The 57671-nt window shown below is 45.2% G+C and carries 46 protein-coding genes and 1 pseudogene (1 of these 47 only partly in view); 11 read left to right on the top strand and 36 right to left on the bottom strand.

The annotated features are described in order from the left end of the window. The 5 genes from NV381_RS23760 to NV381_RS23740 all read right to left on the bottom strand — a co-directional run. Positions 1–1450, bottom strand: the 5' portion of a protein-coding gene (locus tag NV381_RS23760; RefSeq protein ID WP_258215775.1) for a response regulator. Its footprint begins 125 nt before the window's first position; 1450 of the gene's 1575 nt are visible here — the first part of the coding sequence; the start codon lies at positions 1448–1450; the stop codon falls past the left edge of the window. Positions 1451–1518: 68 nt separating this feature from the next. Further along, complete coding sequence (locus NV381_RS23755) at positions 1519–3294, bottom strand: cache domain-containing sensor histidine kinase (protein WP_258215774.1); 1776 nt, start codon at positions 3292–3294, stop codon at positions 1519–1521. Between the two features lie 151 nt (positions 3295–3445). Continuing rightward, positions 3446–4813, bottom strand: coding sequence for an ABC transporter substrate-binding protein (locus NV381_RS23750; RefSeq protein ID WP_258215773.1), 1368 nt, complete (start codon positions 4811–4813; stop codon positions 3446–3448). Positions 4814–4878: 65 nt separating this feature from the next. After that, positions 4879–5709 carry a carbohydrate ABC transporter permease gene (locus NV381_RS23745; protein ID WP_258215772.1) on the bottom strand — a complete coding sequence of 277 codons (831 nt, stop codon included), beginning with the start codon at positions 5707–5709 and terminating at the stop codon, positions 4879–4881. A gap of 4 nt (positions 5710–5713) precedes the next feature. Next, positions 5714–6667, bottom strand: coding sequence for a carbohydrate ABC transporter permease (locus NV381_RS23740; protein WP_258215771.1), 954 nt, complete (start codon positions 6665–6667; stop codon positions 5714–5716). 423 nt (positions 6668–7090) lie between these two features. Between NV381_RS23740 and NV381_RS23735 the strand changes: the two genes are divergently transcribed. Further along, the gene (locus NV381_RS23735) at positions 7091–7972 is read left to right on the top strand and encodes an AraC family transcriptional regulator (RefSeq protein WP_258215770.1); all 882 of its coding nucleotides are present in this window, start codon (positions 7091–7093) and stop codon (positions 7970–7972) included. A 306-nt stretch (positions 7973–8278) separates the two neighbouring features. Here NV381_RS23735 and NV381_RS23730 read toward each other — a convergent pair whose 3' ends face one another. The 11 genes from NV381_RS23730 to NV381_RS23680 all read right to left on the bottom strand — a co-directional run bounded on the left by NV381_RS23730 (position 8279) and on the right by NV381_RS23680 (position 19204). Continuing rightward, positions 8279–9388: a Gfo/Idh/MocA family protein gene (locus NV381_RS23730; protein ID WP_258215769.1), complete on the bottom strand. Its 1110-nt coding sequence runs from the start codon at positions 9386–9388 to the stop codon at positions 8279–8281. A gap of 66 nt (positions 9389–9454) precedes the next feature. Beyond that, positions 9455–9829: a VOC family protein gene (locus tag NV381_RS23725; protein ID WP_258215768.1), complete on the bottom strand. Its 375-nt coding sequence runs from the start codon at positions 9827–9829 to the stop codon at positions 9455–9457. A gap of 19 nt (positions 9830–9848) precedes the next feature. Beyond that, positions 9849–10622 (bottom strand): sugar phosphate isomerase/epimerase family protein, encoded by a 774-nt coding sequence (locus tag NV381_RS23720; protein ID WP_258215767.1) that lies wholly within the window; start codon positions 10620–10622, stop codon positions 9849–9851. Positions 10623–10655: 33 nt separating this feature from the next. Continuing rightward, positions 10656–11534 carry a carbohydrate ABC transporter permease gene (locus NV381_RS23715; RefSeq protein WP_258215766.1) on the bottom strand — a complete coding sequence of 293 codons (879 nt, stop codon included), beginning with the start codon at positions 11532–11534 and terminating at the stop codon, positions 10656–10658. A 14-nt stretch (positions 11535–11548) separates the two neighbouring features. Further along, a complete protein-coding gene (locus tag NV381_RS23710; RefSeq protein ID WP_258215765.1) occupies positions 11549–12493 on the bottom strand; it encodes a carbohydrate ABC transporter permease in 945 nt (314 codons plus the stop codon). A 91-nt stretch (positions 12494–12584) separates the two neighbouring features. Further along, positions 12585–13958 carry an ABC transporter substrate-binding protein gene (locus NV381_RS23705; protein ID WP_258215764.1) on the bottom strand — a complete coding sequence of 458 codons (1374 nt, stop codon included), beginning with the start codon at positions 13956–13958 and terminating at the stop codon, positions 12585–12587. A gap of 17 nt (positions 13959–13975) precedes the next feature. Beyond that, positions 13976–14710 (bottom strand): ThuA domain-containing protein, encoded by a 735-nt coding sequence (locus tag NV381_RS23700; protein ID WP_258215763.1) that lies wholly within the window; start codon positions 14708–14710, stop codon positions 13976–13978. 40 nt (positions 14711–14750) lie between these two features. Next, positions 14751–15887, bottom strand: a complete 1137-nt coding sequence (locus NV381_RS23695) for a Gfo/Idh/MocA family protein (RefSeq protein WP_258215807.1) — start codon at positions 15885–15887, stop codon at positions 14751–14753. A 40-nt stretch (positions 15888–15927) separates the two neighbouring features. Beyond that, positions 15928–17364: an NAD-dependent succinate-semialdehyde dehydrogenase gene (locus NV381_RS23690; RefSeq protein ID WP_258215762.1), complete on the bottom strand. Its 1437-nt coding sequence runs from the start codon at positions 17362–17364 to the stop codon at positions 15928–15930. 47 nt (positions 17365–17411) lie between these two features. Next, the gene (locus NV381_RS23685; protein ID WP_258215761.1) at positions 17412–18371 is read right to left on the bottom strand and encodes a phosphoglycerate dehydrogenase; all 960 of its coding nucleotides are present in this window, start codon (positions 18369–18371) and stop codon (positions 17412–17414) included. Between the two features lie 23 nt (positions 18372–18394). After that, positions 18395–19204, bottom strand: coding sequence for an HpcH/HpaI aldolase family protein (locus tag NV381_RS23680; protein ID WP_258215760.1), 810 nt, complete (start codon positions 19202–19204; stop codon positions 18395–18397). Between the two features lie 389 nt (positions 19205–19593). Between NV381_RS23680 and NV381_RS23675 the strand changes: the two genes are divergently transcribed. From NV381_RS23675 to NV381_RS23640, 8 genes are all read left to right on the top strand, one after another. Beyond that, entirely contained in the window at positions 19594–20778 is a 1185-nt protein-coding gene (locus NV381_RS23675; RefSeq protein WP_258215759.1) for an ROK family transcriptional regulator, read from the top strand. 51 nt (positions 20779–20829) lie between these two features. Continuing rightward, positions 20830–21885: a zinc-dependent alcohol dehydrogenase gene (locus tag NV381_RS23670; protein WP_258215758.1), complete on the top strand. Its 1056-nt coding sequence runs from the start codon at positions 20830–20832 to the stop codon at positions 21883–21885. A 3-nt stretch (positions 21886–21888) separates the two neighbouring features. After that, positions 21889–23151 carry a DUF2088 domain-containing protein gene (locus NV381_RS23665; protein WP_258215757.1) on the top strand — a complete coding sequence of 421 codons (1263 nt, stop codon included), beginning with the start codon at positions 21889–21891 and terminating at the stop codon, positions 23149–23151. A gap of 11 nt (positions 23152–23162) precedes the next feature. Next, positions 23163–23477 (top strand): UxaA family hydrolase, encoded by a 315-nt coding sequence (locus tag NV381_RS23660; RefSeq protein ID WP_258215756.1) that lies wholly within the window; start codon positions 23163–23165, stop codon positions 23475–23477. Then, positions 23478–24647, top strand: a complete 1170-nt coding sequence (locus tag NV381_RS23655; RefSeq protein ID WP_258215755.1) for a UxaA family hydrolase — start codon at positions 23478–23480, stop codon at positions 24645–24647. 50 nt (positions 24648–24697) lie between these two features. After that, entirely contained in the window at positions 24698–26392 is a 1695-nt protein-coding gene (locus NV381_RS23650) for an IlvD/Edd family dehydratase (RefSeq protein WP_258215754.1), read from the top strand. Between the two features lie 132 nt (positions 26393–26524). After that, positions 26525–27541 carry a D-2-hydroxyacid dehydrogenase gene (locus NV381_RS23645; RefSeq protein WP_258215753.1) on the top strand — a complete coding sequence of 339 codons (1017 nt, stop codon included), beginning with the start codon at positions 26525–26527 and terminating at the stop codon, positions 27539–27541. Continuing rightward, on the top strand, positions 27516–28127 hold the full coding sequence (locus tag NV381_RS23640) for an MBL fold metallo-hydrolase (RefSeq protein ID WP_258215752.1): 612 nt from the start codon (positions 27516–27518) through the stop codon (positions 28125–28127). Before NV381_RS23645 ends, NV381_RS23640 begins: the two co-directional genes overlap by 26 nt. A gap of 360 nt (positions 28128–28487) precedes the next feature. Here NV381_RS23640 and NV381_RS23635 read toward each other — a convergent pair. The 3 genes and pseudogenes from NV381_RS23635 to NV381_RS23625 all read right to left on the bottom strand — a co-directional run. After that, positions 28488–28685 (bottom strand): annotated as a pseudogene (locus NV381_RS23635) (sigma factor-like helix-turn-helix DNA-binding protein); the annotation flags it as partial. Between the two features lie 283 nt (positions 28686–28968). After that, positions 28969–29340: a Rieske (2Fe-2S) protein gene (locus NV381_RS23630; protein ID WP_258215751.1), complete on the bottom strand. Its 372-nt coding sequence runs from the start codon at positions 29338–29340 to the stop codon at positions 28969–28971. A gap of 2 nt (positions 29341–29342) precedes the next feature. Next, entirely contained in the window at positions 29343–30467 is a 1125-nt protein-coding gene (locus NV381_RS23625; RefSeq protein ID WP_258215750.1) for an amidohydrolase family protein, read from the bottom strand. Between the two features lie 182 nt (positions 30468–30649). On the opposite strand from NV381_RS23625, the gene NV381_RS23620 reads away from it, so the two are divergent. Continuing rightward, the gene (locus NV381_RS23620; RefSeq protein ID WP_258215749.1) at positions 30650–31507 is read left to right on the top strand and encodes a helix-turn-helix transcriptional regulator; all 858 of its coding nucleotides are present in this window, start codon (positions 30650–30652) and stop codon (positions 31505–31507) included. Positions 31508–31693: 186 nt separating this feature from the next. Here the strand turns inward: NV381_RS23620 and NV381_RS23615 are convergent, their stop codons facing one another. The 16 genes from NV381_RS23615 to NV381_RS23540 form a co-directional block, all read right to left on the bottom strand. Next, positions 31694–32821 (bottom strand): glycoside hydrolase family 88 protein, encoded by a 1128-nt coding sequence (locus NV381_RS23615; RefSeq protein ID WP_258215748.1) that lies wholly within the window; start codon positions 32819–32821, stop codon positions 31694–31696. 19 nt (positions 32822–32840) lie between these two features. Beyond that, positions 32841–33875 carry a zinc-dependent alcohol dehydrogenase gene (locus NV381_RS23610; protein WP_258215747.1) on the bottom strand — a complete coding sequence of 345 codons (1035 nt, stop codon included), beginning with the start codon at positions 33873–33875 and terminating at the stop codon, positions 32841–32843. A gap of 209 nt (positions 33876–34084) precedes the next feature. Next, positions 34085–34948, bottom strand: a complete 864-nt coding sequence (locus tag NV381_RS23605; protein WP_258215746.1) for an AraC family transcriptional regulator — start codon at positions 34946–34948, stop codon at positions 34085–34087. Between the two features lie 144 nt (positions 34949–35092). Continuing rightward, entirely contained in the window at positions 35093–35911 is an 819-nt protein-coding gene (locus NV381_RS23600) for a hypothetical protein (RefSeq protein WP_258215745.1), read from the bottom strand. Between the two features lie 240 nt (positions 35912–36151). After that, entirely contained in the window at positions 36152–40666 is a 4515-nt protein-coding gene (locus tag NV381_RS23595; RefSeq protein ID WP_258215744.1) for a chondroitinase-B domain-containing protein, read from the bottom strand. An 848-nt stretch (positions 40667–41514) separates the two neighbouring features. Beyond that, positions 41515–42216, bottom strand: a complete 702-nt coding sequence (gene sigK, locus NV381_RS23590; RefSeq protein ID WP_258215743.1) for an RNA polymerase sporulation sigma factor SigK — start codon at positions 42214–42216, stop codon at positions 41515–41517. A gap of 460 nt (positions 42217–42676) precedes the next feature. Next, positions 42677–44671: a discoidin domain-containing protein gene (locus NV381_RS23585; RefSeq protein WP_258215742.1), complete on the bottom strand. Its 1995-nt coding sequence runs from the start codon at positions 44669–44671 to the stop codon at positions 42677–42679. Between the two features lie 358 nt (positions 44672–45029). Beyond that, positions 45030–46142 carry a rhamnogalacturonan acetylesterase gene (locus NV381_RS23580; RefSeq protein WP_258215741.1) on the bottom strand — a complete coding sequence of 371 codons (1113 nt, stop codon included), beginning with the start codon at positions 46140–46142 and terminating at the stop codon, positions 45030–45032. A gap of 91 nt (positions 46143–46233) precedes the next feature. Beyond that, positions 46234–47259 carry a glycoside hydrolase family 88 protein gene (locus NV381_RS23575; protein ID WP_258215740.1) on the bottom strand — a complete coding sequence of 342 codons (1026 nt, stop codon included), beginning with the start codon at positions 47257–47259 and terminating at the stop codon, positions 46234–46236. Between the two features lie 39 nt (positions 47260–47298). After that, positions 47299–48144, bottom strand: coding sequence for a carbohydrate ABC transporter permease (locus NV381_RS23570; protein ID WP_258215739.1), 846 nt, complete (start codon positions 48142–48144; stop codon positions 47299–47301). Position 48145: 1 nt separating this feature from the next. Continuing rightward, positions 48146–49045, bottom strand: a complete 900-nt coding sequence (locus tag NV381_RS23565) for a carbohydrate ABC transporter permease (protein ID WP_258215738.1) — start codon at positions 49043–49045, stop codon at positions 48146–48148. 203 nt (positions 49046–49248) lie between these two features. Continuing rightward, positions 49249–50580 (bottom strand): ABC transporter substrate-binding protein, encoded by a 1332-nt coding sequence (locus NV381_RS23560; protein WP_258215737.1) that lies wholly within the window; start codon positions 50578–50580, stop codon positions 49249–49251. Positions 50581–50801: 221 nt separating this feature from the next. Continuing rightward, entirely contained in the window at positions 50802–52115 is a 1314-nt protein-coding gene (locus NV381_RS23555; protein ID WP_258215736.1) for an ABC transporter substrate-binding protein, read from the bottom strand. A 114-nt stretch (positions 52116–52229) separates the two neighbouring features. Then, on the bottom strand, positions 52230–53780 hold the full coding sequence (locus NV381_RS23550) for a response regulator transcription factor (protein WP_258215735.1): 1551 nt from the start codon (positions 53778–53780) through the stop codon (positions 52230–52232). After that, positions 53773–55548, bottom strand: coding sequence for a sensor histidine kinase (locus NV381_RS23545; protein ID WP_258215734.1), 1776 nt, complete (start codon positions 55546–55548; stop codon positions 53773–53775). Before NV381_RS23545 ends, NV381_RS23550 begins: the two co-directional genes overlap by 8 nt. Positions 55549–55684: 136 nt before the next feature. Further along, positions 55685–56422 carry a DUF429 domain-containing protein gene (locus tag NV381_RS23540; RefSeq protein WP_258215733.1) on the bottom strand — a complete coding sequence of 246 codons (738 nt, stop codon included), beginning with the start codon at positions 56420–56422 and terminating at the stop codon, positions 55685–55687. Positions 56423–56576: 154 nt separating this feature from the next. On the opposite strand from NV381_RS23540, the gene NV381_RS23535 reads away from it, so the two are divergent. After that, a complete protein-coding gene (locus NV381_RS23535; RefSeq protein ID WP_258215732.1) occupies positions 56577–56810 on the top strand; it encodes a hypothetical protein in 234 nt (77 codons plus the stop codon). A gap of 158 nt (positions 56811–56968) precedes the next feature. On the opposite strand, the gene NV381_RS23530 is transcribed toward NV381_RS23535, so the two are convergent. Continuing rightward, the gene (locus tag NV381_RS23530) at positions 56969–57628 is read right to left on the bottom strand and encodes an HD domain-containing protein (RefSeq protein ID WP_258215731.1); all 660 of its coding nucleotides are present in this window, start codon (positions 57626–57628) and stop codon (positions 56969–56971) included. Between the last annotated feature and the right edge of the window lie 43 nt (positions 57629–57671).

The following is a 57671-nucleotide window of genomic DNA, read 5'->3' as shown; positions in this document are numbered from 1 at the left end:
GCAGCTCCATGGCCTTTTTCATACGCAGCTGATTGAGAAATTCACTAAAATTAATGTTTTTTTCTTTCTTGAAAATAATACTTAAGTAGGTGGGACTGATATGTACTACGCTTGAAACATCCTGTAGAGAAAGACCCTCTTGATCATAATGAAGTTCCATATACTCCACAACGCGATGGATCACTTTCTTCATCTGTTTGTCGCGTTGATGATTGACGATGGATACCAACTCGATCACGAGCTTGCGAATACAAGCAAATATCTCATAGACCGTTTGCATTTGCTGTTGTTGGTTATAAATCGTATAAAAATCATCTAATTGTTTTGCTTGCTCCTCTAATTCTTTATACAGCAGAACGGTAATTCCAACTCCGATCAAACGCATCTTCGACAAGGAAATCGATTGGCTCTCAATGATGGACTGCTCCATCGTATTTAAGATGGATAGAGCCTCCCCCTCCAATCCTAACTTGACCTTCAAAGCCAATTCCTTCTCCATACCGTCAAATTGTGTTGAGTCTTTGCGAGGGCCCAGACCAGTATCGGAAATAGTTAGTACGCGATTCGTCCCTAAAATGTGACGGAACTCCAGCGAAGATCGGGCATCCTGATAGGAGAATGCAATTTCTGCTGTCAGCTCATAAGAAAAACCAATGCCTGCCGTCACCGTAGTTTTCAAAAATTTCTCTACATTAACACGGATGGCTTCCGCGATCTCATAAGCCTGACGTTCAGCTTTCTCCCGATCGCCTTCAGCAAACACAATGATTACGACCTCGTCCTCATTAGAATTAAAGACAAGACCTTTTGCCAAGCTGGAGAGCGTTTCTTCGGAAACGTTGATAATACAGTATTTGAGGATTTCTTTTCCAAACCTGTTCTGGTATTCAGGGTAACTATAATCATCTGCTTTCAGTAAAATAACTACAAATCGTTCAGCAGTTAGTTGGAGACCGAGGAAGTCGATACCCGAATTAATTTCCTCCGGAGTCAATTTCCCGTTAAACAGCTTTACCAAAAATTGCTGTCTCAAGAGTGGTAATCCTTCAATGACCTTCTGTTTTATTTCGGACTCATATTCAAGCTCTTTAATTGCACGCTTCGCCGTATCAAGTAATTTGCCAGAATCAACTGGCTTTAATAAATAGTCAAACACCTTAAGCTGCAGCGCCCTCTTGGCATAATCAAAATCATCGTAGCTAGTCAGCATCAAAACTTTAGTATCGGGATAAGCCTTAACTACCTGCTCAGTAAACTCGAAACCATCAACAAAAGGCATACGAATATCGGTAATAATTAAGTGTGGTCGTTTCTCTGCTACGAGACTCATGCCTTCCTCACCATTCATTGCAGTGCCCACAACTTCAAACCCGTTGGCCTCCCATTCGATGTTTTTACTTAAACCACGGGTAATAATGACTTCGTCATCAATAATTGCAACCTTATACATACTGGTCCTCCCTGGAGTTTAATTTCGTAATACGTATTTAGTTAGCATCCACTATAGAAAAGCTACTGTTATCTGAATGTGACGATTACTACGGTTCCCGTTTCAGGACTACTCTCATAGCTGAGTCCGTACTTCATGCCATAATTCAACTGCAGCCTCTTATGCACATTAGAAATCCCGAAGCCGGCCCCCTCTTCTCCGGTACGCTTGTCCGACAAAGAAGCATTGATTGTGGCGAGCTGTTCAGCGGACATACCCGCACCATTGTCCTCAATGAGGATCACGCAATCATCATCCTGAATAAATCCCTTGATACGAATATGCCCCTTCGTGCGAATGTTCTTCATTCCGTGATAAATCGCATTCTCAATCAGTGGCTGCAGGGTCAACTTTACAATTTTGTAATCCAATATAGCCGGCTCCATCTCAATTTCAAAGGTAAAACTATCACCATATCGCAGCTCTTGAATTGTAAAATAATGATTGATATGTTCTATTTCTTGAGATACAGGAATGATTTCGCTGCCTCTACTAATTGAGATACGGAAGAAATCCGAGAGCGCGGACACCATCCGGCTTGCTTCCTTTTTCTCGTCCATTTCGATTAGATGCTTGATAGAATACAGCGTGTTATATAGAAAATGCGGCCTGATTTGAAACTGCAGCGCTTCTAATTCTGCTTTCCGTTTCTTTTCTTGCTCGTTCTCTATTTGAGTAAGCAGCTGTTTGATCCTATGAATCATATCCCGAACACCTCTATTCAGTATGCCGATCTCATTTTGCGGCATTTCCCTGAATTCGATGTCAAGGTTGCCTTCTTGGATTGTATTAATTTTTCGAGTGAGCCTAATGATCGGCTTTGAAATAATGTTAGCCAGAAAATTAGAAAAGAAGATCACGATGACAAACAAAATGAACATTAAAACGAGGATCAGGTATTTGATGTAACTCACTTTGTTGAATAATTCTTCCTTAGGCACAACCGCAGCAATTTTCCATTTATTGATTTTTAAAGTATCGTAAACAACCAACATTTCTTTCCCATACTCGTTAGTAATTGTAATTTTTCCGGATCCCTGCGTAGTTTGTAATATTTGCGACTGCAATTCTGAATCCTTAATACCATATTTATCCTCAACTTTCTTGTAGGAAATTATCCCTTCCGCACTAATGAGACATAGATAACCATTATTACTGATAGTTGGATTATTTAATATCGTTTGAAAAAATGAATCTTTTATATTGAAAAGGATAATACCTTTAATATGTTCCATGTCTTTACCCAGCAGTTTATATAAGCTAATTACTTTCCCACTCTTGTTTTGATTAAATGTAGTCACAATGGGATCAGCGTGTAGTGTTAGCCAATGGATAATAGAAGCGGGGTCGGTTGCCTGCACAAGCTTGTAAGGTTCAAGTGAAATCTTCACTAATTCGGTCAGGTCATCTTTTCTGTAGAACGCTTGACGATCATTGTTGTAAGAAAGTAATGTTGAATCGATCAAGCTTCGATCTGGGAAGGCTCTGTTCAAGACTCTATTTAATTGAAGGAAATCACCCGGCTGCAGATTATAAGAAGGATTTTCAGTGCGTAATGTAATATCCGATAAGTCGGCATCATTATCGATAATTGTTAAACTCGTTACCAGATCGGTTAATTTATCGTTTAGAAAGCTTTCGGTTTGTGAGACGGTATCGGAAATACTCGTAAATGCATTCTGCTGAAGTTGATCGGACGCAAGCAGGTAGGAAAATAATCCGGTAGTAAAAACAAACAGCATAGTAATAGGGATAGATATCCACAAAATAGTTGATTTCAACGAACGATTCTGAATAAAAGACAAGGTAACCCCTCCATGGTTTTAATCATAAGGCAAATTGAATAGAGGGCTAGGACTACTCTAGGAAAAGTGGAATCCAACCCATCCGAACATCGTATTTAAATTGTCGGATGGGTCAGACTACAGTCCTGTCTGATGATTCTGCAAGTTTCAGCTATTTCTTGATTCCCTTATCATATTCCACTTTTGCCTTTTCCATCGCGCTGGCCCAGCCATCAAGAAAGGCTTCCGCTGTCATCGTTCCCGCCATTACCTTTTGGAAATTAGGCTCTAATGTCTGAGCCAGTATGCTGCTGTAATCAGGTAAATAGATCGGTACATCTAATACAACCGTGTCTTTATCAGCCATTACATTGGCACCGTCTTGAATATGTTGTGATTTTTTCACATAGTCGCTTTGCAATGCGTCTACATTAATAGGCATCTGACCGATTTTCTCATTCCAATACGCTTGGGATTCACTGGAAAGAATAAATTTGAAAAACTCCCAAGCTTCTTCAGGGTGCTTGCTGTTTTTGAAAATACCATAACCATTGGCAGTTGGAGCCACGATTGTTTTGCCGGTATCTGATTTTGGTAAAATCGTTGATGCGAATTTTCCTTCGCCAAGTGCTTGCAGATGATTGTTGTAAGAACCAAAGTTATGCTGAACCATTGCTGCTGTTCCCGTATCAAATACGGCTACCATTTCTTTATAGGCATTCGTAATATCACTCGTAGGTGTATATTTATTATACATCCCTACATATTTCTTCAAAAACTCCAGGTTCTTTGGATCATTTACTGTCGCTTTGCCCTTCGGATCAAAGTAATGCTCCACACCCGAATAAGCATACATCGCAGTAGTCAACTGACTGATGCTTCCTGAGCCCCCGCGGATGGTGTAGCCGAATTGATTCTTGCTGGTATCTGTCAGCTTCTCAGCATCGATGAAAAAATCATTCCATGTTGTAGGGGGCTTCAGACCCGCATTTTTTATCAAATCGGGGCGGTACCAGAAGTCATCCATATACATGGTACCGGGAATTTGATACAGCTTCTTGTCAGGCACCAAGGTGCGGTTGTAATCGACTAGACTTTTAGTGATTTTGTTCTTGTCACTCCATTTATCGAAGAAAGGATCCAAGGCCAAGAGTGTACCTTTGGCGGCAAAGTCGGAAATCCATATCCCAGTGACCCCACCAATATCCGGTGTATCGTTGGAAGCAATTGCAACATCATACTTCTGCTTGGCCGAAGAAAAAGGAATACCGACATATTCAACCGTAATGTTCGGATTTTTCGTTTGAAAGCGTTTGATAATTTCCTGTAAATAGGGTGTACGATCAGGTCCGGCGTTTTCATCCCAGAAGACTAAATTTACATTCTCTGGTGTCTTAGCCGCAACGGCCGGCTTTGTATTATCCGCAGGCTTGTCACTGGCTGGACTGCTGGTACTGCTACTCGTACCGGCTCCGCAGCCTGACACAAGCATTGACAAACTGAGAACCCCCAAAGTAAGAACCGAATTCATTTTTTTCATGTGTTCAACATCTCCCTTTTAATCTCATAATATATAGGCTAACCCCCTAGGGAATTAGTTCAAACTTAACCTTTGACGGCTCCAGAGCCCATGCCCTGAACAAGATACTTCTGTACAAAACCGAATAAAATTACAGCAGGCACCAAAGATATTAAGCTTCCGGCAGCAAGTGCACCGTAATGAATATCAAACTCCCCCTGCATATAGCGTAAGCCGACTGGTAACGTGAACAGTGCCGGTTTACTAATGAACATTAATGCAAACAGGAACTCGTTCCAGGCACTAATGAAGGTGAATACTGTGGTCGCGACTATACCGGGAAGCAGGATCGGGAAGATCACAAGAAAGATCGCTTTCAGTCGGCTGCAGCCATCCATCATCGCCGCTTCCTCCAGCGCCTCTGGGATATTGCTGATAAACCCGCTCATAAGTAGGGCATTGAACGGTAGCTGAAACGTACTGTAGGTAATGATGAGTGCAATAAGGTTGCTCGTCAGACCCAATTGTTTGAAAATCATAAATAACGGAATTAACAACATGGCACCAGGTACAAATTGCGTACACAGCAGCATAATCATGAAGGCATTTTTCCCTTTGAATCTAAATCGACTGATTGAATACCCAACCAAAACTGAACAGACGAGCACGATAATAACAGTCATTCCCGAGACAACTATGCTATTTTTAAAAAATATCGAAAATCCGACGTTTTTCCAGGCAACTATATAATTATCAAAAGTAACCTTTTCCGGCCAATAACGAATAGGCAGCCTTGTAATTTCCCCCTCCTGCTTAAGGGATGTCACAACAGCCCAATATATTGGAAATAAAGTGAAAGCCATCGTCAACAGAAGCGGCAGTCTCAACATGAATAAGCGGTCCATTTGTTTCAACATATGTCTAACCCTCCTTGCCAAAACGACTCAGTCTCAGGTAGCCCATTGCAAATATAAGCAGAATGATAAAGCTGATTACTGTCAGGGCAGATCCATAGCCAAAATTTTGAGAAATAATCGCTTGATTCGCCACATACATCGTTAATGTAGTTGTTGTGTTAGCCGGTCCTCCACCTGTCATCGTAAATAGTAAATCAACATTATTGAACTCCCAAACGGCTCTTAACAAAGTGGAAAGAATAATCGAATTTTTTAAAAATGGTAAGGTTATATGGATGAAGGATTTCCATCGCCCCGCACCGTCAACCCTTGCTGATTCGTACAAATCCTGTGGTATCGTTTGCAAAGCCGCCAGCATCGTAATCGCGAAGAACGGGATGCCTCTCCATAACTCTGTGATGATTACAGCAGGAAATACCGTTTTCAAGTCCGCCAGCCATGCGAAGTTTTTTTCGATGAAGCCGAATTTAATAAGCAAGCTGTTGATAAGCCCCATATGCTCATTGAAAAGCAGAGACCACATCGTTGAAGTTATAACACCGGAGACCGCCCAAGGCATAATAGAAATAGATCGGAACAAGCCACGAAAAGCAAAAGCCTGAGATAAAAGCAAAGCAATCAGCAGTCCGAATATTAATTGAAATATAACTTCGATGGATACCCATTTAAAAGAAATCAGCAAGCTGGAGTAAAACAATTCATCCTGACTGAAGATAGCCTTGAAATTATCCAAACCGATAAATCCGTTATAATAAGGCTTGGCTGGATTAAAATTCTGAAAGCTGTAATAAAACACATTTGCCATCGGGTAAAACAAGAAACTCATAATGAGTAGAACGGCAGGTGCAATTAATATATAGGGCAACCAATGCGTTCGAGGGCGTTTCATTCGGTCTCGTGATGTACGATTTGTCTGACTGGTCGACAGCTTGTCTGTGTAGGTCGTGTTGGCACTCATTTGTTTCCTCTCTTTCGCTATGAATTACAGAATTGCGGTGAATAAGGAGCCGTTGCGGCCCTTCGCTGACTTATTCGCCCCACTCTGTTTGGCTTAATATCAATATAGAGAAAATTGGTTGAGTATGGAATCAAATAAATTTTCCGTTTTAATCAATATCTTTTCATCTTTAAAATTTCATAGTAAGAGCGCCTTCTTTGATGGTGTTGGGTAATGAACCCGTCGACAAACCCATCATACCGAGACGCTCCTTTTTTTATATAAACCAATAAGTAAAGTAACTCCCACCACAATCACGTACAATCGGTTCGTTTCAATAATGTAATGTTAGCTTATTTTTAAAATAAAAAGTTATATTCTTCTGTTACAAAATATCACTTAATAGTTATAATTGAATTAAAGTTTGCTTGAAGGAGACAATCGTTGGAACACTCAAACAATATTGAAAAAAGCATTAAAGCATTTCATATTTTAAATAAAAAAGCATTAAATTTTCGTTATAGAATTGTATCCACAGAAAATGTCCCTATCTTTTATCATTACCATAAAGGGATCGAGGTACTGTTTGTCCATCGCGGCAAAGGAACTCTGACCCTCAACCGCAAGATTTATAATCTGGAATCAGGATGTGTATTGATTTTACAACCATTCCAGCTGCACCGTGTTCAATTTGATCCCAATAATCAATGCCCTTATGAGCGCACGACTTTGACCTTTGAACCTTCCACCTTTGCACCTTTTCTTAAAAATTTTCCTGTGCTGTCCCGTTTTTTTGAGCAGGTTTGGAAAGAACAACTATCCAATCAGGTGTTCCGTATGGATCGCAACACGACTTACATCTCAAGTATTCTTGAACGTTTTCATGATATGGTTTCAGGGTGGGACGAGGATGAAGACCTCGAAGCTGCGTCGATTTTGATTCTCAATATTTTAGATTATCTAAAATCATTGCATAATGGTGGTTTTGGTGGGGTGTCACGTCCTGAGAGCCACACTGAAAAAATTATGAATTGGGTCGAGGAGCATTATAAAGAACCTTTTGCTCTGGACGACTTAGCCAAGGAGCTCCATCTTTCCAAGCATTATGTCTCACATCTATTCCGTTCCGAAACAGGAGGCAGCATCACCGAATATGTGATCGCACGAAGAATAAGACAAGCTTGTTGGTTGTTGAAAACAGAATCGAAATCTGTAGAGCATATCGGCTCGTTAGTCGGAATACCTAATTCCCCCTACTTTTGCCGTCTCTTTAAAAAGATAACGGGCTTAACTCCAATTCAGTACCGTAAAAGCCATTTAAACTAAATGGGATCTACTCTGTGTGCAGCATCTTAGTCAGCGCTGCAGATGACTTCATAATACATTGTCGAATTAATCACGCTTCAATCAACCCATAAGTTGTAATTAGGTCCATTATTTGGATATTTCATCATACTTATCTTGATTGACAATAAAGCTTGTACTAAAAAAGCGGCTGAGCAAGGTGTTATTCCTGCCCAACCGCTTTTCACATTTTAGTTTGCTGCTGCGCTATTCATCAGCACCACTTCGATTTAATATAATCCGATCAGCTGTTTCTTTGATTACCTGAATAAAGGGGTCCCAGAAGAACTATTCGTCAAGCTGGTTGAATCTTAAACCAAGCGGTAACGGAACCGGACGATCGCACTTGTTCTTGATCGGAACATGCTGCTCCGTATTGGAAGATTCGAAAATACCAAACATGACGTTAAGTACATGGGTGGCCAAGCTGCCACTCGCCCGATGAGCTCTGCCGGATTGTATGGCATAGGCCATATCGGCTAAGCCGATGCCCCGGCTCTGCTCCGTGATGCCGTGGGATAATGGGAATGTTAAGATTTCCCCACTGCGCTGCTTCACTTGAATAGGACCCCCGAAGCCATTAGGGTCAGGCACATACAAGATGCCGTCCGTCCCGTAAATCTCCATGCGCGGCGTATAACCGAACCCTTCCTTAGCCGCAGTCAACGTAGCGATCGCACCACATTCAAAATTGAGTACCGCCGATGTGTTCATGGGCGCTGCAACGGGAACGGTATCACCATATCGCGGGGACTTGGGATTCAGCAGCTTTAATTCCGTTCTGAGTTGGCTGGCAGAGCCGCTTACTTTGCGGACAGGACCCAGCATGGCGACAAATGCGGTGATATAATAAACGCCTACGTCGAACAGCGGGTCTCCTCCTAAGGACAGAAAATTTTCAGGCGAGCGGTGTGTTCGGTCCGAGGCGTTGCCCGTTAAGATCAGCCCGCTGCCGCCGAATGGAGTGCCAATCCAGCCGTCATCAATCAACTTAATGCACGACTGAATGCCTCCTCCCAAAAACGTATCCGGCGCGCAACCGACACGAAGCCCTTTTGACTCCGCAACGGCGAGCACTTTTTCTGCATCCTCCTGGGTTAAGGCGAAAGGTTTTTCCGTGTACACATGTTTTCCCGCTTCAAGAGCCCTCAGGTTCAGCTCCGCATGGGCTTTCGGTACGGTCAAATTTAATATAATTTCAATTTCAGGATCGGAGAGCATTTCCTCTACCGTATACACCTTAGGAATTTGGAACTGCTCCGCGCGCTGCTTCGCAAGCTCAGGAACAAGATCCGCGCAAGCGGCAATTTCTAGAATATCTAATGATTCCGTGCAAACCTTCAAATAAGTTTCACTTATAACACCGCAACCGATCAAGCCGACTTTCATTTTTCTCATTGAACAGACACCGCCCATCTATTTTATATAAACGTTTTTTCTTAAAAGTTCTTTATCCATTCACAATCAGGCTCTAGAGCCGTTAAACTCAATGACATTGCCGTCCGGGTCTGTGACATAAACCTGATGCCACTCCGTAAGATTATTCGGCCTATCCACATATGGAATCGAAGCCTCATGGAGCCTATCCAAAACATCCTGCATCCGATTCACACGGAGGGCGAAATGACCATCCTTGTCATCAATTACAGTGGTTCCTCTTAATGTTCTCGCTTGATTGACAATGAGATGAAGCTGTGTCAGCCCCACATCATACCAGGCCCCTTTCGATGGGAAAGGGGGCCTGACCGTCTCCTTAAAACCAAGCATTCCGCCATAAAAACGCTTCGCTTTTTCCAAATCGGTGACTGCGATAGAAACGTGATGAATTCCAGCATACATGGGGTCATCTTCCTTTCACTTAGACGGCGCCAGCTTCGTATCGTTCGGCCATCTTGTTCAGATTGTGCAGACTGGTTCTGACGCTATCCATCGGGTCGCCAAGACAAACATCCTGCTCTACGACTAGCCACTCTACTTCTGATTTCATGCACCAATCAAGAATCGGTTCAAAGGCGATGGTGCCTGTGCCTATGGGGGCAAACGTTTTTCTTTCGTCATTCGTCATATCCTTCAAATGTATGATCGGCATCCGTCCGGTGTAGGGCTGAATGAATGCGAGTGGATCCTTACCGGCTTTTTTCACCCAATATACATCAATTTCAGCCAAGATCGGATTGCCATCTGTCGGATCCAACATATATTCCAATGCACTACGGCCGTCCAGCTTAGTTGCAAATTCAAAATCGTGGTTATGATAGCTGACCCGCAATCCGAGAGGAACCAGCTTATTCGCAGCATCCGTCAAAATCCGTTTCACTTTCCGGTATCCGTCTTCATTTCTCCAGTCTTCGGTAACATACGGACAAATAACATCTTTGGTTTGAAAAAGTCCGGCTTCCTTAACTACATTTTCTAAATCATGCTCAAACCGTTCGATCGGAAAATGCATGCCTGCTGTCACGATCCCGATTTCCTTCGCAATCTGCGCCGCTTCTTCTGCCCTATATTGGGAAGGAACCCGCATTTGTACACCGGCCCATCCCATTTGCTTAAGCTGTTTCAAAACTCCTGGGAAATCCTGCTCGATTTCATTTCTTAACGTATATAGCTGTACAGCAAATTTGCTTCGCATACATGTATTCCCCCTTCATTAATTCGTTTTGAGTTAACCTTTGGATCCGGAAATGACGATGCCTCGGATGAAATATTTTTGCATGAAGAAGAAAAGCACCAACGGCGGTAACACCGCTATCAATGACGCAGCCATTAGCAAATGCCACGGCGTCTGTCCGTATGCAGCCGTAAAGTTCGCTAACCCAAGCGACAGCGGATAATTATCGCGTGTGTTCAAATAGATCAGCGGGCCCATCAAATCTTTCCAACGGTACATGAATTCCAATATGGCCGCTGTAATCATAGCGGGTAGAGACAACGGGAGAATAATCCGGAAATACAAAATAAAATAGCCGCCACCGTCGATTTTTACAGCTTCGTCAAGCTCCCGTGAAATACCCATATAAAACTGCCTAAGCAAAAAGATCAGAAACGCACTGCCTGCAATAGTCGGAATAATGAGCGGCAAATAAGAATCAAGCAATCCTAGTTTGTTGAAAATCAAATATTGCGGAATCATCACAACCTCATGGGGAATCATCATTGTACTAAGCACGACCGCAAATAATCCGGTTTTACCTCTGGCCCGTAAACGAGCGAAAGCAAACGCCACTAAGGAAGAGACAAAAACGGTAGTAAAGACAGTCACCAAAGTGTACCAGCAAGTATTCCATATGAACCTATCAAAGGGAGCGTCACGGAATACTTGCGCAAAGTTCCCCCATTGAGGCTGCCAAGGAACCCACGTTTGCGGAATTTGATGAATATCTCCCAGCGTCTTCAGGGACGTTGAAACCATCCAAACTAACGGAAAAGCAAACAAGCATAAAAATCCGATCAAAAATACATAGGCAATCGCCTTCTCCAGCGGGCTCAGCTCGCCTACTCGATATATTCTTTTGTTCCATGATTTGCCGATGCCGTTGTTCAAAACCGATTCACCTCCTAATGCTTGTTATCGTTCTCGTAATGAACTACTTTACGGGAAATCCATAAGGACAGCATCGTAAAGAAAAAGATAATGATGAATAAAATCCAAGCCTGGGCGGATGCATAACCCATCCGGAATTGCGCAAACGCAGTATCAAACAAATATAAAATATAGAAGAAGGAACCCCACTCCGGACCGCCTTTGGTAATCACGTACGCCTCGGTAAAAACTTGAAAAGAATGAATCAGCGTAACAATGCTGTTGAATAAAATAACCGGCGATATAAGGGGTACTGTGATTTTGAAAAACCGGGTCAACCTCCCCGCTCCATCTATCGATGCGGCCTCGTACAGCTCCTCCGGCAAAGTCTGCAAACTCGCCAAAAAAATGACGACCGTACTGCCGAGAGCCGTAAAACGCATCAAAACAAAGGATGGGACAACCCAGTCCGTGCTTGTAAACCACCCCGGCCCTTTGACGCCGAACAATTGGAAAATAATCGAGTTCACGACGCCAAAGTCCGGATTTAACAGCCACGACCAAAGAAACGCGATGGAAACCCCCGAAACGATAGTCGGCGCATAAAAGATCGTCCGGAAAAGAGACTGCCCTTTCACTTTAAAATTTAACAGCACCGCTAGCAGCAGGCTGACAACAATGGTGAATGGTACTGCCAGCAGTACATAATAAGCAGTGACCTTCAACGATTGAAAAAACAAATTGTCTTTAAACAAGTTGGTATAATTCTCAAGTCCGATCCATTGAGCAGATTCGATGACATTATATGAAGTAAAGCTGATGAACAGGGATGCAACCATCGGACCGCCTACAAAAAAAATGAATCCTATAACCCAAGGGGACAAGAACAGCCAAAAGGCCCGTTCTTCCCTGTTCCGCTCGCTTCTTGCTTTTCCGGTTACTAAAATAGCTTTGTGCTCGGATACCCGCTCAGTTATCAATGTAAGATCACCTCTTCCTAATGAGAAAAGCTGCAGGGAGGCGGCAAAAAGCATCTATCGCAGCTCTTACCGCCTTTTTGCCGCTCACCGGTTATTTTAGACTACTTAAGTTTTGATCGATCGTTTTCAGCCCCTCTTCAACAGACACTTTACCATTGTAGATGGCGTCGAACGTTTGATTGCTTGTCGTTAAAATCGTGGAGAATTTGCTGATTTTGTGATTGTCGGACGGGCGACCGAACGGAATCGATCCTTCGTACACCTTCTTAATGTCCTGCATGCTCATGGCCGATACGGATGTTGTCGCTTGGTACCAATCCTGCGCCAAATCCAGGTTTGCCGGATAAGACATGGCTGCTTTGACATATTCCTTAGCGCCATTAGTCGGGTCGGTTAAGAATTTAATAAATTCCCATGCTTCGTTTGGATTTTTCGAGGTTTTGCTGATTGACCACGGGTCCACATAAAGCGGAACTTGCTTGCTTCCGTCCGGAGCGAACGGTACGGCCGCGGCCGCCCACTTGAACTTGGCGTCCCTATAGGTTCTGAAGCCCCATCCTCCTTGAATAACCATAGCAACGCGACCCGTCATAAACGGATCTCCAAGCTGAGAGGCTGCGCTAAGCTGCGCCGGATTAGGTGACACCTTGTGCTTGCTGATCAAATCCAAATTGGCTTGAATGGCTTCGATATTTTTAGGGTTTTTGGAAACCTGTGGATCCCCCATGTTTCCGGTATCATACGCTTCTTTCTTAAAGAAGTCGCCGCCGAATAACCACGCCGATTTATTGGCTGGCTGGGCGTTCCATACGCCGAATACCTGCTTGCTTGGATCGCCTATGTCTTTGGTCAGCTTTTTAGCCGTTTCCACCATCGCATTCCAGTTCCACGATTTATCGTTCCAATCCAAGCTCGGATACGGTAGTCCCGCCGCGTCGAATAAATCTTTATTATAAAATAAGAAAGTCGAAGTATTAGACATTGGGAATCCGTAATATTTGCCGTCTTTACTGTAAATGTTTAAAACTTCATCCGGAATCCCTTTGTACAGATCCCGGTCCTTCTTAATATACGGAGTTAAGTCAAGCAGGGCATCCATGTTTTTATAAGTAGGGTACCCGGAGTTGGCCCAGTTGGGAGACCATACGTCAGGCACGTTTTTGCCAGCAATCATAGTTGTTAACCGTTGATCCACTTCTGCCTGAGGGATGACTTGAAGCTCGATTTTAATGTTTGGATTTTTAGCCTCGAATCCTTTGACCATAGCGCTGTACCAAGGCTCTACAGAAGGTTCGCTGCGGACGAGCCATGTTAATTTCACCTGCTTTTTAGACTCATCCGCTTTTGGTGCCGGATCCGACTTCGTTGAGTTTGCCGGTGCGGATGAGCTGCAGCCAGCTAAAACAAGAGCAAGCATTTGAGATACGACCAAAGCCTTTAACGATGCTTTTTTAAACGTTTTCAAAACTATCCCTCCCTATTTTATAAGTTATATATGCCCTGCCCCACAGCTCCTGCATGTCCAAATACGATAGGAGATATTTCAAGCGGCTTAGCCCACTTTACCCCGTTTTGAATAACTCTTAAAACTTTTTCGTTGTAGAATGTAGGGTACGTTTCATGACCGGGTCTGAAATAAAAGATTTTACCTTTCCCCCGGGTAAACGTACATCCGCTGCGGAATACTTCACCGCTTGAAAACCAGCTGACAAAAACCAATTCGTCCGGATCGGGAATATCGAAAATTTCGCCGTACATTTCTTCGTGCTCCAATTCAATATAATCCCCAATGCCCTCGGCGATAGGATGTCCGGGCTTCACGACCCACAGCCGTTCCATATCACCCGATTCGCGCCATTTCAGTCGGCAGTCCGAGCCTAGCAGCTTTTTGAAGATTTTGGAATTGTGACCGGAATGAAGGACGATCAGTCCCATACCGGCGAGCACCTTCCTGCGTACTTTTTCCACGATCTCATCATCCACTTCATGATGGTGCATATGTCCCCACCAGATCAAAACGTCGGTGTTGTCTAATGTTTGCTCCGTCAAGCCGTGCTCGGGTTGGTCGAGCGTAGCCGTAACCGCTTCCATTCCAGCCTTGTTCAAATAGTTCGCTATAACCGTGTGAATTCCTAGCGGGTATAAATTCCTAACCTCTTCCATCGTCCGTTCGTGTACAAACTCATTCCAGACCGTCACTTTTATCTTGTTGTTCAAATCCGGGTCATTCCTTTCTTACTAAAATAAATTTGGAATATTATTGCGGGCCAAGCAAATCGGATATGTTGACCCATCGGCCAAGCTCGGAGGATTGGGAAACCGCTTCCATAACCGCTTGGTTATACACGCCGTCCGCAAAATTAGGCTGCGGATTTAACCCGTTTGCAACTCCGTTGATCAATTCGTAAATCAAGCTGATAAACGTGTGCTCGTAGCCGAGAATATGACCCGGGGGCCAATAGTTGCCTGCATAAGGATGCTTCATTTCAGTGCAATTGATTGTTCGAAATCCTCTTAGCAATTCGTCCTCATCTGTAAAATAAACCTGCAATTCGTTCATATGCTCAAAATCCCAGCGGATCGAACCCTTTTCCCCATTGATTTCAAAACGATTTCCGTTTTTATTGCCGCCCGCATAACGTGTTGCTTCAAATACGCCTACGGCGCCGTTTTCAAATTTGGCTAAAAAGGCGGATGTGTCATCTACGTCGACTTCGATCATTTTTTCATAATTTGGCTGTCCATCCGGACCTGCATCAGGACGGCTTTTGACGAAGGTTTCCATCATCCCCGAAACTTTCTTAAAATCCCCAACAAGAAACGAAGCCAAATCGATAATATGACTGCCGATATCGCCAAGTGCACCATAACCGGCAATTTCTTTGCTGAGCCGCCATCTAAACGGTCGGTTCGGATCTATCATGCTTTGGTTCAAATAAACGGCGCGGATATGACGGATTTCCCCCAATTTCCCTTCACAGATCAACTGTTTGGCAAACTGCACGGCAGGAGCAAAGCGATAATTATGCATCAGCATGTTCACTTTGCCGGAGCGATCGGCGGCCGCCTTCATTCGCTTGGCTTCTTCCAAAGTAATGGCAAGCGGTTTTTCACAAATGATATGCTTGCCTGCTTCCAAAGCGGCGATCGCCATTTCCACGTGGGTATGGTTGGGCGTTGCAATATCGATGACATCGATATCATCCCGTTCAATAAGCTTGCGCCAATCGGTTTCATACGAAGCCCAGCCCATTTTCCGGGACGCTTTCTGAACCTCTTCCTCGTTGCGTCCCGCTATGGCCTTCAGCACAGGTACTGCGGACTTTTCGAAAAAAAACGGAAGCTGCCTGTAGGCGTTGCTGTGGGCTTTTCCCATAAAGTTATAACCGATCATACCTATTCGAACTTCCTGCCTGAGCGTCACTGCTTTCCCCTCATTCGCTATAAATTTTCATTGAAATATATTTCGTTTCGAGGAAATCGTCAATCCCTTCTTTACCCCCTTCGCGCCCGATTCCGGACTCTTTCACACCGCCGAACGGAGCCTGCGCTACGGACGGGAACGGATCGTTCAAACCAACGATGCCGTACTGCAGCTTCTCAGCCACGCGGAATGCACGGCTTAAATCCTTCGTATAGAAATACGATGCCAAGCCGTAAGGAACGTTGTTCGCACGCGCTATTACTTCCTCCTCCGAGTCAAAAACCATCAGGGGGGCAACAGGACCGAAGGTTTCCTCTTTGCAGATTAACATATTTTCGTTAACGTCGCTAAGTATAGTAGGCTCGAAAAATTGTCCCTGCCGCTCTGCTCTCTTGCCGCCGGTCAACACTTTAGCCCCCTGAGACACCGCATCGTCCACATGTTCCTTGGATTTTTCAACCGCTCCTTCATCAATCAGAGGACCGATCGTTGTACCCGGGTCCAGTCCGTCGCCCAATTTCAACTGGTTCACCTTTTCAACTAAAAGGGCTTCAAACGGTTCCTTGACGGAACGCTCGACATACACTCTGTTGGCGCAAATGCAGGTTTGTCCGGCATTGCGGAATTTACTGCCGATCACCCCATTAACCGCGTCTTCCAGATCCGCGTCGGCGAATACGATAAACGGTGCATGACCGCCCAACTCCATGGATACTTTCTTCACTTGATCCGCTGAGCGCTTGATCAAATATTTGCCTACTTCCGTGGAGCCGGTAAACGTGATTTTACGGATAGCCGGATTCGTTAAAAATTCATCCCCCACCTCGCTGGACGTAGATGTCGTAATCAGGTTCAGTACACCTGGAGGAAATCCTACCTTCTCGAATATTTTAAATAAAGCAACGGCATTCAGCGGAGTATGCTTGGCTGGCTTAACGACGATCGTGCAGCCTGCCGCCAGCGCCGGTGCAATTTTCCGCGTCACCATAGCCTGCGGGAAATTCCAGGTAGAGATCGCCGCGACAACTCCGACCGGCTGCCTGATGACAAGCAATCTTTTATCCTTGCTGTTTGCAGGTACCGTATCTCCATAAATGCGGCGCGCCTCCTCGGCAAACCAGCGGAAAAAGCTGTTGGCGTAAACAAGCTCGTTTCTTGCTTCCTGCAGCGGCTTGCCCTGCTCCACTGTTAAAATTTCCGCCAGCTCCTCGAACTCCGCGTTAATACGGTGGTAGCAGTCCATCATCAGGTCAGCCCGTTCCAACGCCGTCATTTGTGACCATGCCGGAAACGCTTTGGATGCAGCTTCGACCGCGCGCTGTACATCTTCACGAGAACCGTCCGCAGCCTCCCCGACCTGTTCGCCTGTTGCGGGATTGTAGGAAGGAAAATAAGCTCCCCGACTTGGCTCCTCCCATTTTCCATTGATATAAAGCAGTCCTCTCATCTTAATCAGTCCTTTCTAAGAATAAAAGAATTAAAGAAATAAAATAATTACAGCTTCTCCGGAATCGAATGCTGCGGAGGCTGGCCTTTGCCCATCCGGATAATTTCTTCGGCACACAGCAGGCTCATACGGCGCATTGCTTCCTTCGTATGTGATGAAACATGGTGGGTAAGTACGCAATTATCCAGCGAGTACAACGGGGAATCCTTGGACAACGGCTCTTTGTTGTAAACGTCCAAGCCTGCCCCGCCGATGGATTTACGCGCTAACGCCTCATAGAGTGCAGATTCGTCGACCAATTGCCCTCTAGCCGTGTTAATCAGGAAGGCGGTTGGCTTCATTTGCTCCAAAAATGAGGCGTCAACGATCCGATCCGTTTCCTTATTCAATGGCAGATGAAGTGATATATAATCCGACTCCGCAAGTAACTGCTCCTTACTTACATAAGTAACCTCTGCCCGCTCCGCCCAAGCATAATCCGGGTAGGCGTCATAGGCCAAAATGGTTGCATCGAATCCGGCTACACGTTTGGCGACGGCTTTGCCAATTCTCCCGGTCCCCATGATGCCAACGGTTTTCGACCACATCTCATGAGTCAATATTTGCGGCGTCCATTGGCCTTCCCGGATGGACCGGTCAAAATAAGGAATTTGCCTCGATACGCTGAGCATGAGCGCCAGCGCCATATCCGCGACAGATTGTTCATTAGCTCCAGCCGTAACCGTTACCGTAATACCATTTTGCATCGCATACCGCCAGTCGATCGCATCATAACCGACCCCGAAGCGGGCGATGAGTTTCAGCTCTTTCCCCTCGCTTATCGTTCTAGCTGTTAACGGGTTGGATCCGACCACATAGGCCACAGCGTCAATAATGTTTTGACGGACCTCATCTTCAGTCACGTGGCGGGTCGGCTTTGTAAAGACTACTTCAAACCCCGACTCCTTTAACAAAGTCACGGCGTCCTGATGAAACATATCTGGAGTGACAAGCACTTTGTTCGTCATGAAAAGGACTCCTTTCGCATTCGTTAGTACCGCACTTCCTTTATAGCGCTCTTACTTTCGAGCGCCGAAGCATCCAATTGGGATATATCGGCCAAAGCTTTGCTGAGCATTCCGGCAATTTCGCTGGCAATAGCGATAAATTGAAAGCCTTCGGCAATGCGCTTGTTGGCCGCCTCTGGGCTAGCAACATGAATACCGGTCGGTACACCATTGCGACGGGCGGACTGTTTCACTTCCTCTATAGCGGCTGCAACCGCCGGATCGGTGCTCTCCAGCCCCGGCTTCAGTCCCATGGAAGACATCAAATCATTGGGTCCAATAAAACAAGCATCGATTCCAGGCACACTCAGTATGTCATCAATATTGCGTACGGCCTGGATATGTTCAATTTGTACAATCACTGCGATCTGTTCGTTGCCTTTCTCAAAATAAGTTGAGGTATCGGTTTCGAACCCAACCGCATGCCTTCGCCCGCCGACACTGCGGCTGCCAAGCGGATGATACTTGGCTTCGCGTACAGCGAGCTCTGCATCCTCCTTTGTATTGACCATCGGAACAACGATGCCCCATGCGCCCATATCGAGCACCCTTTTAATATTTTCCCCTGTGTTCCAAGGCACCCGTACAAGCGGTACCGTACTCGTATTAAACATTGAAGATACCATTAGTCCCGCCGTTTCAATGGAAATAGGATTATGCTCCATGTCAATGACCAGCCAATCGTATCCGGCTTGGGCCATCACCTCCGATGTGTACGGGCTCGGAATGGACAGCCACGATCCTACACTCGGTTTCCCTTCGCGCAGCCGCCGTTTAACTGTATTTTCTCTCATTGTCCTTTCGCTCCTGTCTTCGACAAGCAGCCGCCTGATTTAGGAAGCGCTTACCTTTATGATACGCCCTTTAAAATGAAAATCAGATTTGAGTTCATTTAGTTTAAGAGTTAAATTAAATAAATCCCACGAACACAGATTATCAAACATATTTTCCCAAGTCAATATAGCTATTTAATAATTTAGAAATTTTATTTTTTGTACACAAACACTTTTCAACGCTGATTTATTGGGTTATAATTACGTTGAACCAGCTGATTGCCCATCAGTTTGTTTGTTCATCAGATTTGTTTTGTATTTGTTTATTAGTTAAACTAGAAACAATAACTTGTTGCCCTATAGTTTATACGATAAACTTAATTCCACTAATATATCTATAGGGGGATCCCATGATAAAACGCGAAATGACCGGAGATGCGGACCTCATCAAGCAAATTAATATCATGCTTGTCATGAATCTTATCCGTGAAAAAGGACCGATTTCCAGAATCGAAATATCCAAAATATCAAAACTCAATAAAGCAACTGTTTCTTCCATGGTCGAAGAGCTTATTGCCAAAAGGTATGTAGTCGAAATCGGCGAAGTCAAATCGAAACGCGGCCGCAGGCCTACCCTTCTAAATTTTAACGGGGATGCCGGCTATGTGATTGGTATCGAGTTGAATGTCGGCTTCATGACGGTAATCGTGGTCAACCTGAATGCCGGCGTGCACTGGAAGAAATCGTATCTCATCTCTGATAACGAAAAAGAAATCGTTGATCAATTGTTCAAAGCGATCGATGAAGCTCGCAGTGCCGTTCCGCAGTCCGCTCTCGGCATCATCGGTATTGGCATCGGGGTCGTCGGCATCGTCAATCACGAGACAGGCACACTCGTAATTGCGCCTAACGCAGGATTGCAAAACCTGCCGTTAAAGCATCTGGTGGAAAGCTACACGGGGATTCAAACTTTTGTCGATAACGATTGCAATACTTCAGTGATCGGGGAATCGACCTTCGGGGCCGGCAAAGGAAGAAATCATCAAATTTTACTCAGCGTCACCAATCGAGGTATTGGCGTTGGCATTTTTATAGACGGGAAAGTATTTCGGGGACAAGATGGGTTTGCTGGAGAGATGGGACATATGACCATCAATATGGAAGGCCCGCGCTGTAACTGCGGCAACCGAGGCTGCTGGGAAATGTACTCCTCGCCTCAAGCGCTTATACGCAATTTTATGAAAAACAAAAATATCGAAACTCCGCCTAAGGTGGATGAAATTATTGCGCTTGCCAATGCTGGCGATAATGGAGCGATTACAGCCTTGACGGAAACAGGCGAATTTCTGGGAATCGGACTCGCCAACGTCGTCAATACATTTAATCCGGAAGTCATTATTATCCGGGGCGACATGGCCAAAGCTGATAAATGGATACTTAATCCAATTCACCGTACATTGTCGGAACGATGCTACTTCTATGCTTCAACCCGAATAGACATTGTTCCGAGCCGTTTCGGCGAGCTTGCCGCCTCCATTGGCGCAGCCTGTGAAGTCATCCACTATTGGTTTTATTCCTACGAGCAAAAGCTGTAGAAGCTTGTACAGATCTCTGTAGGCTTTCGGGGGTGAAAGGATGAATGAAACATGTCAACTAATGAAATGCTGGCCGTCATGGTCGATAAAGAACGGGTCATGCATGTACGCCCCACCGAAAAGCCGGCATGCAGCCCATATGAGGTGTTGGTGCGCGTCCGCTGTATCGGCGTTTGCGGAACGGACCTTCATTTATACCAAGGCTTACAAAATCATCGTGTGACCTTTCCCATTATACCGGGCCATGAGTGGTCGGGAGAAGTTGAAGCTGTCGGGGAGAACGTCAGCGAATTTACCATCGGCCAGCGGGTAGTCGGAGAGGTGACCATTCCTTGCGGCAAATGCGTAAACTGCCGCAAAGGCAATTACAATATATGTCCGAAGCGCGTTGAAAACGGTGTCTTTGGCCGTAACGGCGCTGCTGCGGAATACATCGTTGTACCAAGCTACGCGCTTCATCCATTCTCTCCGAACTTGTCTTTCGAGGAAGCTTGTTTGATTGAGCCGACAGCTGTAGCTTACCGCAGTATTGAGAAGGTAAGAGTGACGCCCGCCGATCATGTGCTTGTCGTTGGCGCCGGGCCGATCGGACTGCTTACTACCGCTATGGCGAAAGCTTTCGGCGCATCCTCCGTAACCTTAGTCGATTTGCGGCAAAACCGTCTGGACGTCGGCAAAAGGCTTGGTGCCGACCATACGATCAACCTATCGGCCGACAATTATACGGCCAAAGCACTGGAAGTGACTGGCGGCGAGCTTTTTAACGTGATCATCGAAGCGTCTGGCAGTGCATCCGCCTTTGAAAGCTTGTTTGAAGTTACCGCACCGGGAGCAAGAGTTTGTCTGGTTGGCATTTTTGAGCGAAGAGCCGAGATTGAAGCCAATATTATCGTCCGCAAAGATTTGGAGATTTACGGCTCAGTTTCAAGTCCAAACGTATGGAAACAGGCCATCCAAATGGTCGAGCAGCAAAAAATCCCCGTTCGTGAAATCATTACCCACGAATACGAGCTCAAAGATTTCGAAATCCCATTGCTTCAAATGGAAACTCGAGATCCGCATATTATAAAAGCGATCGTCAGACCCCCCTCGACAAGCGGGGTGTAAGCTGTGGATTTATTTGAGGTTCGGTTATCATTTCCTTCTGAGCGGCTAAGTGAGATTGAGGATACAGTCCAGCGAATCGTGACAAATTCGCTTGGCATCCGCAGTTTGCCGGAAAACGCCACCGTAGCGATTACAGCGGGAAGCCGGGGCATCACCGACTTTCCGTTAATAGTGCGAGCTATTGCATCCGCACTTCGCAATCTATCGCTTCACCCTTTTGTCGTTCCGGCGATGGGCAGCCACGGAGGAGCTACCGCGGAAGGCCAAGTCGATGTGCTGCGCCATCTGGGCATTACCGAACAATCCGTGGGAGCTCCCATCCTCTCTTCTATGGACGTGAAGCTGCTCGGGTATACGCCCGGACCATCGCCGTTTCCGGTTTATATGGATCAGCATGCCTGTTCTGCCGACGGGATCATCGTGGTCAACCGGATTAAGGCCCACACAGCCTTCCGTGGAAGCGTAGAAAGCGGGCTGAGCAAAATGATCGCAATCGGTCTCGGTAAAATCACCGGCGCCTCTTTTATCCACGGCGCGGGGGTTCAAGATATGGCTATAAACATCGAGGCGGTTTCCAAGTATGCGCTGGAGCATGCACCTGTTGCATTAGGCATAGCCATACTCGAAAACGGATATGACGAGACCGCCGATATCGTAGGTGTTGAACCGAACGAATGGCACAGTAAGGAATCCAGGCTGCTGACCCGTTCTAAGACGATGATGCCACGGCTTCCTATTGACGATATCGATCTGCTGGTTGTTGAGCAGATGGGAAAAACATTCAGCGGCTCCGGCATGGATCCGAATATCATCGGCCGGTGGAGAATTGCTGGTATGCCGGAGCCTGCTGCACCCAAGGTCAAACGACTGGTCGTGCTTGATCTTGCAAATAGTTCCGGCGGCAATGCCCAAGGTATCGGGCTGGCCGATTTCACCACGAAAGCGCTAACACAAAAAATCAATTCGACCGCTACGTACACTAGCACTATCACAAGCACCTTTCTGCAGCGAGCGATGCTGCCGATGACTTTTGACAATGAGAAAGAAGCTATAGAAGCTGCCCTACGCAGTTTGGGACCTGAACGTGAGCCCTCAAAAGTGAGCCTGGTGCAAATCCCAAACACGCTGCATCTGGAGAAAATGTTTGTATCCGCTTCCGTTCTGGAGACGATGAAGCGACAAAAAGTACCTTTCGAATTAATTGGAACCAGCAGCTTAACTTTTGATGCATCAGGATGTATCGTTTCTAAAATAACTCGTTCTTGAAGGAGAACGTCATGATGAATAATAATGATTCCACAGTGAGCGGTTATGATAAAACCGCACTTGTTCTGGATCCGCTTGATAATGTCGCCGTGGCCTTGGTCCCGCTTCAAAAGGGGGACCGCTGCGTCATCAGGTTTCCAGACCGATTGGATGAACTGACAGCTGAAGAAGCGATTGAATTCGGACACAAAATCGCACTTAAAGATTTCGAAGCCAATGAGCCTGTTATGAAATACGGAGAGGAAATCGGCAAAATGTGCACAGCCATCCATAAAGGATGCTGGATTCATAACCATAATATGTACTGCGAAAGGGGTTTGAAATAAATGTCCGACTCCTTTATGGGGTACTATCGTAAGGATGGCTCGGTCGGCGTGCGTAATCTGATTGCGGTCATCCCCTCTGTATTCTGTTCTGCCAAGGTCGCTGAGCGAATTGCTTATCAGGTGCCGGGATCTATTTATTTCCGGCATCCTGTAGGCTGCAGCCAGGTGGGAGAAGATCTGGAAGTAACAGCCAGGACTTTGATCCAAATCGGCCGCAATCCTAACTTCGCCGGCGTTGTCGTGGTAGGACTCGGATGCGAACGGTTCTCTCCCTACGAGCTGGCGGATGGCATTGCGTCTACTCAGAAAATGCTATCCACTGTTGTTATTCAAAAAGAAGGGGATTCGCTAGCCGCCATCCAGCAGGGGACAAAATATGCACGTGAAATGCAGCAGATCGCCTCACGCCAAACTCGTGAAGAAGCAGCTGTCAGTCACCTGATGATCGGACTTAACTGCGGGGGATCCGATATGACCTCGGGCCTCATCGCCAACCCCGCCCTCGGCATAGCCTCGGATATGCTCGTAGCCCAAGGTGGCTCATCCATTCTAAGCGAGATCACGGAGTTGATCGGCACAGAGGAAATATTGGCACGACGTGCGGTCAACGAGAATATCGCTGCAGAAATCCGCGACATTGTAGCACGGACTGAGGAAAAGCTGCGGCGTCAAACGCAAAATTCAAGCAACGTCAACCGAACTCATCTCATTTCTAAAGGAAACTATGACGGCGGTTTATCAAGTGTGGTCGAAAAGTCGCTGGGAAGTATGAAGAAATCCGGCAATGCACAGTTTAGCGGAACTGTGCAGTATGGAAAAACGCCTGACTCAAAAGGTTTGCTGTTGCTGGATTCACCCGGGCACGATGGCGAAGTTTCCACCGGACAAGTCGCAGCCGGCGCCCAAATGATTCTGTTCCCTTCCGGAAGGGGCACACCTACCGGGTTTCCGGGCGTACCCGTCATCAAGATTACCGGTAATCCCAAAACGTACCAAACCATGCGAGAAAATATCGATATCAATGCAGGCAGTGTACTGACAGGCGAAAAAACACTGAAGCAAATGGGAGAAGAAATATATCAGGAGATTCTCGATGTGGCCTCCGGCAAAATGACAAAAGCCGAGCTGCTCGGCCACGATGAGCAATTTTGCATCACCCGGCTCCCTTAACCTGTTCATACATGATTATGAAATTGACATTTGAATGGAGGTTACCAACTATGAGCAAGTCCTACACATCCTATGGGGACCGGGGATTCAGCCAATTTTTGCGCAGAGCCTTTAATCGTCATCTAGGATATAGCGAAAAAGATTTCGATAAACCTGTTATTGGTATTTGTAACACATATAGCGAAATTAATCGTTGTCACTCTCATCTCGGCCCTTTGATCGAAGCGATTAAACGGGGTGTAATTATGGCGGGCGGCGTGCCCCTGGAGTTCCCCACTATTTCACTGGGTGAAATCAATACGAGCCCTACAACAATGCTTTACCGCAACCTTGCCGCTATGGATACAGAAGAGATGATTCGTGCGCAGCCGATTGATGGAGTGGTTCTCTTAGGCGGCTGTGATAAAGTAACCCCTGCCCAGCTGATGGGTGCTGTAAGCGCAGACATCCCGGCCATCATGTTTACAGGTGGCCCTATGGCCAACGGTGAATACGAAGGGCGTACCTTAGGCGCTTGCTCCGATTGCCGATATTTTTGGCAGGAATACCGCGGCGGCAAAGTTAGTGAGGAAGAGCTTGTTAAAATCAATACAGCGTTAGCCCCAACAGCTGGACATTGCATGGTTATGGGCAGCGCAAGTACAATGGCTGTCTGCTCCGAAGCTTTAGGTCTGATGCTTCCAGGTGCGGCTGCAATACCTGCAACACATAACCAAAGGTTAGCCGCTGCGCAGGAGACAGGCAAGCAGATTGTTGAGGCAGTAAGACTGGAACTTAAGCCTTCAAGAATACTCACTCAGGGCAGCTTTGAGAACGCAATCAGGCTTCTTATGGCTGTTGGTGGTTCCTCCAACGCCGTCATCCATCTCATCGCCATAGCCGGACGCATGGGAATCGAGCTACCGCTCAGCTTATTTGATGAATTAAGCCGAACAACACCATTCCTCGCCAATCTAAGACCTGCGGGAAAATATCAAATGGAGGATCTGTTCCGGGCAGGGGGAGCTCCCGCTGTTCTAAAGGAACTCTCCCCTCTCCTGCATCTAAATGAAATGACTATCACTGGTCAACCTATTGGGGAATGGTTGAAGGATATCACAATCTCTGAAACATATCGTGATATTGTCCATCCTTACGATAAGCCGCTTCACCCCGAAGGCGGTATCGCTATTTTGCACGGCAATCTGGCTCCGAATGGTGCTGTCATTAAGACGAAGGCTGCTTCCAAATCTCTGCTTTCGCATCGCGGTAAAGCCATCGTATTCACCTCGGTCGAAGACTTGGAAACACGTGTAAACGACCCTGAGCTCGATGTAAGGGAAGACGATATTCTCGTACTCCAGTACGCCGGACCTATCGGTGCGCCGGGTATGCCGGAGGTGGGTATGCTGCCTATTCCGGATAAGCTGCTGAAGCAGGGCGTGCGTGATATGGTGCGCATTTCCGATGCACGTATGAGCGGTACCGCCTTCGGCACCGTCGTGCTGCATGTTACACCGGAAGCTGCGGTCGGTGGAACGATCGCTCTTGTAAGAACAGGGGACGAAATTGAACTGGATGTAGAACGCCGCTCTCTGCAGCTGCTGGTGTCTGAAGAAGAGCTGGCGAGACGCCGCAGTGAATGGACACCTCTCAAGATTACAGGACGAGGCTACACTAGGCTTTACCAGGAGCATGTGCTACAGGCAGATAAAGGCTGTGACTTCGATTTCCTGTTGCCTGATAGGTCAAAGGAACATAAATAACCCCATAAACACGATAGTCTAATACAAACAGACGCCCTTATACTGGTTATTACATATAAGGGCGTTCTTTGTTACGGACGCATAATTAATGTATTCGCTACGACAAATCAACTATCAAGGAGTTGTTCCTGCATGAATATCGTAGTATTGGACGGATTTACTTTGAATCCGGGAGATTTAGATTGGGGGCGTCTCGAAGCCTTAGGCAATCTTACCGTATATGAAAGAACGCTGCCTGAACAGCTCATGGAGAGGGCGGCAGAGGCGAACTTGCTTCTTACTAATAAAACTCCCCTATCCAAAGAAACGTTGACCGGGCTTCCGTATCTCCGCTATATCGGTGTACTGGCAACAGGTTATAACGTTGTGGATGTTCAAGCTGCTGCAAGTCGCGGGATTCCCGTAACTAATGTTCCCACCTATGGCACTCATTCTGTCGCCCAATTCGTTTTTGCCCTGCTCCTGGAATTATGCCATCGGGTTCAGATGCATGGGAACGCCGTACGGGATGGAGAATGGGTTCGATCATCGGACTTTTGCTTCACACGCTCCTCTCAAGTCGAACTACAAGGACGTACGCTCGGATTAATTGGCCTCGGCAAAATCGGGAGTCAAACCGCACAGATAGCAGCTGCCTTTGGGATGAAGGTCTTGGCCGTGGGCAGCGGACGCACCCAACCTGCACCTGTAGCAGGAGTCGAATGGGTTTCACTTAACGACCTTCTCCGGCTATCGGATGTAATAAGCCTTCACTGCCCTCTTACCCCGGAGACGACGGAATTGATAAACACAGAACGCATTCGAATGATGAAGCCTTCGGCTTTCCTGATCAATACATCTCGCGGCCCTCTCATCCATGAACAGGATCTTGCTGATGCATTGTGTGAGGGACGTCTAGCCGGCGCTGGTCTGGATGTACTGTCCGTAGAACCGCCACTGCCAAGCAACCCGCTGCTTTCAGCTCCTAACTGCATTGTTACGCCACATATTGCATGGGCAACCAAGGACGCACGAGGCCGATTGATGGATACCGCTGTGGGTAATGTAAGAGCTTTCCTAATGGGTGAGCCCATAAACGTAGTGAACAGAGCATATCTGGAAATCCGAAAGGGGGAAGACACCAGTGGCTCGACAACGTTTCGGAGCTGATTTCATCCATGAAATGAACAATACAAGAGTGCCATACGGCATGCTTGCCATTTGGTTTTTGGGACAGGAGAGCGTCGTTGTAAAGGGTGGTGACACGACGGTCTATATTGATCCTTATTTATCCGAGAACCCAAAGAGGACATTTTCGGCGCCAATCCAACCGGAACATATCACTAATGCGACATATTGTTTGATTACTCACGATCATCTCGACCATTTGGATCTTGCTACAGTGTCCGTGATGGGGCGCAATAATGCGGGGACCCTCTTTATGGCACCTGGTTATTGCCACGCTGAAATGCTGAATCGGGGCATTTCTCATGAACAATTGCTACTAGCTCGAACCGGGGAGTGGTGGGAAGGATCTAATATTCATATTAAAGCTGTTCCTGCAGCTCACGAGGAACTTGAATACGATGCCGAACTTGGCCATCGCTATGTCGGATATATTATTAAGCTGAATGGCGTCACGCTGTATCATGCCGGAGATACGATCATCTATCCGGGGCTGGTCGTTTCATTGAAGGAAGAAGCCATCGATATTGGCATGTTGCCGATTAATGGGAAGACGCCTTCCGATCTTTAAGATTGCAAGGAAACATGAACTATAGGGAGGCAGTCGAGCTTGCCGTCGCTGCGGATATGGAGACCGTTGTTCCTTTGCATTACGACCTCTTCAAAGGCAACAGTGAAAAGCCAGGCTACTTCATCGATTATTTGCATGAGCACTACCCAGAGCAGAAGAGTCACGTGTTAGCTCGGTATGAGAAATTCATTTATGTATCAAAGGAGTTTCCCAAACTAGACTGCTTTATGTAATCTAAAAGCCGGACTTGTGTTATCATGTTCTCAACAACTCTGATAAGCTCGTCCACTTCAGTTACCTTCCTTTTGTAGTATTCTAAAAAGCCTGCCGTAAAAGCAGTCTTTTTAGACATTTATTCTGTCATCGCTTTACCTTATAAAACTCATGATACAGCTTCATCAACGCCCGCTTCCCAATCCGGGATACATAGCTGCGCGAAATCCCTAGCTCCTTTGCAATCTCCCTCTGTGTCCTTTCCTCTTCACCTGCTTCAAGACCTAAGCGCCCAACAACTACCTCTCGCTCACTTTCATCCAAAATATCCAGATTTCTGTAAATTTAACTTTTCGGCTCCCGCGGAAGCTAGGGATTCAGTCCATAAATGATAGCTCGATTTCAGCAATGGGGTTCATAAACACGGGTTCACTTCTTCCACTGTCATGAGGTTTGTTTGTCAATTTGTAAGGGATTGCGATGAATCTATTCATGAGTACCTTATCCAGACCCGGCACATTGGCTATTTGCTCTGCGAAGAGGGTCAAATTAAGTCCAAAAAAACCTTATCCGAGCGCACAGCCTGGAAAATGTCTGCCCGTCCTCGGATAAGATCTCATTGGCACTGCTACATCTCGATGTATACTTTTCCCTGCTCCACCGACAAATCAAACGTTTCTACTACAACCTCGTAGGTTTTTGTGCGGACTTTATTATCTACAACTAGACCGCCGGTTTTAATGTCAAATTCCCAATGGTGCCAGGGACAACGAACGATTTCCCCTTCTTGTTCGTAAACAAATTGCCCGGGCAGCGGCGATGTGACCCATGAAGTAACTGGCCCTTTGCAAAGATGCGCCCCCTGATGAGGACAATAATTAAGAATGGCATGAAGCTTTCCGGATAATTTATAAATGCCTACGCTCCGCCCTTTTACATCAACAATTTTCGGTTCGTCCTCCGTGAATTCATCAACTGTTCCTAAATAATGGTGCGCCATCGTTATTCCTCCGTTTTGTCCGGCATAGGCAGGCCATAGTATTTGGCAGCGTTATAGTAAAACACGTTATTTGTTGTTTCTTTGTCCATTTTTGGGAAAACTAGCTTTGGCGAGTCGAAATCCCAATGCGGGTAATCGCTGCAGAAGAGCAGCTTGTCCTTGGCGTGCATAGCCTCGAACAACGTATCGAACGCTTGTCGGTTCGGCGTTTCCTCAATCGGTTGGGAGCCGATGAACATGTTGGTAAGAAAATATTCGCTAGGCTTTTTCTTCACCCAAGGCGTCTGCTCGCGAAGTGCTTTCCAGTCCTGGTCAAGACGCCACAAGTAAGGAGCAACCCAGAAGACGCCGCCTTCGATAAACGCCACCTGCAGCTCCGGAAATATTTCGAATACGCCTTCGAAGATAAAGCTGGCCATGTGGGCCATGTAAGCTTGCGTACGGGCAGCACGATATTCAATATAGTACGAAGGATAGCCGACATTCGTAGCGGGTGCGTTCATCCCATCGCCGATAGCTCCTACATGCATGGTGAAATTGATTCCATGCTTCAAGCAAGCCTCATATATCGGATGAAACATTTTATTTCCGTAAGGATGATGCGAGCCCGACGGAACATAAGCCTGAACCATTCCGGGATGGGAGCCGAGCCGTTCGATTTCCCGAACCGATGCAGCTACATCGTGAATCGGCAGGTAGATGGAGCCTCTGAACCGGGGCTCCTTGTCGAGCCAATGCTCAATCGTATAATCGTTGAAAGCGGAACACAATGCGGCCGAGTAATACGTATCGGCAGTGTTCGTGCAGGCTATAAATTCGCCTGTCAAAATTCCGTAGCGGATGTCGAAAGGATCCAAAAGCTGGTCGATCATGAAATCAAGATCCGAACCGGCAGGACCGCCGCCTGGAGGGAAAGAATCGGCTCTTTTTCCGATGCTGCCTCCGTTCATCGTACCCGGCCCCCCGCCAAAATTCGGTCCCCACAGTTCAATACGCTCCCTGTATTTACGCGGCAAGTAAGGGAACAGCTGCTTGATGTCCTTATAAGTATGATGGATATCGCAATCAATAACTCCAACGCCTTTGCGTTCCTTTGTCTTCTTGGCCGTTGCTTCTATTAAGCTCATATTTTCATCTCCTCTTCTTTATTTCAGCAAGATTTACATTCGCATGTTTTACATATCTATCATAAAACCAGGACTGCTGGCCGCAAATGGTATTTCGTCATTTTGGTTTGTCATTTTGTAAGGCCAATGCTATACTTTAGCCTACTGGCAACAGACCGATTTCAGGAGGTACGGACGGAATAATGGGCAAGCGGCAGAATTCTGATAAGTATGAAGAATCACGCAATTATGTTGTAGACGAGCTGGCCTTGAACGGCGGCTTATGGCCGGTCCGGATGGGACGCATCAAATCAGGCCCGGATCATCGCTTCCCGCAGCGGATGATCGATTATTACGCATTGCATTTTGTTATGAACGGAAAGATTCGTCATGTCTACGGAGAACAGCAGATTGAGCTAGCCAAGGGGGATGTATTTTGTGCATATCCGGGAGTCGTATACCGCCATTTCATTATTCCGTCCGACCAGCCCTTGGAAATGATTTGGGTTTCCATCGATGGCGGGCAAACTCCGCTGCTGCTCGAGAAAGCCGGCTTCCGTCCATCTGCCCCTTATGTCTTAAGTTTGATCGGTAAAGAACTCGAAACATCTCTTGTTCATTTGTTCAGTCAACATGAAGATAACAGCAGCCGGAGACAAGTAGAGTTGATTGCGGCAATCTACCGTATATTCGGACTTATGATTCCGCAAAAAAGCACCGACAAGTCCGATGCCGGACCTGCTGCTTGGATTCCCCGAAGCATAGAGTACATGAATATGCATTACACCGAAAATATTAACGTGCAAGACGTTGCTGCGTATATTTCGGTTCACCGGGCTTATTTCTCCAAAATATTCAGCCAGCAGATCGGAATGACGCCCATTCAATATTTGCAAAAGCTACGCATGGAGAGAGCACTTCAGCTTCTGCAGCAAACACGGCATACGGTCACGGAAATCGCAATTATGCTTGGTTATCCCGATTTATATTCCTTCACCCGGGCGTTCAGCAAGCATTACGCAGCATCTCCGAGTAAACTTCGCGAAAAAATGCAGCAATGACCGGTGGTCAATCACAACTGTTTATCGGCCTATCTTTTACATTCCTATCTACCAACAGACGCAGACATGACAAAAGCCACCCTTTCCTGTCATAAAAGGAAGGATGGCTTTGTTTTGATGGATTTAAAGAATGTTGTTGGCAATCACTGTATCATTTTGACCGCTTTGTGCCCACTCCTCATGTAGTTAAAATATAAAATTATTCCAGCCCAGTAACTTAGCCATCGCTTCCACATAGTAATAATCACCGTAAATCAGCGATACGCTGACATCCCTTTCGATCGGCTTGTTACCTGTAGCTTCAAGCAATATGCCCTCGAATTCAGGCCGATCCAGCGTGCTGTAATTTTGCGACAGCGATTGCATGATCGATTCTGCAGCTTTACGGTAAACTCTTCCTTCTTCAGCGGGCAGATGCTCTGCGATTTCCAGCAGACCGGATGCGCCGATGCTTGCTGCTGATGTATCTCTTGGCTCTCCGGTTAAATCAGGAACGCGGAAATCCCAATGGGCAACGTAGTCATCCGGAAGACAGCTAAGATAATAATTCGCGGTACGCTTTGCGGCGTCCAAATATTTTCTGTCCCCCGTATATTTGTACGTATTGGCCATTCCATACAGAGCCCAAGCCTGCCCCCGGCTCCAAGAGGAGGTCGGCGAATACCCTTGACCCCCCGCGTATTCCTTCACTTCACCCGTATCCGCATTGAACACTGTAATATGATGCGATGACCCATCTTCGCGAAGCGTATGCCGCAGTACCCTATCCGCGTGTGCACGCGCGATTTGGGCAAATCGAGGATCGCCCGACTCTTGCGATGCCCAAAACAGAATCGACAGGTTCATCATCGTATCGATGATCGAACCCCCGGGGCGGTCCTCCTGATTTTGTGCCCGCAAAAAGCCTCCGGCCAAGTTAAAACGACCTGCTAATATGTTCGCAGCCTGTAACCCCCTGCGTCTGGCGTTAGCGTCACCTGTCAATTTATATTTAATCACCGCTGTGCTTAGAAATTGAAAGCCTACGTCATGATGAAACCGATTTTCTCGCAAAAAACACTGTTCGATCCGTTCATCCCAAGACCATGCACCCTGACGATACTTTTCTTTGCCTGTCATATCGTATAAAATCCACATCATACCCGGCCAAAAGCCGGAAGTCCACCAATCCAGGATTACATCGTCATAAACACCAGACACAGATGCATGAGGACATTTTTCACCCATTTGCTCCATCATCCGATCCACTTTCGTTTGAATCTGACTCCACCATCCAGACCACGGTGCTTCCTGCATTCCTGTAAAGTTAGTCATCAATTTTCTTCTCCCCTCGTTATACGTTCGTTTCACAATCAATCATTACATGAATCGTATCGCCTTTATGCTCATTGCGCAGCTTAAACGCTTCGGCAATGTTACTTAAGTGGACCACATGCGTAATCATTTCCTCCGTATTGACCAGTCCATCTAGTACAAGCTGCAAGCCTTTGTCAAAATAATTGCGATTATCGATATCCCGCTTTGGTTCCGTCGAATAGATATCGAGCCTCTTCTTATGAACTTTGAAGAAATCGACCGGCTTATGGCAAGTTCCAATGCACCCGTACATTACGATGCGCGCATTCTGGGAAGCCGCATTGATCGCATCGACCATTCCATCCCCCTCCAGCAAGCAGGGAATGACCACATCGAAGCCATCAGGGAAATCTTTGCCCAAAATATCCATCGTATTCGCGTCCGGCGACGGAATCTTGTAGGTATGGGTTGCCCCATACTTGCGGGCCAATTCCAGCTTTTCATCGAATAAATCCGTTACCACTAGGTTTCGCGGGCTGTACAAGCTAACTATTTGCGTCATCACCAAGCCGCTGACGCCTTGTCCGGTAATCAGCACATTTTTATGAGGGGAAATTTCGCCAAGCTCTGCGGCATGAATAATGCCGGGGAGCACTTCGATCAGCGAACCTTCAATGAGCGGAAGCTCCTTTGGAAGAACCTTTACAGAAAAAGGCGAACAACAAACATATTCAGCAAAGGCCCCCCAAATATAACGAAGTGCTACAGGATCCCCCACCTTAAGACCGATTACATTAGGCCCTACTTTATCAATAATGCCGGCCACTTCATGGCCAAGCCGTGTCGGATAGGAGACAAACTCTGGCTCGCGAGCCCCGCGAAATACTTCCACATCACTGCCGCATATGCCAACCCATTTCACCTTTACCCTTACTTCCCCTTCAGCAGGCTCAGGAATAAGCGCCCTTTTTAACGTGATATTCCCAATCTCCTCCACAACGGCGCACAGCTGCGTACCCTCGCCATCATAATCGACCAACTGCATTGGCGGAACAGACATTTTTCTAACCATTCTCTTTAGCTCCTATCGCTATTGAATTACGTTACAGAAAATCTAAAAAAAATTTCTACTGAGCCCTTCGCGTCTAATCGGTTAAGCCCTATACTTTTAAATATTATAAAGAAACACATAAACCCCGGATATGGTTAATACTCACTTGTTTTTGTCATTCCTCACCTTTTACGCAAAAAAACTTCCTTCCGCATTTGCAGAAGGAAGTTCTATCTCACGACTCTCCACTCATTTAAAAAGTCATGCTCCAATATTATGTCCTTTCCAACCGCATTAAGTAGTGAATCTCGATACTGGGACGGGGATAGACCTACTTGCTTTTTTAAAATTTTACTAAAGTACGGCAGCGTCCATCCTACCTTATCAGCTACTTCAGATATGGATAGTGATGTAAATTCAAGATATTCTTTCGATTTTTCCAGGCGGATGGCTTGTAGAAATTGGATGGGCGTAATACCCGTTTTATCGTAAAATATTTTGATCAAGTAGTTCCGATTAAAACCAAAATGCTTCGCTAGCAGATCAAGTGTAATTTTTTCGGCAAAGTTTGTTTTCAAATAGTGGACCAGTGGCTCATTATCATCTACCGAAGGCAAAGCAGCGTAAGGGCTCGCGTGAACGGCAGTCCCCCCCAGCAGCAAGGATACCAATGTGCTCTTGAAGCCTGCTTCGATCCGTAAAGGGTGAACAGCCACCGGATTTCTCATTTGCTGAAGCGACATTTTATACCACTGCTTGATCTCCGATAATTCCGTGCCCCTGCATATACAATACGGTTCAGCAGAGCCTAGGGCTTTCAGGATTCGGGAATCAGACAATCGAAATTTAAAATCCAGAGTTATCGTATCCTTCTTAAACTGAAAGCTGTGTGATACCCCACGCAATAATAAATACGCCGCGCCTTCCTTTACCGAGTAATTCTGCTCCCCAATGCATACCTCACCATCTCCAGACAAAATAACGAGCAACTGCTCATAATCATTATGCTGATGCGGCTCCACTCGACTGCTTGTTGAATAATCAATACGTGCAGTCCAAAGTAGTTGTAATTGAGAGTCTCTTAATTCATTCATATGCCCCGCTCCTAGGATCATCGTAAACTTGTTTCATAAATTATGTGAATCTATAATATACCACAAACATGTCTTAATCTAGGAAAAAAGCTGCTTGAACAAATTCACCCCTCTTCATTATGAACAGAAGAAGGGTGGAGCATCCTACTGCTTGGTGATGGAAAAATTCGCAAAATATACTTTTGCATCATTCAGATTTGTTATGTCCTCTAGGCTGCGATATATGCCCCATTTGGGGCGAATGAAGTTGCCGCTTCTCCACATATCCACTCCGCTGCTTTTGCTGTAAGATGCCAGTGTGGTTCCATCCAACTTCTTCAATGAAACGGATAAAGATCCGTTATCGCTCATTCTTGCTGTTACTGTAGCCTCGATCCAAGTCCCCTGCACGCTCGACCAGTCGATGCTTTTCAGAATCGTATCACCACTGCTGCTCGAAGAGCTGTAACGAATCTGCAGCTCATCTCCAGAGCTTGTTTTAGCTCCGCTAAATGTTACGATCGGATGATCATTGTCGCCACCCTCACTTTTCAGCTGAAAGATATGGGTGAACCGTTTCGACACAAGCATCGTGCTATCGACCTTGAACTTCCATTTGTAAGTTAGCGTTTCGCCCTGGAAACCTTTCAGATTATCATTCGAACCAGCATATACCTTGATCTCATTACGTTGATTTCCCGATGTCGTTCCTGTAGGATCACCATCAGCATCACGGTGCAGATAAAAAATAAAGGCATTTCCTACGGGCGATTGTGTGGTCTCTTTAATGTGCTGCAATTCATCAAAGCTATCTGGAGCTTCAATCGCATCTGGACCCAAAACGTTTTGAATCAGCTTATAGGTGGGAAGTCCATTATTCGGTCCGTCCGAATCCAAGTTCGTTGTAGTAGCTGCCGAAACACTGGATTGAATCAAACACATCAACAGAGCCGTACACAGGGTTACCACTTTAGCTTTTTTCATCAAATCCACCTCTTTTTCAAATTTTTTAAGAAAATCTGCTTTCACTTTATAATGTTAGCGCTTTCAAATCCTTCTATTTTCATTATAGTTCTGTAAAGATATGGAGTAAATGTCCTAGATATCCAAACATTTAACCAAAGTTCAGTTATTTCAAAAAAATAAGCCTCCATCAAAATCGCAACTAATCACGGCTTTGATGAAGGCTTATTCGAATCAAGGAGCTTAAAGGCTCAGAGCATTTTATTGTTGATTGTGCAATCGGTATAGGGCAACCGCCGCTTCCGCTCTTGTAACCTGATTTTGCGGATAAAGATAGGAACTATCTCCTTCAATTAACCCTGCTTTGAGCAAGCTGCCCACACTCTTCACAGCATATGTCGATACAGAGGAAGCATCCTTATAGCTGTTTAAATCTCCAGAACCCGTTTGTTTTCGGTTGCTCGGTAATGAGCTCAGTGCTCTGTCCAGCATCACCATCATGTCCTGCCTGGAAATGGTATCACGCGGATGGAATAAGTTATCGTCCCTGCCATCTACGATTCCAAGCGCTTTTGCCGTTCCGACAGCATCATAATAATAATCGTCTTTGTTTACATCCTGGAACGAAGATGGGTTCACTCCCTTTAATCCCAAGGTACGGTGCAACAGTAGTACAAAGTCGGCTCGGGTCACTTGAGTACCTGGGCTGTAAGCATTACTTTGCGTACCCTCCACGATCGCTTTAGAAGCCAAGACTTCAATCGCTTTTTTCGCCCACATATAATTCGCTAAATCGGCGAATGTTTTGTATACCTCGGTTACCGCGTACAAGCTGAAGTGATTCGTTTTAAACGTCACTACGCCTTGGATAGGATCATATTTTCCAGATGTAACGGTTTGTGCTTTGCCTTCCCGATTCATATACCATACGACTACATGCTCAGGGTCGGCATCTTTTGAGCTGAGTGTATAAGGCAGAGATACTTCTACCTGCGAATCCGCACTCTTCCAATCGATCAAGCTATCGCCGACCTTAAGCGCAAGGTCGATGAACGGTTTACCCGTCAACGTTTTTTGCAGCTCGGTGGGAAGTTGAGCGGTATCTGCCTTCGATATAAGCAACGAGGCCGTTGCAGACTTTTGAATATCCGCTGCTTTTAACATCGTCGTTGGTACGATAATGGAGCCGAATTCGGTTTTGAGCGCCAGCTTTTTGGTCCCATCATTTGCACTCAGGAAAGAAACCGGAATCGAAATTTCATAACCTTTGGAACCCTCTATTTTATTTACCAAAACCGTTAGCGTCTTGATCCCGTCTGTCCCAGGTTTCGCTTTATTAAAAAAGCTGCTTAGTGTATCCGTAGTAATGGATGCTTTGGAAACACCGCTTTTCACATCCAATGCTGCAGTCAATCCAACATCCTCTGGCTTCGATACGGATACGGACTCCGTACCTTGTGAGTCTGTATTGGCGATTCCGCCGCCGCCACCCTGCCCTGAAGACGACTTACTGGATGATTGATGATGTGGTTCTTTGTTCACAAGAATAGTATAGCTTTTCGTTGATCCATCTGCTGCTGTCACCAAATACGTCACCTGACTATTGAAATCATTCACTGTCGTACCGCTCACCTGTGCCTTGGAACCAACCTTTACGATTGTGCCGGTAGTTGCAAAAATGGCTGTCAATGTGGACAAATCCGTCTGATAAGGCACCGTAACTGCAATATTAGTATTCACAATGACGCCGTTATAAGACGCCGGCAGCCCTTGAAAGCTGAACGAGGTGATCTCCTTATCACTGCTTGGCGCAAGCGGTCCCACATCAGATGCCATTAACGGTTTGCGCATTACTGCACCGGCTGCTCTTTGATCGGCTCCAATGTCTTTTAACTGGGAACGAATTTGTCCATCCATATCATCTGTAATGAAATTGAATGTCCCTTCTGCAGCACCGATTACTGGGCTTGCTGCATCCGGTCTGTAAACCTCCTCATTGACTGATTTGGTTAAGAGTGGGTTTACATTCGTGCGAATCCCGGTTGTCAATGATGTACTGATTGGTGATCCATAAACTATGTTTCCTTGAATCGTTGCAGTGGCTGCATTTAAGGGTGCCTTATTATTTTCAAAAATCGCCTCTTTTACAGAGCTTCCCTTGATCAAATTATTGGCAAGTATCAGCCCGTCAGGACCAACTGTCTTGGCTGCATCGGCTGCTGCTCCTATGGTAATCCCATAATTGGAGTCCACAATAGTATTAAAAGCAACGATCGCATTTTTCGCCGGCTGTGTGTCCTGGCCAGGCACGCTGACTCCCGCCTGAAGCGCGATGCCAACCCGTTGATCGGTCGTACCTGCTACTCCGGAAAAGTAGTTGTTATATATCTTATGCCCGGAGCCATAGACACGAATTCCGCCTGAATCTTTCAAATTATTTTGCATAAAGAAGTTACCGTACATTTCAGAATTATCCGATATACGTAAAGCAACCGTGCCTCTGGATTCTCTTACGGTGTTATAGCGGAAAACCGTATTATGCGCTTTAATCGATACGGTTTCGATCTCCCCCATCCAATGGTAGAACAAATTATGCTCGATAGTAGAATAAGAAGGCTTCGTGTCCCAATTGTTGGGTGACAAATACATCCCTACTTGAATAGCTTCCGTTCCATTAGCATCGTCCAATGCTCTTTCGGCAAAATAATTATGATCAATTGTCGAATGATGCACGACACCTCTCCATAATCTAAGAGTCTCACCTGTAAAGCCTTTTCGTATTATCGTATTGTGATCGATTCGGTTGTAAGTTCCATAATTGTATATCCAAGTATGTTTAGGAAGTGACGCTCCTAACGGATTCATATCGTCCTTAATGAAGTAGTCTTTATCCGTTGGGTTGAAATCATCCATAGTCGTATTCGTTAGTCGACAATGATTGGACAAATAGTCGAATTTCACCGCGCCATCCAGCTTACTGGCGCTTCTACCGATAAAGGAAAGGCCATCCACTATGAGATATGATCCGGAAACGGTAACCCTCGAAGCCCCTTGAAAAATAACCTGCCCCTGAGTTTCCGCTTTTAACGTGATCAGTTTGTCCTGAAGCCCATCACCGCTAAAATAAATATCGGCATCCGTCCATGTTCCGTTCTTCAAAATGATGCTATCTCCCGGCTGCGCTTGTTTGCTGGCTTGAACGACGTCATCCGGTGTTGAAGCATAGAAGTTTCTGCTTGGCGAAACCGGCGCTCTCTGTTGAATGATAACTTTATAATCCGTTGAAACATTGGATAGACCATAAACCTTATAAGTCATCCCATTCGAGAAATCATTAACTGTCACATTACTCTGCTGAGGAGTATTACCAATAAAAACACTTTTCCCTGGCGTTTCATACGAGGCCACAAGCTTCTTTAAATCTGTTCCTTCAGGCATCTTGACGGTAATGGTTTTATCCTTATGATCAATTGTCCCTCTGGCAATCGTCACGGTACCTCTCTCATCAGCCATAAGATTTGGATCGTTGGTATTGACAAAACCGAAAGATAATAGGGCTCTTGCTGTATCCGGTTCATCGATTACTTGGATCTGACTGCTCGCAGAATATGATCCCTGATCCACACTGACTGCCGTGATGGTCGTTGTTCCCTTCTTTATTGCCGTTGCCATACCTCTACTATCCAAACTCACAACGGATGTATCGCTAGATGACCATTGCACACTTGGATTAGACGCATTTGTCGGCGATACATCAGCCCCTAATAAGACGGACTGACCAGGTACTAAAGCTTTCGGAATACTCAAGGCTAGTCCGCTTACCGGGACATAAACTTCCTGATCTAATACGGTCACAACGGATTCCCGATAAATTCCGGTGGCAATATTCGTTGCGCGAATGGTAACTGAACCCGGAGAAACCGGGGTTGCAGGAGTTACCAACCCAGTGATCATATCTACGGTTGCTATATTCTTGTTGTTTGATGTCCATTTTATGCTCAAGCCTGTCGCATCCGTAGGCGTTACATTGGCAACAGATAACTGTAAGGTTTCGTTTCTTCCAATCTCTGCTGAACTTTTGCTTAGCTGCATAGCCGTTACCGGTTTGGTTGTCAAACGATCTCCGGAGATGGTCAAATCGTCGACGTTAAGATAAACTGAATTGGATCCATCGCTCCTGAATCGGAACATAAAATAAGCATTATCGTTGGCGCGAGTATCGTTAATCGTAAAGCTATAGTTGGTAAAAGAGGTGCTTGATACCGTTTGTGTATTTGCTTTTTCAATCCACGTCTTGCCACCGTCAGGAGACCATTCTGAATATAGTGTTCCTCCCGGTGAGCCTTGGGTTCGGGCATAGTAAGAAACAGTAATATTTTGATAGGTAGCCGTACTCACATTGATCGTAGCTACGCTGCCGATATTAGCCTTAACCGGAAGCTTTAGAGATACAGGCCCAGATCTATAAAAGCCGGAGGAACCCGTTTTCACAAAAATCTTGGAATCAGCTTGTAATAGACCTTTTGAATATTCACCTTTGTACCATACTAGCGGTATGATCTCGTTCGTAGATACAGGCAAAGGTTGAATAAGATCGTAATCCGACAGTCCTGCTGGAGTAGCCGCATTTATATATTCGTTGGTATCAAAACCGGTTGAATAAATAGTGACTGGGGCCGCATGTGCGGCTGGCACTATACCTCCGAAGTTCATTGCCGTATAAATCATCACAAAAGTAAGTATGGAAGAAACCTTCCTAAGTATTTTCTTTCCCATTTCAATCCTCCCTCGTAGTAGTAAAACCTCGCGCTAACCAAAGCAAGCCGGGTATTTTGTTATCATAGTTAGAATCTATTACCGCAAACTGACTAACTAAATCGACCGGCTCTGCTGGGAACCGCTTTCAACCTGCTATAACAATATGAAAGACTCCTTCCCCTCGCAGTATATCGTACAAGATTCAATTCACCCTTGTATATGTCGATAATCTAGTTCTATTTAATCAAAATTCAGAAGTTGAGATTTTGGGACAGCGAAAAAACACCTAAAAAAACTTCCTACTGACCGCACCGCTGTCCCGCTCCCGTTCCGGTAAGCAACCAAGCGAACGCAGAGGAAATTAGGTGGCTAAGCGCGCTCCATAAATAAAGTCAGCCTACCCAATTTTAGAAATAGCTATTTTACTGTATATTTTCAATACAAAGCCAGATCCCTTCTAATTCTTCAACCTTCCATTTTAACTGCTTTATGTATTCTAAAAGCTGGGCTTGTGTTCTCATGGTAACAAACCTAGGTATACTTTCATTTTCTAACTTTATTACCTCTTCGAAAAGATCGCTTTTTTTACTAACAGGCTTGTAGTGAGAGTTTCTAGAAGTTATTACAATTTTTAAGAAGAGCTCCCAGTTTTCAAGTCTATTATGTAGGAGCAAAATTGTATAGTAGTGATCTCAATTGTTAGTAAACGGAAAGTCAACATATTTTTTGTTATACTCTATTGAAGCTCTCATTGAAATTATCTTGTTCTCAGCAACTCCAATAAGCTCGTCCACTTCAATTACCTTCCTTCTGTTGTATTCTAAAAAGCCTGCCGCTAAAAGCAGGCTAATTAGTCATTTATTTTATCATCGCTTTACCTTATAAAACTCATGATAAAGCTTCATCAACGCCCGCTTCTCAATCCGAGATACATAGCTGCGTGAAATCCCCAGTTCCTTTGCAATCTCCCTCTGTGTCCTTTCCTCCCCACCTGCTTCAAGCCCGAAGCGCCCAACAACTACCTCTCGCTCACGCTCATCCAAAATATCCAGATTTCTGTAAATTTTCGACTTCTCGATCTTAAGCTGCACCTTATCTACAACGTCATCGGCCTCTGTACCAAGAATGTCGATCAATGTAATCTCATTTCCCTCCTTGTCCGTGCCGATAGGGTCGTGAAGGGAGACATCTTTCCGCGTTTTCTTTAATGACCTTAAATGCATAAGTATTTCATTCTCAATACAGCGGGCAGCGAACGTTGCCAGCTTGGTTCCTTTATCCGGTGAAAAGGATTCGATCGCCTTGATCAACCCAATCGTTCCAATTGAAATGAGATCCTCCAGATCCTCACCTGTATTGTCGAATTTTTTGACGATATGAGCTACTAGTCTCAGATTATGCTCTATTAACAAGTTGCGCGAATGTTGGTTACCACTCGCCATTAAGCGAAGGTGTTTGTCTTCTTCCACTTCAGATAGTGGTTGGGGAAAAGCATTGTTTTTGACATACGAAACCAACAGCATTAATTCTTTAATAAATAAGGCAATTGCTGTGAAAAATCCAGGCACGTTGAGCCACCCCCTTGATGAGATTAGTACCATTTTATGTGGGCTAGGGCCTATACGTGCCTGTACTCATTAAATTTGATGTTGTTTACAAATCAGCAATCACTTTATTTCTATTGGATCCAATGTACTTAAACATAAACTTCCATTGCAGACCCGACAGGGAAGGGGGCAGGGCAATCGATCCGTTAGGATCAGATAAATACCCGAAAACGCCGAACAAAAGGTGGACTGAAAGGTCTTTCGATACCCATCGGGTACAGCACAATAAAAGCGGGCATAGAGAACATGAAAAAAAAGACCAGAGCCTAGCCCTGATCTTCACCCAAAATTCCCTTATTTTCCCAAAATAAATATCGACTCCACATGTGCGGAGTCGATATTGGGATATATTAACATAAATAGCATATAAATCAAAATTATTGTGTAATCGCAATCGGATTATTCATGCTACTATTACAGTTTATGCTGCACTGCCTTGTGTCCAAGCTTCAAGTTCAATAACGCGACTAAAGTTGCTTTTTGCGTTGGTTATAGTGAGTCTAATTTTATTTGTTACGACAGGCGAGAAGGTGAATTGCTTCCATACGTTATTATTTTCAGTTACGTTACCATTTGTTACAATAACCCAAGTCAAACCGTCCCAATACTGAACGGTATAGTCAGTTATTCCGAACTGACTAAAGGTCATTGTGGTTGTCGGTTCGCTAGGATTCCCAAAATTATCCTGGATTGTAAACACGTCTATTCCATAAATAGTCTGACTTCCATTAAAATCAATCTGCACCCAATCCGGGTAAGCATCTGGAGTTCCATCGTTCCATCCACCACCATTACCCCAGTTTAATCCCCACCTATCTCCATTGTTTATACTTGATTCAGTAAAACTGCTACTTATTGTAGTTGAGGAGCTCGCAGTACCTCCATTTAAAGCTAATGCTACATTTATACCTGATCTTTCCGTTGATACATGCGCTAATATCGCGACAGCAATGGTGCCCGTATTGGCTGTGGTGTTGTCGGATGTTCTTGTTACCGTGAACACTAGATTAACGCTAGTAGCGGCTGTTGGTGGCTTAATCGCACCGTTTGTTCCAACTACTTCTGTGTCGCTAGAAGTATAAATGGCTATGGTATATCCCGGCGGGACGGTTGGCAACTCCAAGCTTGTCGCATCTGCAGCGGGTACCGTTACGCTCGTAATCTCTGCGGCTACCTCTCCTGCGGTTGGTGTTGTAATAATTTGATAGTAACAGGACTTGACAACGCCTCCTATCGGATCGCCAAACACATCATTGGTGCAAGGAGTATTCGTTGTGAAAGTTCTATAATTAAAATGATCATTTGCTCCATAAGCTACACTAGCAGTCCCAGTAAAACTACACGTATCATTTTCATTCCCACAGAAGGTGTATCCCGCTGGACCCCCATTGGGCAGTACTGTATGCGCGGGTACCGCGACAGCAATGGTGCCCGTATTAGCTGTGGTGCTGTCGGATGTTCTTGTTATCGTGAACACTAGATCGACAAGGGTAGGGCTTACTGGTGGCGTAATCACACCGTTTATTCCAACTACTTCAGTGTTGCTAGAAGTATGAATGGCTATGGTATATCCTGGCGGAACGGTCGGCAATGACAAGCTTGTCGCATCTGCAACCGGTGCCGTTACACTCGTAATCCCTGCCGCTACCTCTCCTGCCGTTAGTACATGCGCGGGTACCACGACAGCAATGGTGCCCGTATTAGCTGTGGTGTTGTCGGATGTTCTCGTTATCCTGAACACTAGATCAACAAGGGTAGGGCTTACTGGTGGCGTAATCACACCGTTTATTCCAACTACTTCTGTGTTGCTAGAAGTATGAATGGCTATGGTATATCCCGGTGGGACGGTTGGCAGTGACAAGCTTGTCGCATCTGCAAAGGGTGCCGTTACGCTCGTAATCCCTGCAGCTACGTCTCCTGCCGTTAGTATTGTTCTCGGTGTTGCACCTACAACATTAGAATAAGCACTTTCTGCTCCTGTTTTTGCAGCAGATGTTTTGAAATAATACAATATACCATTTGTTAGCCCAGTCACTTCATAAGTGGCTGAAGTTATTGTGCCAGGGGCGTTAATTAAACGATATGTTGAATCATCTAGTGATTGATAAACATTATAATAAGTAGCTCCTGTAACCGACGACCAAGTTAAATTGATCTTTGAATCTCCAACAGTCGCAGCAAGGTTTGCTGGTGCTGCCAGCACCTTTAGTGTTGGCGTTATTGGATCAATCAGATTTAATAAATTAGTTAATTCTGAGTGTGACGATCCACCTGTTTGAGATAGGTAATAAACGATATCATCAATTTGAATACCATTTCCGTTACGGTCAATAGGAATAGCAGCAAAAATGAAATTAATAGGTAATAAAGAACAAATAAATAAACAACATACGAGTAACCTTAATTTTTTTTTCACAGATTCCCCTCCATAGATCTTAATTAATAAATTATGTGATTATGAAATTTGGTCAGAACGCAACATTATCTATCAGACTATCCTCATTATAAGTGAATCTAATGACCTATCCCAGATGAAGAAATTCACTAGAAGTTCCGTATTTCGGTAAAACTTGTCATTATTTACTAATCCACATGACTTAGGTCATGTTTTTGATGAAATCAAGGTACTAAAATATCTGCATTACCCAAGCTTCGAGCTTTTGTCAGCTGATGTAGCCAGGTCGATTCAAGTAATTTTCACGCATGACCCCCAAAAAAACAGACACCTCCGAGATTTTCGCTTGGAAGTGCCTGTTTTTCGTATCTTTTTAACTCTAATGTAAAAACAACATCAACGGATTAAGCTGCTGCTCCCGGATACCTTCGACGACTAGCTTAGCTACTTGAATGGCCCCAGCCTCTTGAAAATGGGTGTTGTCGCGTACTCCCGCAGGATGATTCGGGAACTCCCCCGGCACCGCCCACATAAACAACGTCTTGGAACGTTCAACTCCATAAGATTCATACAGCTGACGGGTTTTCTCAGCCAAATCTATTACTGGTACATCCTCTGACTGCCCCAATTCCTTGACCGCTTGCAAATAATCTCCGTGTGTATTTTCCAGCTGCCCTTTGTCATCAAAAAATCTTCTATGGACCGGTGTAACTAGTACCGGTACAGCTCCACGTTCCCGTGCGCCGTCTATGTATTTTTTCAAATAATGCTTATATGTCGTATCAGGCTCAGTGCGCCGTTCTTCATCCGGCTTCTGGTCGTTATGTCCGAATTGGATAAATAAATAATCATTAGGCTGGATAACTTGAAAAATTGCATCAAGCCTTCCTTCATCAATAAAGCTTTTAGAGCTTCGCCCAGACTTAGCATGATTGGAAACAGCCGCGCTGGCATTCAAAAGATGCGGCAGCATCTGCCCCCAGCCCGCGTAAGGATAACTTTCCGCTTCCTGATCCGTCACTGTGGAATCACCTGCCAAGAAGACCGTCACGATCTGAGCACTTGCTTTGATCTCAAGCGAATTAATTCGCGGCGCGATGCCTGAGAATACAAGCTTCAGCCGTTCATCGGCTACATGAACGCCCATGCTTCTCTTTATGAACTGGCCCGCAGCCGTTTGGAGCTTATGCACAAGAAGGCGCCCTTCACCAGATTTAATAGTGGTTTCAGTGGCGGTTAATGTATCCCCCATCATAACTGTCACGCTATAGTTACCGTTTGGCACCTCTACAATAAACGCCGTTTCCAATGGAATGCAGAAATCTCGTCGAAGCTCTCCTGCTTGAGACGCCTCGCGATCAATTGCATATACACGGCTTATATCCTCAAATCCATAGCCCTTTTCAGCATCATACAACGATTCTTGTCCAATTTTAATATACCCTGACGCTGCTGTGCCAATGCCAAAATCAAACTTGAATTCCTTGTTCATCTAAATATAACCTCCCCCAAAGTATATCTTTCTCGTTCTACTATACACAAAAACCGCCGTATAAAACTACCGGCGGTCAAATCTCTTACAATTAAAACTCCTTGCGGGATAACAGCGAGGATAAGAAGGTTAACGCCAAGCCTTGGCCCCAGCCTTGAACCCGCTTATGAGCCACTCCCTTGTAGCCCTCCGCATCTCGCATGACAGCCGTTCCAGCAGATACGCCACCAACGGCCCCCTCTTCGGTTATCCGGTCCAAAATGCCTACAATAGACTTATTAACATATTTATTATACATTTTGCCGCTTGAAATGAGTGCTGCCGCGATTCCTGCTGACCCGGAGGTTTCCGTATAAGAGGTAGGATCATTCACAATCGTATGCCACAAGCCCGAATCAGCCTGAAGTCTGACCAACGCGCTCAGCTGATCACGCAAAGATCCTTCAATAATCATAAACGATGGATGCGTAACATGAATGTGCTTAAGCGCTCTCGCCATTGTGATTGCAGCCCAGGAATTGCCTCGCGCCCAGTAAATACCCGACATATGGCTTTGTGTCAAGTTATCCCAACCGTGATAGTAGAGGTTAGTCGCAGGGTCTTGCAGGAACTCCTCATGACCATGGTATTGCTTGATTCCATCCTCCAGATAATCCTCACGGTTCAGCATGGTTCCGATTCGAACTAGGAAATACCCGGCCATAAACATCGTATCAACCCAAGCCTGCTCCGGAAAATTGTAGTCCTCCGAGTTGACCGTATGCTGGAAGATGCCATCTGCAAACCGCTCTGCATCATTTTTCAGGAAATCTGCCATTTGAACGGCATAATCGATATATTTCTCTTCTCCAGTTGCTTTATATAAGCTTAGCAGTGAATGTCCGATGGATACTCCATTAACGGTCAGTTTAGGCAACCCATCTTCCAGCTGTTCATCGACCCAAGCTTTTAGCAGCTCCAAATATTCCTTTTTTCCCGTTGCTTCATAGGCTTCTGTAACTCCGTAGAAAGCTACGCCACCCGGCCAATCCCAGTTAAAGTCCATTTGAAAAGTTCGATGTACTACTTTATCAATAACTGCACGGATTTCATTTTCATCAAATTGTAGTGCTGGCATGTCTAACTCTCCCCCTAAAGTTTCCCTGTTCATCTATCATTAACCTTTCAAACCGCTGGTGCTGATGCCTTCCACAATAAACTTCTGGAATATAAAGAATACGATGATAATCGGCAGCAGCGAAGCTGTTGACATCGCGAACATCCCGCCCCAGTTATTAAGTGAATCACCATCAAGAAATAATTTCAATGCAAGCGATACCGGATACAGTGATGGTTTGCTTAAGTAAAGCAGCGGATTGATGAAATCATCCCACTTCCAATAAAACGAGAAAATCGTAGATGTAACCAATGAAGGTACAATTAACGGAACGATGATTCTGAAAAAGATGGAGTACTTATTGCATCCGTCTATTTTAGCTGCCTCATCCATTTCATGTGGAATCGTTCGGATAAACTGCATAATCAGAAAGATAAAGAACGGATATCCGAAAAAGCTGGGAATAATAATGGGCTTAAACGATGACAACCAGCCAAGCTTGGCGAACATAACATACTGCGGGATGATTGTAACGTCATGCGGCAGCATCATCGTCATCATTACACAACCGAACCAAAAGCCCTTTCCTTTGAAAGGAATTCTTGCTAATCCATACGCTACCAGAGCGGAAGACGCAACTGCGCCTATAGTAGATAAAATAACGATAATGAACGAGTTTTTGAAAAAGGTTCCGAATGTGTTGCCAGCAAAGCCTTTCCAACCCGTAACATAGTTATTAAATTCCAAACGGCTTGGAATCAAGCTGTAGGCTGTAGAAAAAATCTCGCTATTAGGCTTCAGAGAGCTGGCGGCTAGCCATAAAATCGGGTAAAGCATCACGAGAGCTAAGCCGCCTACCATCAAGTGGTAAAGGAATGATTTGATTTGACGGTTACCGAATGTCATGCTACTTCGCCTCCTTAGACTCATAATGAACCCAATACGTAGATGTTTTGAAAATAACCAGAGCTATAACTCCAACGATGATCAACATGATCCAGGCCATCGCGGATGCGTATCCCATTTCGAAAAATACAAAAGCTCTGCGGTATAAGTAAAGAGAATATAATAATGTATTATCCAGCGGTCCGCCTTCGCCCCGGGAGATGATATAGGCCGGAGTAAAAGTCATAAAAGCCGAAATAGTTTGCATGATGAGATTAAACAAAATGATTGGGCTTAGCAAAGGCAATGTGATTTTGAAAAAACGCTGCCATGCATTGGCACCATCTACTCCTGCAGCTTCATAGTACGAGATTGGTATGTTTTTCAAGCCTGCCAGGAATATGAGCATGGACGAACCGAATTGCCATACAGATAACGCTATTAGAGTCCATAAAGCCGTACCAGGACTACCTATCCATGAGGTATCCGTATGAATACCAATCAAGCTCAATGAAGAATTTAAAAGTCCTTTATCTCCAAAAATTTGTGTCCACATTATGGAAACCGCGACACTGCCTCCAATTAGTGAGGGTAGGTAGTATGCAGAGCGATAAACACCAATGCCGCTAATAGCTTTGTTGAGAAGCATCGCTACAATAAGAGCAAAACCCAAACGAAGTGGAACGCTTGCAAATACATAGGTGAAAGTCACCTCGAAGGACTTCCATATCTTTTCATCATCCAAAAATATTTTTTCATAATTAGACAACCCGACCCATCTCGGAGACTCCATCAAGTTGTATTCCGTAAATGAGTAAAATAAAGAGGACAAGATCGGATACAATGTGAAAATAAGAAAACCTAGTATAAATGGTGCGGCGAACACGTAACCTACCACATTATCGTTTTCCCGTAGCTTCATGACTTTCAACTCCTCATGCAAGTAGTGTACGATTAATATTCCTTACCTTATCTTCTTTTATTTATTATAAAGATTCCTGATAGTATAGGAAGGCAAAAAACCGTTCATTTTGTTCAAAAAACCGACTCTCACCTTTTCCTTTGTAATAGGATTAAAAAAGGGTTGGAAGCAACATATAAATGCTGTTCCAACCCTGTTAACGCTTACTTTTTGTTTTTAACAAGAATGGCGTTTGCTTCTTTCCTGAACTTAGCTGCACCGTCTTCAACAGAAATTTTCTTGTAAAGAATTTGTTCACTTATATCCTGCAACGACTTCATAACCTCAACCGAACCTACAGGATATGGAGGATCGTTCGGACTGCTGTTCTTTTCCGCCCAAGCGACATAATCAAAGACTTTAGTTTCTTCCGGCTTCAGCAGAGGCTTAAGACCTTCCTGCATCTTAGAGTTGATCGGAACACCGCGCTCACCCTTCATAATCTTATGAGCTTCAATATCGTTGATGAAGAAGTTGACGAATTTAATCGCTTCTTCTTTATTTTTGGAGTTTTTGGTCACAGATAGACCCTGACTGGACTTCAAGAAAAGACCCTTATTGCCGTTGGGCCCTGGAGGAGGCACTATATCCGTCGGACGTTTGGCGGCTGCAGTCCAAGCAATATATTGATTGGACCATGAGAAGGTCGCAGCTGCATTTCCAAGTACCATTTCGTCATCTTCCGGTGTCAGCTTTTTCTGCGCCATTTTGTCTAACGTTAGCACATAACCGGCGTCGTACCATTTTTGGTATCGTTTAAAGTAATCAACAAATGCTTTGTCATCGGTATATCCGAGGCTTGCACCGTCGTCCGTGTACATTTTTGAACCCACTGTCCGCAAATAGTAAGGGAAGAAGGTTTTGACATCCAGTCGATCCCCCAGCAGCTTACCGTTTGCCTTCAGCTTTGCTGCCATAGCTTCCATGTCATCCCATGTCCAGTCTTTTGCGGGCATAGGGACACCGGCACTCTTCAACATTTCGGTATCTATAGTCGGACCCATCGCGTTTACACCTAAAGTAATTTGGTACTGCTTGCCATCGTATTCTCCAATCTTCAGAAAGCCTGGAGCTATATTGGTCTTATCCAGAGAGCCTTTCTCCATATAAGGCCGCAAATCTTCCAGCTGGCCTCTACCGCCAAATTGGCTGATGTAAGCGTCATCCATTTGAATGATATCAGGCAAATCATTAGCTGCAGCTTGGGGTGCAAGTTTCTTCCAGTAGTCATCAAATGCAGCGTATTCGGCTTCGAACTTAACATTTGGATTTTTTTGCTGGTACAGCTCTAGAATTTTTAAAGTATAATCATGGCGGGCTTGACCGCCCCACCACGCGATACGTAATGTTACTGGTTTAGCTGCTGCTCCCGCCGTTTCTGGTTTTTTAGCGGTAGCATCTCCGCCTGCCGCTGGAGCTGGAGTAGACGCTCCACCGCAGCCTGCAGCGGTCAATAGCAAAGATGCCGATACCATTAATGTTAGCGCTTTCTTCATTTCTAACGCCTCCCCTTATTGTCTGAAAATGAACTGGTTACTCTATTTATTATCCACTTCCCCAATTAAAAAAGAAGTTAAAAATCCGTCTTTTTTGTTCAAAAATCAGACTATTCACAAAACACTGATTTTTCAATCATTTATTGGAAATCTTCTAGTTGAAGGTGACGATTAGAAAAAAAAGATCAGAGCACCCGCGAGGGCATTCTGATCTTCAGGACTTACTTTTTATTTTTCGCAAGAATGGCGTTGGCATCCTTACGGAACTTGACCGCAGCATCTTCAACTGTAATTTTTTTGTATAGAATCTGCTCACTTAAATCCTTCAGCAGCTTCTCAACTTCAACGGAACCAACAGGATTCGGAGGATCGGACGGGCTGCTGTTAGATTCTGCCCATGCTACATAATCAAATACTTTAGCTTCTTCAGGCTTAAGAGTCGGCTTCAAAGCTTCCTTAACTTTGGAAGAAATAGGCACACCGCGCTCGCCTTTAATAATTTGGTTAGCTTCGATATCATTAACGAAGAAATTAATAAATTTCGCCGCTTCTTCTTTTTGCTTGGAATTTTTGGTTACAGAGAAGCCCATACTCGCTTTCAAGAACAGACCCTTCTTAACATTCGGACCTGGAATCGGAATCAGCTCAGTTGGACGTTTGGCTGCTGCCGTCCAAGCTACATATTGATTGGACCAAGAGAAGGAGCCGAATGAGTTGCCAAGCACCATCTCATCATCCTCCGGTGTAGATTTCTTCTGCGCCAGCTTATCGAGGGTCAGAAAATATCCGGCATCGTACATTCTTTGATAGCGCTTATAATAATCAATGAATGGTTTATCGTCGGTATAGCCCAAACTTGCCCCGTCGGCTGCATACAACTTCTGATCCACCGTGCGCAGATAGTAGTTGAAGAAAACTTCATAACGCAAGTAGTCAGCCAGCAGCTTGCCGCTTGATTTCAACTGTTTACCCAATGCTTCCATATCATCCCAAGTCCAATCCTTGGAAGGCATAGTCGCACCGGCTTTTTTCACAAGCTCAGGGTCTACCGTTGTACTCAAAGCGTTAACGCCTAAAGTAATCTGATACAGATTGCCGTTCAATTCCCCTGTGCTCAGAGTGTTAGGCGAAACTGCGCTTACATCAATCGTGTTATTTTTAGTATAAGGACGCAAATCTTCCAATTGATTTCTTCCGCCGTATTGACTCAAGTAAGAAAGGTCCATTTGGATAATATCCGGCATATCATTAGCAGCAGCTTGTGGTGCCAGCTTCTTCCAATAGTCATCAAAAGCTGCATATTCAGCTTCAATCTTGACGTTCGGATTTTTCTGCTGGTACAACTCAATTACCTTCAAGGTGTAGTCATGTCTTGCTTGTCCGCCCCACCATGCAATGCGCAGCTTAACAGGCTCTTTACTTCCTCCAGCAACCGTATCAGCAGGTTTTTGTGCTGTATTGCCGCCGGTTCCACCGCAACCTGCAGCAGTTAAAAGCAACGAAGCCGATAACATTAATGTTAAACCTTTCTTCATGTCTCTGATCCTCCCCTAGTTGTGATCTTTCGCAACTTCTGTCCTTATTATCCCCCTATCCGGAAAGAATATAAATTGAAAAAACCGTCATTCTTGTTAAAAAAACAGAGGATATTAATTCGATTTCATAAATTCAGAAGGCGTACAGCCTGTATATTTCTTAAACACCTGACTAAAATATTGGGGGTTATCCCCAAAGCCCAACTGCTCCGCCAGCTCAAAAATTTTAATATCGGACTTTTGTCCAATCAGTTCCGTCGCCTTGTTAATTCTTGCTTTCATCACGTAGTTGGAAAACTTTTCACCGGTCTCCTTTTTAAACAGCTTGCCTAAATAATCGGGATTCATATATAAAATTTGCTGCGCTACCCCATTAAGTGACAGTTCAGGATTGCCGAGATGCTCATTGATAATATCCACTACCTTGTTTACGATAGCCGAGTGTTTATTTCGGGTTTGCTCGTAATGGCTTACCGTAATTTGATGGGCTACTTCTTTGAAAAATGATTGAATCGCCTGTAATGTCTCCAAATCCATCAATGCTACCAGCTTGTCCATATAGTGATGAATCGAATCGGAATCTCCTAGACGAATCATGGCCATGTAGAGCTGAATAACATAGGATTTGGCCGTAGGAATGTTAGAGCGCAAGCCTGCAACCTTCTGAAAAAAGAGGTCGATCTCCTGGGACGCTTCCTCCCAATAGCCTGTTTTGATTTGCAGCATCAGATTATCCTCGTCAAACACAAGCTCGCCTATTTCGGGCTGCTCAACTCCAACGATATCACGCTTTGTAATTAAGCTGCCTTCTCCCAAATAAAACCGATAATTCAAACATTCCAAAGTTTGCTTATACAATACTCTTGCCCGTGTAATATCATCCGCTTCACTAAGGGCGATCGTAAGATCAATCTTGTAATACCGGAAAAAAGTTTCACGAATTAAGCTGATACAATCAAGCAATTCACTCACTGGCTCGGTATCCTCTACAACTATGAGCACTTGCTCCCCGACTGTGGAGCTTAACACCATTTTCTTCAATAAGTCCTCCGCAATATTTTTCACGGCAAACATATGCTCAAACTCAAAGTACCCTTCGAGCTGAAACAATATTAAACGAACCTTCCGGTTCTCAAGATCCATCTTAAACAGATTGCGATAATATTCCCAGTCTCGCTTGCCATACGTTTTATTCGTAACAAACTCCTTTAAGAACTGCTCCTTAACATGGGGAAGTATTTTCTCCAGCCCATATCTCATATTATCGACAAACTGCTCGCGCTGCTCCTCTTGCCCAAGCTCCTTGACAAGCTCTTGCAAAACCTCGACAATTTTATTTTCGTTGCATGGCTTCAATAAATATTGTTTAACTCCATAACGGATGGCGGAACGGGCATACTCGAATTCCCCAAAGCCCGACAGCAAAACCATTTTAATATTAGGGTAGTTTTCCGCGATTTTGGCAGCCAGCTGCAGGCCATCCATCCCTGGCATTTTAATATCGCTAATGATAATGTCAGGCGGGTCCAGTTGTACTTTATCATAAGCTTCAATCCCATTTCGGGCCGTCCCTATAAGCTTTGTCCCTGCTTTTGCCCAATTCACCACATTGGAAATACCTTCCAATATTATTCGTTCATCATCCACCAGCAGCACTTTATACATGTTGACTCCTCGTTTCATCCGGTATAATGACAGAAACCTTCGTACTTTTGCCTGGTTCGCTGTCCAATTGTAATCCGTAGCCTTCTCCAAAAGCAATAATGATGCGCTCTTCAATATTTTTCAGGCCGATTCCGCTGCCCCTTGTTCTAGCTTCTCCTCTTCTCACCTGATTCAGCAGCTCTTCCTCCATACCCGGCCCATTATCTTCAACGATCAGTAGAACACGCCCCGGCTCTCTATAAGCCCAAATGCGGATGAAGCAAGGCTCGATCATGGATTCCAGTGCGTAATGTATGGAGTTTTCGAGCAGCGGCTGCAAGGTGAGTTTAGGAAGCAGCAAGCCCTTCACCTCATCGGAAATATCCATTTCAAAAATTAAACGTTCTTCAAAACGGAATTTTTGGATCGTAATATAGTTCATCACGATTTCCATCTCTTCCCCAACTGTAATAAGCGTTTCTTTCAAGCTGATAGAGCTCCTTAGTAAGAAACCAAGCGATTCTACCATCCGGGAAATTTGCGGCTGTCCATTTGCTTTGGCCATCCAATTAATCGATTCAAGTGTATTGTATAAAAAATGCGGATTAATTTGGGCTTGCAACGCTTTAAACTGGGTTTCTTTGATCGTTAGCTGCTTGGCATAATTTTCGGTAATCAACTCATTAATTTGCTGTATCATGACACGGAAAGTGCGCTGAAGCTGTCCTACCTCATCCATCTGCACGTTAATCCAACCGGCCGTCTCCGCCTCCGCCAAGCGAAAGTCGCCCTTCTGAACCTGGCGCATCTGCCCCATTAATTCTTCTATGGGCCTGGTCAGGCTTCTTGAGAAATTAATAGCTAATGCCATGACCACAAGCAAGCTGGCTATAAAACCGACAAGCAAAATATTTTTCATCAAAATGATTTTCATAAAAATCTTGTCAAACGGTATCAAGCTAAGGTAGGTCCAGCCCAAATAACCCGATTTGATCTCTGTAAAAAAGTATTGCTTACCGTTAAACTCTTTAATCATATAACCTTGATGTGATGGGTTAAAACTCGTTACAGCAGTTTCGTCAGCTGTATTCGTATGGATTGGGAAAATGGTGTGACCGTTCGATGTAATACGGATTTCCCCATTTTTGAGCTCCGTACCAGATACGACATCCTCCACAATTTTATCGAATTTAATGCGCACTATGATCGTTCCGAGCCGATTCAGCTCCAAATTTTGATAAGACCGAATTTCCCGTGCTGCAATTACGTAGTTTTCATCCTGATCCGGCATGATCCACCGTGTTTCTCCCTGCCCGAGAGCCGATTCCTTGAGAATCATTTGTCTTTTGGAAGAATTGGAATTAATAATTTGACCTGCTTGAGACAATCCGTCCTGCGTATCCGTAACCTCTATGGAATTTATATATTTCTCATACCCAGCATACTGCACAAGCCTGTCCGTTATATAGGAGCGAATTCTGTATTTTTCAAATTCAGGCGTCGCTTGATTGATTTGCGGCAGCAGGTTCTGAACTTGCGCGTCAGTAACAATATTGAAGGTAAGCTTATCGATCTTCCTAAGCTCATTCTCAATCCCGCTGGACGATAAATTCAGCAGCTGCGATGATTTGGAATATAACTGCTCATCATAAATAGAGTAGGCATACTGAATGGAAAAATAAGTAGTTAAAAAGCATACTGCCATAATCAGCGAGATTAAAGCAAATACTCTATGTTTAATTCTCATGTTGTTATAGATCGATTTTAATGAAAAAGAAGCTCGTCTCATTATGCGGTATTCCCTCCACTATATGCTCAGATCGAGGATTAACGGCTAGGATAACCTCCAAGGAAGAGCATGTTTGTCTTTCTCCTCTATGTTACATGATCAGATCGTTTCAATCCAATAGCTGTCTGTCCCAGTTCTACCGCTCTAGTTTGGCATGCCAAATTGACATTGGTATGCCATATTCATCCTGCTCCTGCGGATCAGGAATGGAGTTCAAATCTCCCTTGCTTACAACTCCGCTTACTGCTAATACAAGCGCATCAACGAAGTCGTCCCGCGCCGCTGCGCTCCGGCGAAACTGAGTCATTGCCTGCTCTATGACTTTGTCTGCCGCCGGAAATAGTGTGAGCAAATAGTCCATTCGTTCGCGATAGCCTTCTTCTGTTTTTTTATTAAAGGTCATCGGGGCGCCGAATAACGTGGCAAAGCATACCTCGGGATGTGCCTCACGGAATTTACGGCATGCACCTTCCTCGGATCGAAGCAAGCTATCTGCCTCGCGGATTTTGGGTACCAAATGCCATGTTTGCTTCGAAAGCCCTCTCTCCCCCATTCGGCGATTGATCCCATTAGCTTCGGCATAGTCCGCGGCGTCCAATACTCCGCGAACCGGGGCGGGAAAAATACTGGACGTTCTAAGCGGTCTCAACAATTGTCGCGCCAGCAGATCACACCGCCGCTCTTCCCTTCCTTTCGACTTCAACCCCATTGGCATATCCAGCAGAAGCAGCTCTGCATCGCTAAGTTCCTGCCATAATGCGAAGAGAGAACTAAACAAATAGGTTTCGGCATGGCCGGACAAAGCCGACAAAGTTATGGCAATCCAGCCTCCTCTGCATCCATCAATTCCCCCATAGGTTGATCCACTTGTCATTTCTCAAAGCCCCTTTTATCCGCTTTTTTTCTTTCACTAGTTTGTGCATTGCCAGTATACAATGTGGAATTCACAGCCTGGTGGTGTTTGTCCGTTTCCCCGCGACTGCATCTAGCATCTACTATATCAGATTACAAGGAAAGGATGTGATAGTATGGCTCAAACAACTCGTATACAAACTGATTTGGTTACAATCAGATTTCGTAACGTTTCGGGTGCACGCTTCATCACAGGTTTCTGTGTCATAGGCAGCTCAAGCCCTTGTCAAGGCTTCCTAACCATTAACCGACGCGTAGGACCTGCCGCAAACTGCTTGCTCCGCAATGGCTTCGTGTTGATCGGAAGTTCCCGTAATGCCGTGGTGTATCAACGAAATCGTATCGTATAAATTCAGAGACAAGCAGCTTCGCAGCTGTACGTAACAAGAGCTCTCAATGGTTGACCACTGGTCAATCAACTCAAAGACCGGTCTCCCTAATGCAGGGACCGGTCTACTTTATTTAATTCCACTTTTGTGTAATGAACGGCTGTTCCTTAGTTTTAGTTTTATCGATCAATTAAATCCCGGCCATCCCATTCCTCATAAAACTGCTCCAAAAACCTCTCCATATAACTATGTCTGCTCTCAGCCATTCGTCTGCCGCTTTCCGTGTTCATCAGATCCTTGAGCTTCAACAGCTTCTCGTAAAAATGATTCACAGCCGTCGATTTTCCATGCCGATACTCCTCATTCGTCAGCGAGCTTCTCGATGGCTGCTCAGGATCATAGATCAAATCGCCTTTCCAGCCAGCATAAGCAAATGTTCTTGCAATTCCCATGGCTCCAAGCGCATCCAGCCGGTCTGCATCCTGAACTACCCGGGCCTCCTTCGTCGTAACAGGGGGATTATTTCCTCCCTTATACGACATAGTGCTTATGATCTGCATCACATGCTCTGCCGCTTCCTCATCTACGCCATGGCTGAATAGCCATTCCCGCACCTTGTTCAATCCAGCCTCCAACGAAGGATTAAGTTTCTCATCCGCTACATCATGCAGCAGGGCCGCCAGCTCACAGATGAATAAATCTGCCCCCTCCTCCTTCGCAAGAATAAGCGCTGTTCGGGTAACTCGTTCGATATGCCACCAATCATGACCACTGGAATCGCTTTCCAGTTGTTTTTTCACAAATACTTTTGCCTCATCTATCAGTCTGGATTTTTCCATGTTCACACTCCATTCTTCAGCTGCAGCAGCTTTCTATTTAAAT

The sequence above is a fragment of the Paenibacillus radicis (ex Xue et al. 2023) genome (assembly GCF_024722015.1).
Lineage (GTDB): Bacteria > Bacillota > Bacilli > Paenibacillales > NBRC-103111 > Paenibacillus_S.
The sequence above is the reverse complement of the archived record's forward strand: the minus strand, read 5'-3'. Positions and strand labels throughout refer to the sequence as shown.

Coding starts and splice junctions, on each gene's coding strand:
- NV381_RS23600 (WP_258215745.1), bottom strand. CDS start 35,911: ATGAAAAAAGCTAAAGTGGTAACCCTGTGTACGGCTCTGTTGATGTGT.
- NV381_RS23655 (WP_258215755.1), top strand. CDS start 23,478: ATGTCCGACTCCTTTATGGGGTACTATCGTAAGGATGGCTCGGTCGGC.
- NV381_RS23575 (WP_258215740.1), bottom strand. CDS start 47,259: ATGCCAGCACTACAATTTGATGAAAATGAAATCCGTGCAGTTATTGAT.
- NV381_RS23630 (WP_258215751.1), bottom strand. CDS start 29,340: ATGGCGCACCATTATTTAGGAACAGTTGATGAATTCACGGAGGACGAA.
- NV381_RS23555 (WP_258215736.1), bottom strand. CDS start 52,115: ATGAAGAAAGGTTTAACATTAATGTTATCGGCTTCGTTGCTTTTAACT.
- NV381_RS23720 (WP_258215767.1), bottom strand. CDS start 10,622: ATGCGAAGCAAATTTGCTGTACAGCTATATACGTTAAGAAATGAAATC.
- NV381_RS23645 (WP_258215753.1), top strand. CDS start 26,525: ATGAATATCGTAGTATTGGACGGATTTACTTTGAATCCGGGAGATTTA.
- NV381_RS23550 (WP_258215735.1), bottom strand. CDS start 53,780: ATGTATAAAGTGCTGCTGGTGGATGATGAACGAATAATATTGGAAGGT.
- NV381_RS23650 (WP_258215754.1), top strand. CDS start 24,698: ATGAGCAAGTCCTACACATCCTATGGGGACCGGGGATTCAGCCAATTT.
- NV381_RS23605 (WP_258215746.1), bottom strand. CDS start 34,948: ATGAATGAATTAAGAGACTCTCAATTACAACTACTTTGGACTGCACGT.
- NV381_RS23615 (WP_258215748.1), bottom strand. CDS start 32,821: ATGACTAACTTTACAGGAATGCAGGAAGCACCGTGGTCTGGATGGTGG.
- NV381_RS23730 (WP_258215769.1), bottom strand. CDS start 9,388: ATGAGAAAAATGAAAGTCGGCTTGATCGGTTGCGGTGTTATAAGTGAA.
- NV381_RS23570 (WP_258215739.1), bottom strand. CDS start 48,144: ATGACATTCGGTAACCGTCAAATCAAATCATTCCTTTACCACTTGATG.
- NV381_RS23565 (WP_258215738.1), bottom strand. CDS start 49,045: ATGAAGCTACGGGAAAACGATAATGTGGTAGGTTACGTGTTCGCCGCA.
- NV381_RS23540 (WP_258215733.1), bottom strand. CDS start 56,422: ATGACAAGTGGATCAACCTATGGGGGAATTGATGGATGCAGAGGAGGC.
- NV381_RS23745 (WP_258215772.1), bottom strand. CDS start 5,709: ATGTTGAAACAAATGGACCGCTTATTCATGTTGAGACTGCCGCTTCTG.
- NV381_RS23580 (WP_258215741.1), bottom strand. CDS start 46,142: ATGAACAAGGAATTCAAGTTTGATTTTGGCATTGGCACAGCAGCGTCA.
- NV381_RS23610 (WP_258215747.1), bottom strand. CDS start 33,875: ATGGTTAGAAAAATGTCTGTTCCGCCAATGCAGTTGGTCGATTATGAT.
- NV381_RS23535 (WP_258215732.1), top strand. CDS start 56,577: ATGGCTCAAACAACTCGTATACAAACTGATTTGGTTACAATCAGATTT.
- NV381_RS23560 (WP_258215737.1), bottom strand. CDS start 50,580: ATGAAGAAAGCGCTAACATTAATGGTATCGGCATCTTTGCTATTGACC.
- NV381_RS23685 (WP_258215761.1), bottom strand. CDS start 18,371: ATGACGAACAAAGTGCTTGTCACTCCAGATATGTTTCATCAGGACGCC.
- NV381_RS23660 (WP_258215756.1), top strand. CDS start 23,163: ATGATGAATAATAATGATTCCACAGTGAGCGGTTATGATAAAACCGCA.
- NV381_RS23530 (WP_258215731.1), bottom strand. CDS start 57,628: ATGGAAAAATCCAGACTGATAGATGAGGCAAAAGTATTTGTGAAAAAA.
- NV381_RS23670 (WP_258215758.1), top strand. CDS start 20,830: ATGTCAACTAATGAAATGCTGGCCGTCATGGTCGATAAAGAACGGGTC.
- NV381_RS23680 (WP_258215760.1), bottom strand. CDS start 19,204: ATGAGAGAAAATACAGTTAAACGGCGGCTGCGCGAAGGGAAACCGAGT.
- NV381_RS23695 (WP_258215807.1), bottom strand. CDS start 15,887: ATGATCGGTTATAACTTTATGGGAAAAGCCCACAGCAACGCCTACAGG.
- NV381_RS23620 (WP_258215749.1), top strand. CDS start 30,650: ATGGGCAAGCGGCAGAATTCTGATAAGTATGAAGAATCACGCAATTAT.
- NV381_RS23690 (WP_258215762.1), bottom strand. CDS start 17,364: ATGAGAGGACTGCTTTATATCAATGGAAAATGGGAGGAGCCAAGTCGG.
- NV381_RS23725 (WP_258215768.1), bottom strand. CDS start 9,829: ATGTATGCTGGAATTCATCACGTTTCTATCGCAGTCACCGATTTGGAA.
- NV381_RS23545 (WP_258215734.1), bottom strand. CDS start 55,548: ATGAGACGAGCTTCTTTTTCATTAAAATCGATCTATAACAACATGAGA.
- NV381_RS23675 (WP_258215759.1), top strand. CDS start 19,594: ATGATAAAACGCGAAATGACCGGAGATGCGGACCTCATCAAGCAAATT.
- NV381_RS23750 (WP_258215773.1), bottom strand. CDS start 4,813: ATGAAAAAAATGAATTCGGTTCTTACTTTGGGGGTTCTCAGTTTGTCA.
- NV381_RS23625 (WP_258215750.1), bottom strand. CDS start 30,467: ATGAGCTTAATAGAAGCAACGGCCAAGAAGACAAAGGAACGCAAAGGC.
- NV381_RS23740 (WP_258215771.1), bottom strand. CDS start 6,667: ATGAGTGCCAACACGACCTACACAGACAAGCTGTCGACCAGTCAGACA.
- NV381_RS23595 (WP_258215744.1), bottom strand. CDS start 40,666: ATGGGAAAGAAAATACTTAGGAAGGTTTCTTCCATACTTACTTTTGTG.